Here is a 55,488-nt window from a genome sequence, read left to right as displayed (position 1 = left end):
CGAGAACACTCCCATCGGGCTGGCCGTCGGATCGTTCGCTTCGGTGTCGCTGGACCCGCCACTGGTGGCGTTCTTCGTCGCGCACACCTCCACGACATTCCCGAGAATCGCTGCTACAGGACGATTCTGCGCGAACATCCTGTCCCACGATCAAGTCGATGTGTGCCGGGCATTCTCCCGTTCCGGAGGCGACAAGTTCGACGGAGTCACATGGGAACCGTCGCCGAGTGGAAGTCCCGTTCTCGACGGGGTGCACGGATGGATCGACTGCACGATCACATCGGTGCAGCGGCTGGGCGATCATGATCTGGTGGTCGGAGAGGTTCACCAGCTCGACGCAGCGGTCGGTGATCGCTCGCCGTTGGTGTTCTACCGCTCCGCGTTTCACGCGCTGCGCTGATTCGGTACGACCACCCCTCGGTGATGCACGACCGTGTGCACCACCGAGGGTCTCGGTCAGCCGACCTTCATTTCACCCATCTCGCCCCAGCCGGTGGCGCCGATGGTTTCGCTGATGATCTTCGGAGTGGAGGCGAGTCCCTTCGGCAGTTCTTCGACGGCCTTCTTGAAGTGATCGCTGTTCACGTGCGCTCCACCTGCGTCACCGTCGCGGAATGCCTCGACGAGGACGTAGACGTTCGGCTCTTCCAGGCTGCGTGACCATTCGAACCACAGATTGCCTTCCTCGGCGCGTGTTGCTGCGGTGAACTCGGCCACGTGCTCCGGCCAGCGCTCGGTCCAATCGGGCTTGGTCTCGAACTTGACGACGATGAAGATCATGAAAGCTCCTATGCGTTGACGAGGTCAGGGGGTGAGGATCGCACGGCCGCGGATGGCACCGGCATCGAGATCGTCGATGGCACTTTGGAAGTCGTCGAGCGTGTACTTCGCGGTGTGCAACACCACCGATCCCCGAGCAGCCAAGGCCATCAGGTCGCACAGGTCGTTGTAGGACCCCACCAGGTTACCGATGATGTTGATCTCGGAGGACACGATGTCGATGGTGGGGACGTCGATGTTCTCGCCGTATCCGACGACGTAGTAGTTGCCGGCGCCGCGCAGCATCGCCACGCCTTCCTTCGTCGCGCCGCCTTCGCCGACGAAGTCGATGACGGCTTCGCCGCCGTTGCCGTTCGTCAGGTCCAGCACCTGCTCGATGTGGGTGCCGTCGGCGACGATGCCGTGATCAGCCCCGATAGATGTGGCCAGTTCGACTGCCGCCTGGTTGCGGTCGACGACGACGATCTCCGCGGCCGTCAGCGATTTCAGTACCTGAATACCGATGTGCCCCAGGCCTCCTGCACCGATGACAACCACCTTGTCACGTGGCGTCAGGTGCTTCGACGCCTTGGCTGCCGCGTGATATGCCGTCAGGCCTGCGTCGGCGAGGGCCGCGACGTCGGCGGGTTCGAGAGAGTCGTCGATCTTGACGACGCTTCGCGCGGACGTCTTCAGGTACTCGGCGTATCCACCGTTGGTGTCGATTCCGGGGAACTGATTGAATTCGCAGTGCACGTCGTCCCCGGATCGGCAGGCGCGGCACAGTCCGCACGTGATCAGCGGGTGGACGATCACCTTGTCGCCTTCGGCGACGTTGGTGACGGCGGACCCGACCGCGTGCACCCATCCCGCGTTCTCGTGACCGATCGTGTACGGCAGCTGTACGTTCGATTTCTCTGCCCACTGCCCTTCGAGGATGTGCAGGTCGGTTCGGCACACCCCGGCGCCGCCGATCTTCACGATGACATCGAAAGGTCCTGTGGGCGTTGGAATCGGGAGCTCCGTCATCTGCAGTTTGTCGTGGTATCCCACAACCTGTACAGCTCTCATCGTGCTCATGTTCTCGTCCTTAACGGGGTTTCAAGCGTTGACAGTGGTGCGATCGGGGTCGTCGTAGCGGGTCCGAAGCAACCCTCGGCAGAAGTGCGCATTGCCGTCGATCGAGATGCGCGTCGACCGTGCACGTCGCAAGGCAAGCGGTACGTCGATCTGGGCATAGTCGTTTCCCTCGTGATCGACCATCACCAGGCTGTCCGGAGTCGTCGGCAGTCCGATGGTGCTTCGTCGCCGCAGCAATGCATGGGTCGTCTCGTCTTCGGGCAGCTCACCCAGCAGAACAGTGCCCATCTCACGCATGTCGCGTGACGGATCCCTCCGCAGAAGCGCCGTCAGGCACCGCTCCATCGCCGCGACGTGGGCCTTCCGCTGAAAGGTCGTCCGGAGCTCTTCCAGATCGTCCTCGGCTTCGTGGGCGAACGTACCGCGATAGCCCGCATCGGCGGCGAGACCGGCGTTGATGATCGCCGAATCATGGTGATCGTCGAGTTCGACGGTGACCTGCGCGGTCCACTCGAGCGTCGTCAGAACGTCTTTCGCATCCGAGGCCATCAGATACGCGAAGTTGGGCGCGCAGAACGACGTCGGAAGCCGCAAGTGCACCACTACGTCACCCTCGCCCGACACGGTGACGGACTGTGCGAAATCGAGATCGGTGATGGGCTGGTCGAGCTCGGGATCGACGACCGCCCCGAGTGCCTCCAGCGCCGCAGCTTCTCTGATGTCCGGCACGGCTACGCACCCACCAGATGCTCGTCGGCGGCTTGTTCTGCGCCGCGGGGTCCGGTCTCCGTCTCATCGGCGTCGGCTAGACGGAGATCCTCCGGGACCGGAATGTCGTACATCTTCGCGGCGTTCAGGCCGAGGATCTTCTTCTTCTGGTCCAGGGTGATCTGCGGATACTCGCTCAACTCGTCGGGGATCTGGAATTCGACGAATGCCTCGATCAGCCACCTCGGGGTCCACAAGGCGTAGTCGGAGGAGAACTGGATGCGATCTTCGCCGAGCCAGTACAGAAGTTCTCCGATGATCTGAGCGAAGTACTTCGGCCTGGTGTGCATGAAGGGCATGGCGACGGCGAGTCCGGCATGCACGTTCGGTTCCTGGGTCGCGATCCAGCAGAAGTCCTCCAGCCGCGGAAGCCCGCAGTGTTCGACGACGAAGTTCAGATCGGTGAAGTCGGTCGCGATGTGGTCGACATCGGCGACATCGAAGGCGTCGCGGTCGAGCGGCCTGATCGTCGGACCTTTGTGGACGTGGATGTTGGTGATTCCGAGTTCACGGCACACCTCGAGGTAGCGGCGCGTCCAGTCGTCGTCGAGCTTGTATCCGCGGGAATCACCGTTCCACTCGGCGGTGTAGAGCTTCACGCCTTTCAGGCCGAATCGCTCGGCATCGGCCCGTAGCTGATCGAGACCCGCCTCGCCGTTGCGAGGATCGAAATTGTGGTTGTACGTCAAGATGTCGGAATGCTTCTGGGTCAGCGCCCACGCTTCCTCGGTCTGGCCGAATCCGTTCACGTAGAACTCGCCCAGATGAGCCGGCTGGAAGATCGCGTGGTCGACGTAACCGTCGATGAACAGGTCTTTGATCAGGCGTTCACCGCCCTGGTAGAGGTACTCGTCGTACGTCCAGAGCTCGGATTCCGGTGACAGGTTGCGGTGATAGTCGTAGAAGCAGTCGATGAACTGCTTGCCGTGGATGTTGCGCTGGTTCTCCTTGCGCGCATCCCACAACGCCACGTGCGCGTCGACGATGAAGAAGCTGTCGTCACCCTTTTTGTACATGTCGATCCCTTCCGTCGTGTGACTGGCGCCACAGTTCGTAGTTTCGACGGTAGGTCCGCTCGCCCCGGCTGCCGAGGCCCTGGCTGTCTCAATCTGAGACGTCGCATGGTCCCTCTGTTATGTAATCTGGATCACATGCATCGGAGACGGTGCGCACTCCCGACCACGAGGATTTCGGTGATCGACGACCACCCCGCCCTGAACCGCCGCGACGACGTACCGGACACCCTGGTGCCCGGTCGTCTACGTGCGTCGTGGTTGCGTAGTGAGCGGTACGGAATCTCGCTCGACGCCGTGGAGCCGGTGTTCGCGGGCACCGAACCGCCGGAGTCGCTGTTCCACGAGTGCGGCAACGAGGTACTCGTCGATCTGCACCGAACGTTGTCCAGCGAACCCGTCGGCATGATGCTGACGGACGCCGAGGGTGTTGTCCTGAGCAGGGTCAGCGGCGATCACGCTCTGCTGCGTGCACTCGACGCGGTGCATCTTGCTCCCGGCTTCGGTTACTCCGAGCGGGAGGTGGGCACCAACGGTCTCGGTCTGGCGCTCGCCGACATCGCACCCACCCTCGTCAGAGCCGAGCAGCACTACTCGCACAGTCTGACCGGTTTCACCTGTGCCGCTGCACCGGTCGTCGACCCTGCCACGGGCAGGCTGGAAGGCGCAGTGAACCTGACGACGTGGGCGCGAACGTCGAGTGATCTGCTGCTGACGCTCGCCAGGTCGGCGGCCAGCACCATCCGCACGTCGATGCTGGCGCGCGGTTCGGGGAACACGCCGCGTCCGACGACGCGGCGTGGCCTCTTCAGGATCGTGCACGCCGCGGGCCGCGCCGTCGCAGACCTCGGTTCCGAGTGGACGACGGCAGTGGCCGAGGCACGATCCGCGATGGACGACGGCATGGCCGTCGCCGCGATCGGCCGGGCGAGCAGCGGACGTTCGACGCTGCTCGAACAATCCGCTCGAGCAGCGTTTCCTCGGCACCGCGTCCTCGTCGCATCCGCACCGGAACCGGACGATCTGCAGACCTGGCTCGACCTGTGGTCGTTCGAAGCCGGTCGACCGGACACCGCAATCGTCGTCCGGGACGTCGACGCCCTGCCCGCATACGCCGCCGAGCATCTCGACGGCCTGCTGTTCGCATCCGACGTACTGCGCATGCCTGTTTCGATGACGGCCGAACGGCTCGAGTCGGTGCCGACGGCTCTCCGCAGGCGCGTCCGATCGGTCGTCTCCGTCGCGGCCCTTCAGGACCGTCCCGACGACGTCCTCCCCCTCGCCCGGCACTTCGCCCGCGAGATGCGCGGCCGCGACGTTCAGTTCACGGACGCAGCGGAACGCGCTTTACGTAACTACGACTGGCCGCACGACGTCGCCGAACTGAAGTCGACGATCACTCGGGCGGTCGGGCGTTCCGATGTGGTCGACACACACGTACTACCCACCGAAATCCTGGCCGGCCCCACCCGTCGACTGTCCAGCATCGAGGCCTTCGAGCGCGGCGAAATCGTGCGCCTTCTCTCTACCGGCCCGATGACGATGCAGCACGCCGCCGAACGCCTCGGAATGAGCAGGGCAACTCTGTATCGCAAAATTGCCTACTACAAAATCGACATGAAAAGTTCTCGCTGACTCGAATCACGCCGCGGCCGGATCGTACGTCAACCTCGGATCTGTTCGGGGAGGGTACCGGTCACGATGCGGCGCGCATCGTCGATGATCGTTCGCACCACATCTGCACAGCTGGATACGTCATTTATCAGACCCTGGGCTTGACTCGCCCACCACATACCGCCGTCGATATCGCCGTTGCCGTACACCTGTTCCCGGCCGCGCTGTCCGCTGGCGAGATCTGCGATGTCGGCGAATGTGGCGCCGGTGCGCCTCGAAACCTCGACGATCTGCTCCGAGATGGCATTTCGTGCCACCCGAGCGGTGTTGTCGAATTCACGGAACACGAGCACCGTATCGCGTTCGGTGTTTCGCACGATCTGTTTCTTCACGTTGTCGTGAATCGGGGCTTCGGTGGTGGCCATGAACCGCGTTCCCATGTTCACGGCAGAAGCGCCGAGTGCAAGGGCGGCCACCAGACCGGCTCCTGTGGCGATACCGCCACTTGCGATCAACGGGATCGTCAGCGCCTGAGCAGCGGCGGGAATGAGGACCAAACCGGGAACGTCGTCCGCACCGGGATGCCCTGCGCATTCGAAACCGTCGATACTGACCGCGTCGACGCCGATCTGCTCGGCTTTCAGCGCATGTCGCACCGACACCGCTTTGTGTACGACCTTCACACCCGCCGCACGAAATGCCGGTAAGTGAGGCTGTGGGTTGCCACCCGCTGTTTCGACGATCGTGACCCCGCCCGCGATGATTGCATCGCGATATTCGTCGTACGGCACGGGGTTGATCGTGGGCAGAATGGTCAAGTTGACACCGAAAGGCTTGTCAGTGAGATCCCGACATCGCGCGATCTCCTTCACCAATGCGTCGGGACTGGGTTGGGTCAGGGCAGTCAGGAATCCGAGCGCGCCGGCATTTGCTACTGCCCCGATCAAGTCGGAAGTCCCGACGGCGGTCATTCCCCCACAGACTACCGGGTGTTCGATGCCGAAGGTTCGGGTGAATACGTTGTCGAACAATTGGTTTCCTTTGATTCGTCAATCGATTTTCGCTCGGAATCAGATCGATCTATACGTGTGCAGAACGTGGAGGCAGCCCTGAACAGGAGTCCTGTTCCATTGCGCGATTGCGGGTTTCCGGAAGGAACGCAGCGCACAGAAGGCTCAGGACGCCGAAACCTGCGAGCATCCACCCCACTGCGTGACTTCCGTGGCGACTTGCCAGTTCAGCAGCCAGCGTCGGGGCGGTACCACCGCCGACGACTCCCGCGATGGCGTAGGCCATGCCTGCACCGGTGTATCGATACTCGGTCTTGAACATCTCCGGCAGCAGCGCACCGGCGGGGCCGTACGAGATGCCCATCACGACCAGCGCAAGGGTCAGACCGGCAAAGAATGCCACCGGCGATCCGATGTCTATGAGCGGGAACAACAACAAACCCCCGGGAATCGACAGCACGCACGATCCCAGCACCATCCTGCGGCGTCCGACACGGTCCGAGAACGCGGCCGCGAGCGCGGTGGCCGCCGCGAATACGAGAGCGGCGAGCAGCCCCAGGGACAGGACGGCGGTTCGGCTCAGGCCGAGAATGGAGGTGCCGTACGACGTGAGGTAGGCGGTCCCGATGTAGAAGAATGCAAACATCATGGACAGCGCGCCTGCAGCGAGCAACAGTTCGCGCGGCTGATTCTTGAACACGCCGATCAGCGGCCCGGTCGCCGATCCTCGGCGCGGCGCCTGACGGGCGAACATGGGGGTTTCTTCGACCTTCAGGCGAACGTAAAGTCCGATCAGGACGAGAAGAGCGCTGGCCAAGAACGGGATTCGCCAGCCGTAGTCGAGGAAGGCGCTCGAGGTCTCACCGACGAACAGGTTGACGATCAAGAATGTGCCGCTGGAAAGAACGAACGCGAGCGATGGGCCGAGTTGCGGAAACAGAGCATAGAGTCCTCGTTTCTCTTTCGGGGCGTACTCGGTTGCCAACAGGGTTGCACCGGCCCACTCACCGCCGACGGCAAGACCCTGCGCGACACGGAGCACAACCAGAATTATCGGCGCTGCGATCCCGATGGAGGATGCGCTGGGGATACAACCGATGAGAACGGTGGCGATGCCCATGAGCAGCAGGGTGCTGATCAGAGTCTTCTTTCGGCCGATTCTGTCGCCGAAGTGTCCGAAAATCGCCGCGCCGAGTGGACGTGCAACGAACGCCACCGCAAAGGTGGCAAACGAGGCGACTGTGCCGGCCGCGGTGCCGAGTGCCGGGAAGAAGACTTTCGGAAATACCAGAGCCGCTGCCGTGCCGTAGATGAAGAAATCGTAGAACTCGATCGTGGTGCCGGTGCAGCTCGCTATCGCGACGCGGCGCATGGGGGTGGCAGGGGGTGCGCCTACCGGGTCGATGATTCTGGACATGAGATCTCCTGCTCGACGGGCCCGGGCGGTCCGATAACCGACGGGCTGTGTACGAGAAGAAGTGTGAGCGTCGTTACATCGACGGAGAACCCCCGAAAGTGGGTCACGTTCTCCCGTAACCCCTTTCGAGGGTAGTTCCGTCAGCGGATGAGACCACGCTCGCGCGCGATCAGCACGGCCTGCATGCGGTTGCCGGCGTGCAGCTTGCGCATCGCGCTTTTGAGATAGGACTTGACGGTGTTGGGGAGAAGCCCCAAGGCCTCGCCGACATCCTTGTTGCTGGAACCGCGTGCAATCTCTGTGAGAACGTCGATTTCGCGAGGACGGAGCGTCATCGGGGGTGCGCCGCCCTCAATCGACATCTCGATCGGTGCGAACCGGTTGCCGATCGCCTCGATGCGCCTGCGTAGGACGTCGTCTTCGACAGCCACAGCAAGTTCTGTGAGTTCCCTTGCTATGTCGCACATGTCGGCGCGACTGAGAGCAGGCTGGTCGGCCGGGGTGCGCGTCCTGAGCACACTCATCCGGCGAGAAACTTCGTCCTCGACAGCGATGTCGCGCTCGAGACGCCTGATGAACGGGGTGAAGCTGTCGAACCATCGATCACCCAGTGGCACATGGGTGCGAGCAGCAAGGTACACCAGTATTCGTGGCGTGCGATCGACGACTATCGGAAGTGCGGCGAGAGTTTCGATGGCCTCCGGCCGAACCGCGTGGTCGTAGACGTGCGTGATTCCCTGAGCAGAGAAGTAGTCTGCCACCGAGACCGGGCGAGCGAGCCGTAGCGCTTTGCCGCCGAGTCCTTCCCCGTTGCGGACGACGAGGTTCACAGCGGACCGGGTACGCACTCCGGTCAGATCGGTGATCTCCATCGCCGCTGCACCCCGGTGCACCGGACCTCCGAAAACCATGTCCATTCCTGCCTGACGGCGGAGTTGTTCGAGCGACCGAGCGAGGATCCTTCTCTCCATAGGCAGTGCGGGCTCGAACGGGCTGTCCATTCACTTACCTCCTCGGGATCTATTCCCGACAGTAGTGAGTACGGTCACACTGAGGCAATCCTGTACCTCCGAAAGGGGGTGGCGGGCGGCAGACCCACCTTCGGGGGTGCCGCTCGGGAGTTCTCTGCGTCACATTCGATCATGTGAACGGAGGAGCACACATGACCCCGCAACCGAGCTATGCCGCCGGACCGACCGAGACGCCCCTGCTGGACGACACGATCGGGGATGCGTTCGACCGCACAGTTACGTCATTCCCCGATCGCGAAGCTGTGGTGGACGTGCAGTCCGGTCGCCGCTGGACGTATGCAACACTGGGTTCGGATGTCGATGCATTGGCGTCGGCGATGATCGATCTCGGTGTTCAGGCAGGCGATCGGGTCGGCATCTGGGCGCCGAACTGCCCTGAATGGACGATCGTGCAGATTTCCGCAGCCAAAGTGGGTGCGATACTGGTGGCGATCAACCCCGCGTACCGGGCGCACGAACTCGAATACGTACTGTCCCAATCCGGCATCAGCGTGATGTTCGCATTGCCGGCGTTCAAGTCGTCCGACTACGCGGCGATGCTCGCCACGGCCTCACCGCAATCCTCGGTCCTCGAACAGGTGGTGTTCTTCGGGACGGACCAGTGGGCGAACCTTCTGACCCGAGGAAGCCGCCTCCCGGCGCATGCGCTGGCTGTCAGACAGGGCGCTCTCGACGCGAGCGACCCCATCAACATTCAATACACCTCGGGCACAACAGGATTCCCGAAAGGCGTGACGCTCTCACACCGCAATATTCTCAACAACGGGTATTTCGTCGGCGACATGGTCGGCTACTCCGAGCGGGATCGGATCTGCGTGCCGGTGCCGTTCTACCACTGCTTCGGCATGGTGATGGGCAACCTCGGCGCGATCGCGCACGGAGCGTGCGTCGTCATCCCCGCTCCCGCATTCGACCCGGCCGCGACGTTGATGGCCTGTCAGCAGGAGCGCTGCACCTCCTTGTACGGCGTACCCACCATGTTCATCGCCCTCCTGGAGGTACCCGGGTTCGATACTTTCGATCTCTCCACCATCCGAACCGGCATCATGGCCGGCTCGCCGTGTCCCGTCGAGATCATGAAGCAGATCGCCCAGTGGATGCCCGAGGTCGCAATTGCCTACGGCATGACCGAAACCTCGCCTGCGTCGACACAGACGGCGGTCGACGACCCCCTCGAGCGCAGGGTGTCCACGGTCGGACACGCGCACCCTCACGTGGAACTTCGGATTATCGATCCGGTCAGCGGGACCACAATGCCATGCGGTGAGCCCGGCGAGCTCTGTGTACGGGGCTACTCAGTGATGCTGGGCTACTGGAATCAACCAGACAAGACAGCCGAAACCATCGACGCCGACGGATGGATCCACACGGGAGATCTCGCTGTGATGGACAACGAGCGATTCGTTGCCATCACCGGCCGCATCAAGGACTTGGTCATCCGCGGTGGGGAGAACATCTACCCCAGAGAGATCGAGGAATTTCTCTACACCCACCCCGACATTCTCGACGCTCAGGTCATCGGGGTTCCGGATGACAAGTACGGCGAAGAACTCATGGTGTGGCTTCGCCTGAGGTCCGGTGCGGCCTCGATCGATGCCGACGGTCTGCGCGACTTCTGCTCGGGCAAACTTGCCAGATACAAGATCCCTCGGTTCGTGCACTGCGTCGATGAATTCCCCATGACCGTCAGCGGCAAAGTACGCAAAGCCGAGATGCGAGAGCGTGCTCGCGACATCCTGGGCATCACACCCACAACCGGTCACCCCACTTCAGCTATCGGATAGGAATACACACATATGAGTTGGACCATCGAACGGCGTGGACGCGTTGCCGTCGTCACCATGAACACCAACCCCGTCAATGCACAGAACAGAGCGTTCTTCGCCGACCTGCACGGCGCATTCGACGAACTCGAACGCGAGCACACCGACTCCCCTGTCGTGTTGACCGGCACCGGCACCCGCTTCTCTGCAGGACTCGACCTGGGTGAGCACTTTCCTCTGTTCGCGGGCGACACCGAGACCGTCGCCTCCTGGTTCCAGGACTACCGCGCCACGAACGTGCGGCTCTTCACTTATCCGCGCCCCACTGTCGCAGCGGTCAACGGCCACGCGTTCGCAGGCGGTCTGATCACCGCTGCTGTGTGCGACCGTCGCGTAGCAGTGAACGAGGGCGCCAAGTTCGGAATCAACGAGGTCCCCATCGGAATCCCGATGCCTGCGGTGTACCTCCGAATGCTCGCCTACGCGTGGGGTGAGTCCGTGGCGTCTCGGGCGTGTCTGCAAGGAGAGATATACGGAACCGTTGACGCGCTTCGGTTGGGTTTCGTCCACGAACTGGCCCCGGCAGACGAGCTTCTGGACCGGGCAGTGGCCATCGCCGAATCTACTCCTGCGGACTGCATCGGCAACTACGCGTACACCAAACGCGCCCTGCAGGCACCCGCACTGCGCGATATCGCCGAACTATCGGATCCACTCGACGTAGCGGAACTGGCGGCCGGTATGACCAGCGACGGGTCCCGACGCGCGCATCGTCGTTACTGGGAACAGCTCAAGGGCAGGCCCGCCGAGTGGTGAGGCGTGGCGAATGATCGAGGCCTGCTGCCGAACTGGCTGATCTGGCAGCAGCGCCCGTTTCCCGACTCGAACCTATTGCTGATCGCCGGGGCGACGCCTGCACTGGTCGACAGTGGGTTCGTCGCGCACGCCGAAGACACCGCCGCATGGGTGCAGGCGCACACCCGGCACCTGCACCGCGTGGTGAATACACACTGGCATTCCGATCATGTCGGGGCCAACGGGCTCCTTCAGGCGAGGGGCGCAGGTATTGCTGCCAGCGTCCCGGATGCCGACGCGCTCGCGCGCAGGGACCCGGGATGCTGCTCCGCCGAATACCTCGATCAGCCCGTTGAGCCGTACACCGTGGACGAGCCGCTGACTGGTGATACCGTCCTGCGACTCGGCGACACCGATTGGCAGGTGGTGCTCACCCCTGGTCACACCGCCGGGCATATCGCCCTGTGGCAACCGGACGAGCGAGTGCTGATCGTGGGAGATGCACTGTCCGACTACGACGTCGGGTGGGTCGATCGCGCCCAGGACGGACCGGACGCCGCTGCCGTGGCAGCATCCTCGCTCCGCAAACTCGCGCAGTTGGAGCCACTGACTGTGATTCCTGCGCACGGTCCGATTCCGGTTGATCCCGCCGCCGCGTTCGACAACGCACTACGCCGGGCCGATCGCCTCGTCGACGACCCAGACGGCGCGGTCTGGTACGGAATACGTCGAATATTCGCCTTCGCGTTGATGATTCGCGGCGGCATCACCGTCGCCGACGTCGACGAGTACCTGACTCGACGGATGTGGTTGACCGACGCCGCGCACTTGCTAGGGACCTCCCCTGAATCGCTGTCGAGCGAGTTGGTCGAAACGATGGTGCGAAGCAAGGCCGTCGTCGTGCGGTCGGGCTCACTGTTTGCCGCAACCGAATATTCCGCTGTCCCGCGGCAGTCGCTCGAGATTCCGTTCCCTCGGGACTGGGAAAGCCCTCGTAGATGACGAGTTCGTCGGGTTACTCCTCGATAGCTCTTCCGATCGAGCGGAGGTGGTCTCTGAAGGTGACCGAGGAGTCCGACTCACGGGCCGCCCGGTAGTCATCGAACTGAGACTGGGTGCGAAACGTCGTACCGGTAATCATTTTCGCGGCCTGCGTTCGTTCCGTATCGCGAATGACGGTCGCGAGATCTGCGACGGAAGGAGCGTCCCTCATCGGCACGAACACGACGCCGTCGTCGTCTGCCACAACGTAATCGTCTCTGGTCACGATGTGGTCACCACACCGGACTTGCTCCACAAGCAGTTCACCGTCGGCTCGTCCGCGGTCGGGGCCGTTCGGCAGAGACCCTCCACTGAAGACCGGTAGGTGAATGGCTTTGAGTTGCACAGTATCTCTATGTAGTCCCCAGATCACGATACCTGCTAGTCCCGCACTGGCAGTCTCCAGTGCGATCAGGTCACCGACGCACGCCTCGTCTTCGCGGCCGCCGTTGTCCACCACCAATACCTCGCCCTTCTCTGCGTGATCGATGGCCTCGAGAAACACATCGACGCTTCCATGATGGGCCACAGGTCGTGCACGCCCCGCAAGATGAATGTTGTTCCACAACGGCCGGACGGACGTCGGTGCACACCGAACATCAACGCCGAGACGCATACATGCGTCAGCGATGTGTGGGGTGGTCAGGTCGAGATACACGTGGCTGAGAGTCGTTGCGTCCATGGATCAGAATGCTATTCCCATGGGGTGGGCGCTTTTGATCATGTTGATCAAGAACGAGGGCCCCAGTTGGTAAATTCTCCTCTATAAACGCAGTCGACAAGAAGATTCTTGCGGAGTTACAACAGGACGGGAGACTGACCGTCACGGAACTCGCCGACCGTGTCAGCTCGAGCGTCTCGCCCTGTCACAGGCGAGTCAAAGCATTGGAGTCCTCGGGCGCTATCAGCCGATATCGGGCATTACTCGATGCCGAGGTGTTGGGCCTCACATTCGAGGCTCTCATCTTCGTCAGCATGCACACTGCCGACCGAGGCACCATCACCGCGTTCGAGGTCGCAGTGTCCGAGGTTCCCAACGTTCTTCAAGTGCAACGACTGTTCGGTGACCCCGACTACCTCATGCGTGTCATCACGCACGACCGATCGGCATTTCAGCGGCTGTACGACCAAAGCCTGGCCACGCTGCCCGGGGTTCAGCGACTCGTCTCGACGTTGGCCATGAAGAACGTCGTGGTGGACAGATCGCTGCCGCTGTGACTGAGGATATCCGCCGCCGCCAGCCGAACTGGCCGGGAACCACCATTTCGGTCCATACCGAATGAAAGACTAATCCACATCTGCGAGTGTGGAGAGCAATTTCTTCTACGTTTGCGGTGATCGGTGGCGGAGTCGCTCCGATCGCCGCGACCAAACTGATCGAGATCAGCGGCAGTTCCGCCATCGGTTGGATGCTCGCGATCTATGGCGTACTCAGTTTGGCGTGCTGCGCCTATATGCCCGAGACAAATGACCGCAACATCGAATCATCCGATGTCGGTTCGCCCGCGAACTCGCGAGAGCCGGCTTTCGACTGAAGACCCTGTCTGGCGTCGCTCCCACCAGTTCAATCGCGCCGGACGGGTGGGAGCGGCGCCAACAACGCATACTCCACTTTCAGAACACAACACGAGTGATGGCCTCTGCAGTCACGGCAACCATCCGCGGACGATCGAGTTCGAGAGTATGCGACACCAACAGGTGGATAGCACCGCCTGGCGCGGGGGACTGCGGCAGCAGCGGCAATCGGCGCTTCGATGTAGCCGCCTGCGAGCCGCGTGGCTTCGGCGACCAACCTCTCGCTAACCCGAGCGCTGGACCGGTAAGTCAGCGCCGCTCGAATCTATGCGGGTTGCCAGTCCGGCGCGGCAGCTTTACCGTCCGGGGCGTGCATGCCACCCGCCTCTGCTGTTCGATGGTGCGCAACACCTACATCTATCCGCGGGCCAGCCCAGGACCGAACACCAGCCCGCACTGCCCGTCAGGCAACGTCGGCCCGATGCCCTTCGGTGCAGAAGCCCGCAGCGTCGGCGATGGATTTGCGCCGAGCATCCGTGGATGTCGCCGAGCCACGGACTGGTCCGCCTCGACATCGCCGTACGGCGCTCGAATGATCTTTTCCGCCAAAGCTCGAAAGATGTCTTCCGCCAGAGACGGAGTGGTAGAACTTCAGCGCCTCCTCCGCCGGATTCATCAGAGTGTGGGGGCGTCGCCGAGCAGGTCGAGGGTGCGCTGCAGCAGTGCCTCGATGCGGGTCCTCGACGTCGTCGGCCATGCCCGGGACGCCAGCGCAGTAGTACCCGGAATCGAGTTCCAGTGTCGCAGGATCCGGGCCGACGACGGCCGGTGCAGGTTCCACATCTCGTCGAGGCGGTTTGGCGACAGAGCGGCGCGGTGTGCGCTGGGGTGGGTTCCCGGTGCGGTGCAGCGATTACCGCACCGATCTCGGCGCTTCCGGTGTGCGAGATCTCATAGAAGTCCGACCTGTGTCAAGAACCAGCCGCCACGCGAGCACGACGGGACCAGCGCCGCTCCGGGGACGAACTCGGTGACACGTTCGGGTCGTGTTGATGCCCACAAGACGACCATGGTCTGCCCCACCGCAACTGCACAGCGGGCTCACAGGGACCTTGCAGGATCGAGCCATACCGTTCACCCCATGACGATCGACATACACAGCCAATCGCCCACCTCCCGCCGCCAGCGGGCCCGTCTGGCCATCGCCTCCGCCCTGCTCGTAGGCGGTCTCACCCTCAGCGGCTGCGCCGCAGACACCACAACCGCGACCACCACTGCAAGTACCTCCGCCTCACAGAGCGACGAGACCTCGTCCTCGACTGCCTCGTCGCCCGGCAGTACGACCACCGATGCGACGACAACCGCCGGAACCATCTCGGCCACCGCCGACGCCGCCGAGACCTTCCTGGCCACGCTGACCGCCGAACAACTCGACGCGGTCCAATACTCTTTCGACGACGACACCAAGACCACGTCGTGGTCCAATTTCCCGGTCACGTTCGTCGACCGCGCCGGGCTGAACCTCTCCGACCTCACCGAGGAACAGAAGACTGCGGCCCTCGCCGTTCTCGAAGGCTTGTTGAACGACGACGCTTACGCCACCGTCAGCGGCATCATGGGCGGCGACGAATACCTACACGAGAACAGCAGCTCCACCGAGGAGTCGTTGGGGCAGTACTACATCGCGTTCTTCGGCGACCCGTCCGACACCAGCGCGTGGGAGGTCCAGTTCGGTGGTCACCACCTCGGCATCAACGCCACCCTCGACGGCTCCGCCGATGCCATCACCTTCGCCCCGACACATCTCGGCATCCAGCCCGCCGAATACACCGACACCAACGGTAACGATGTGCAGCCGTTCGACGGCATCTACACCGACGCGTTCGCGTTCTACGACAGCCTCACCGACGAGCAGAAGGCCGCCCTCTACCAGGGTGAGACCGTGGCGAACATGGTCTGCGCACCCGGTGGGACCTGCGACTACCCCACCGGTACAGGACTTTCCGGCGCCGATCTGAACGACGAGCAGAAACAACTACTCCTCGACGTCATCGCCAACTGGTCCGGAATGGCCGACGACCAGACAACAGCTACCGCCCGCGCGAAAATCGAAGCAACCCTCGACTCCACCTATGTGAACTGGTCCGGCGCAACCACATACGACATGACCCAGGGCGACGGAATCTACTTCCAGATCTCCGGACCCGACGTATACGTCGAATTCGCCGCCCAGCAAGGATCCGCCGGCGCCGACGTCACCGGCGTCACCACCTCGGGCTGGGGACACGTACACACCATTTACCGAGACCCCACCAACGACTACGCCAACAGCGCGACCCAACAAGCAGCGACAGGAATGGGCGGCGCACCCGCAGGTGGCACCCCACCCGGTGGCGGCATGGGCTTCTGATACACCGGTACCGGTTCTCGACCCGGATAGCGATCAGTCTGCGCTTCCGGTCTCGATGTCCGCCCCCTGACGGCGAGACCGAGAGCGCATCGTCATCGAGGCAGTGGACCACGGCAGTGACCCGTCCCGGCGGATCGATGTCGGTACCCGGGTGGTCGCGGGCGCCTGGCACAGTCGTCGTGATTGTGCAGCTTCGTGAGCTCGTCCTTCCATCACGGGATGGTGCCGACGCCGTTGTAATTCGTGAAGTGTTCGACGTCCGCTGACAGCGCGATCGAGCCCGTGTCACATGGTGCAGCTGGGCTCGACTCCTGTTCGACTGACAGACCCGGAATTCTCGACGCTGGAGGTCATGACGAACGACGACTCCGGACCCCCAGCACCATCACAGTGTGCTCGCAGCAGGCACACAGAATTCGGAGTCAAGCTCGAATACACGCGCACCGATCGAATCAGTTGCCTGCGTCCGAAAGGAACCCTTATGCCTACACCCGAATCGGGTTTTCGCCGAACCCGTTATGCCACAGCAGCGGTGGTCGCTCTCGGCGCGGCGACCGTGGTCGGCGCCACTTCGATGGCCTACCTCGACACGCACGATACCGCCGGGGAGACCACGACCACCTCGACTGTCTCGGCACCCGACTCCTCGACATCCGCCGGCACGGATACTGCGACGCCGCGGTTCGGGTCCGCACCGTCGGTGTCATCGGGTGGCACGTCGTCGCACACCACCACCCACGGCTCATGACGACCCTGGAATTAGGTGAGTCCAGCTGGGACGTATGGAGCACGACCGCCCACCTGATCGTCACCGACTCGCGCTCGACAGACCTTGCGGAGTCCCTCGTCCGAACGGAATTGACCTCGATCGAGCTGGCCTGCAGCCGTTTTCGTAAAGATTCCGAACTGTCGCAGTTGGCGACGTCCAAGGGGCGGCCTACAGCGCTGAGTCCCATGCTGACCGAGTTCGTGGCCGCCGCACTGCGCGCCGCCGAACTCACCGATGGAGCAGTCGATCCGACGGTGGGATCGGCGCTGATCGCTCGGGGCTACGACCGTGACTTCTCCGAACTGGGCAACGGCCGGGCGCCGATATCGTCGGCGATTGCATCGGCGGTGATGACGCGTCGCGCCGACTGGACGATGGTGACGTTCGACGACGGATTGATCACTGTTCCTGAGGGAGTAGTCCTCGATCTCGGAGCCACTGCCAAAGCCGTCGCGGCGGATCGGTGCGCCGATCTCGTCTCTGCCACGCTCGGGTGCGGAGTCCTCGTCTCGCTCGGTGGCGACGTCGCCACCCGTGGACACACTCCTGACGGCGGGTGGCACATCCAGGTCTGCGACGGTGACAACGAACCATCGACGGTTGTGTCCGTGGGTTCCGGGACGGGGGTGGCGACGTCCAGCACCGTGAGGAGGCGGTGGGCTCACGCCGGTCGCACTCTGCACCACACTCTGGACCCTGAGATCGGGTGGCCGGTCGATCCGTACTGGCGCACCGTCACCGTCGTGGCGGACAGCTGTGTGCAGGCCAATACGGTGAGCACGGCATGCATCGTCAAAGGGTCCGGGGCGCTTCCGTGGTTGGAACGTGTCGGCCTACCCGCTCGACTCGTGTCGGCCGACGGTTTCGTGACTCAAACCAGGCAGTGGCCCGACGACTCGAAGGCGGCGTGATGGATCAAGCGTTCTGGGCATTCGGTCGCGGAATGGGAACCGCCGCGCTCGTCGTCTTGACTCTCTCCGTAGCATCCGGAATTCTCGCTCGGTCCGGACGACCCCTGCTGTCGTTGCCTCGCTTCGGAGTCGTCGAATTGCACAAGAACACCGCGCTTTTCGGCACCGCCCTCATCACGGTCCACATCGTGTCGTTGTTATTCGACCCCTACGCGCAATTGCGCCTCGTCGACTACGTGATCCCGTTCCTGGGCAACTATCGCCCGTTCTGGCTGGGGCTGGGCACTCTGGCAGCGGACCTGTTGATCGCGATCATCGTCACGGGCATCTTCCGCCACCGAGTCGGGTACAAGACCTTCCGCGCGGTTCATTGGACCTCGTACGCGCTTTGGCCGATCGCACTCGCACACTCGCTCGGCAACGGCACCGATGCCGGGCACGGCTGGTTTCTGTCCGTCGTCGCACTCTGCAGTGCCCTCGTTGTCACAGCCGTGACATTCCGGCTCCGTCACGACTTCGTCGAACACCACCGAACACGAGAAAGCGCAACAGCATGACAACCGTAACGACGTCCCCCTCCACATCCCAGCAGTACATAAGGATTCTCTCCGGCGCGGGGGCAGACCTGACCCGCCACCACACCGTGTACGGACGACTCCGTCACGACGACCCCACCGTCATCCGAAGTATCGTCGACTCCGGCCTTCTCGGCCGTGGCGGCGCAGGATTCCCGGCCGGTACGAAACTTGCGAACACCCGAGGACGGCGGCCGGTGGTAGTCGCCAACGGGGCCGAAGGGGAACCACTGAGCAGCAAGGACGAAGTGTTGCTTACAAATTCGCCACACCTGGTACTCGACGGGCTGGCAACGGCCGCAGCGCAACTGGGCTCGAACGAGGCGTACCTCTACGTGCCCTCACATCTTGCGACTTGGCTACGTCGAATCGTCGACGATCGACGCGCGACCCAGTGGGACCCCATCGAGGTCACTGTGGTCGAGTCATCCGGGCACTTCGTCTCGGGCGAGAAGACCGCCGTCTTGTCGGCTGTCGAGGGAAAGCTCGCCCTGCCACGAGATCAGCGCGCGAGCGTGTCGATCTCGGGCGTGCGAGGACGGCCGACGCTGATCCACAACGTCGAGACACTCGCCCATATCGCGACGATCGCGCGGTACGGAGCCAGCTGGTTCCGCTCCACCGGCGCACCGGACGAACCCGGGACCATGCTCGTCACTCTCTCGGGTGCGGTCTCCCGGCCGGGGGTGGCCGACGTCCCCGTCGGCATCTCGCTCGACAGATTGTTGATCGATTACGCGGGCGCTCGACTGGAGCGGACGCGTGCCGTGCTCATGGGCGGCTTCCACGGAACCTGGCTCCGCGGAGCGGAACTACCGAACCTCGGGCTTTCCCACAGTGCACTGGCACCGCTGGGTGCCAGCCCCGGTGCGGGAGTAGTGCACGTGCTGGGGACGTCCGAGTGCGGGCTGGAATCGACCGCCCGCGCCGTGCGATTCCTCGCCGACGAAAGCGCGGGACAATGTGGTCCGTGCCTCAACGGACTACCCCGTCTTGCCGTAGCCATAACCGACGTTGCTCGGGGCCGAGCCGGCGCCGGCGCTGTCGAACTCGTCCACCGCTACGCGAACCTCGTCGACGGCAGAGGCGCGTGCCACCACCCGGACGGCACAGCCCGACTCGTCCGTTCGGCCTTGACGGCGTTCGCCGGCGACATTCGGTTACACGGATCGGGAACGTGCGAAGCGTCCGAGGCGGACACCACGACAAAAGTCGATTTCCGATGAACACCGAAATTGCGCATGCCAATTTGCGCCTGCATATCGACTGGACGAGGTGTGACGGTCGAGGTCTGTGCACCGAATTGCTCCCCGGGCTCCTCTCCCGGGACGAATGGGGGTACCCGATCTCGTTGGCGGGAGAGCCGGAACCGGCGATCGACAGCAACCACCGAGCCAGCGCGCGTGACGCTGTACGGCTGTGCCCTCGAATGGCATTGCGGCTCGTCGACGACAGCACAACGAAGTCGAGATCGTAGCACCCCCGGTGGCCGCCGAGAGGACTCCAACGAGCACGTTCCTGAGCCAGCGAGGCACCTGACCGTTGACGACCTCCTATCAATTGTGAACTGCGACATCACCTTGGCGCCACGGGGTCGAGGCGGTCAACCAGGGTTATGCGATCGACCCCGACGCCCCGTTCTTTCGGTGGCGTGGAAGCGAGCGAGTGCGAATTTCAGTGTGCACGGCGTAGTCCACAGTCGTCCGGCCTAGGAGGCTTCGCGCAAGCCGATGAGCTCGACGGCTGCTGCAGCGGACGGGTTCGGTTCTGACCGGTGATCAAGATGCCGTCACGAACGACGTACGACGCCGAGGCCGGGCCCTGCGGTAGTCGCCGTTGAGGCGAACGAGCTCATTCTCCAACAGAACGGCACGCCATCGTTGAGACCGACGCCCTCTCCCAACCATTGGTGAATCCGATGACCTTGCGACCGGCCACCACGGGCCGCCCTTCGCGGCAGTGACGTGCCGCAGCACCCCGTGCCGCACAGCAGTTTCGATCAAACGTGATCGACGTGTGAACCACAGCGAGATGCCACAGCAGTCCGCGCCCGTCCGATCGGGCGCAGAATTCTTGACGGACGTGCACTACTGTGCGCGAAACGAATCCGAATGCGGCCAGACTCGCCGCATCGGCTTTCAGCTCAAGCCCAGCCCATGTCGGCCGACAGCATTGAGATCCGACGGCTGAAACCTGTTCGGCCAGTTACGTTCGTAGTTCTCGTCCGGGAAGTCGGACGGGCTGGACCCCGACAGAAACGCCTCCCGTACGGTTTCCGAGTAGACCTCGTTACGCGGGCACCATGGAGCTGCCGGAATGTACATGACGTTGCCCCAACCCTTCTGGTTCGTCACCGGCGCGACCGAGTGAATCATGTCCGCGTGCCACCAGACCGAGTCCCCCGCTTCGATGTCGGGAATACCCGACAATGCTTCGAGCAGTAGCGAATGCCATTTCTCACTTGCCGGGAACACTTGGTTGACGGTAACGCTGCACATGTCGTCTTCGGCGACGTCGTCGAGCAGCGGCCGCAACATAAGGTAGCCCATCGCCTCGGGAATGGGCACGGTGTGAAGCACTCCCTGGTCGTGGTCCATGTCGGACAATGCGGTCCAGCCCTGAAACGTCCGGAATGCCGAGCACATGGTCGAACCGGGATACTGCGGTCCGGAGGTGCGGTGGGCCGCGTCCCAGGGGTCGTATTCTTCGACGGATCCGTCGAAGAGGTGCCGGAACGCCTGCTGGTAGGCGCTGGTCATCCACAGATCGAGGGTGCCGGGGTCGAGATGTGTTCCCAGGCCCGTGGAGTCCGCGCCTTCCGGACGCCGACGGATACGGTCGGGGTAGAGCGAGTCGCGGGTCGGGTCGAACCATTGGACGCCATCGGACTCGCTCTTCCACTGGCTGTTCAGAAAGGTCTGGACGTCAGCCATTCGCTTGCTCTGACGGGCTTGCATCTGTGCGTCAGACCAGTAGACGGGGAAGATTTCGGGCTTGGACCCGACACTGCCGAAGAAGTCGTCACCCGGGCCGCGGTACTCCTCGAAGAAGTTGTTGGACTCGACGTAGTCGACGATCTCTCGATCCCAGGTCAAGGCCTGTTCACGCTCGAAATGGCCACGCACCACCAGACAACCCCGCCGGCGGAGCTTCTCGATCTGCTCGGGGGTGACGTCACCTGACGCAATGTCTGCGTAATCGATTACGGGCCAGACAGATTCGCCGCGACTCTTCGCATCGCGAATATCCTCGACCTGCGCGCGGACGCGCTCCTCGATAACGGCGAAGACCTCGTCGACCGTGCGCCCGGACGCCCCGATTCGAGCGCGAAGCGCACGCTTGATCTCACGGATAGCCATCGGCAGATCATCGGGTGTGTTCTCCCAATGCGGTAAAGACGACGGTGAGAACGTGGCTGCATTCGTCATGATCACTCCATTCAGTAAACCTCTCTTACTGATCTACGTTAGAGGCTGAAGCCGATTGAGGCAATGGCCTTTACTGAATCTTCTAGGATGACCTCATGCCCTCGCTCCCCGCGCGTTCGATCCGGACACCGTCCGACGAAGCAGTGCTGCGTGCGCTGATGGTCACGCCCCGTTCGACGCGAGCCGAGTTGGCTGTCGCCACAGGTCTGTCCAAACCGACCACAGCCGACTCCGTCCGCCGACTGGTCGAGGCCGGTCTCGTCGTCGACACCGGTCAGCGCACCAATGGTCGGGGTGGAGTGGGCACCTACTACGCGCTGAGCGAGAGAATCGGGGTCGCTCTGGTGGTGAGCGTCGCCCCGGACGGCGTCGTCGCCGAAACTATCGACACGACCGGAACAGTGATCGCTCGCGGGTTCGAGCCGATCGACCGGTCCGCATCGGAGGCGTCCGCCGCCCGAAGTCTCGTGAACTCTGCGCAAACCGCCACTATCGACATCGGCCCGTCGACCGTCCGACTCGCGATGGTGTCGGCCGCCGATCCCGTCGACCGCGCCAGCGGATCACTGGTACAGCTACCGGACGCGCCATTTCTGGTCGGCACTCTGTCCCCGAAGCTCGTACTCGAACCGTTCGTCGGCGGTGCGGTCTACGTCGACAACGACACCAACTGGGCGGCTCGCGCGGAGCGCGACTCCCGTCGGCACGACGGCTCGGACGGCAGTAACTTCGTATACCTGTACCTCGGCGAGGGGCTCGGGTGTGCCATAGTGACCGACGGCGAGGTCCGTCGAGGGCACAGCGGACTCGCGGGAGAGGTCGCGCACGTGAGCACCACCGGAGCCGACGGACGCGCAACACCGTTCATCACCGTGTTCGAGCAACTAGGCCTTCGGCATCCGAACTCCACGGCCATCGACGTCGGCGCGGTACTCGGGTACGCACGCAACCCGGCGGACACTCTGGGTGTGCTCGCGAATGCCGTCTGCGATGTACTCAGCAGCGCAATCGCGTTCTGCGACCCCGGATTCGTGGTCGTCGCCGGACCCTGGGGCGCCGCATCTCCGCTCTTCGAAGCGATACAGCAACACGTGGAGCAGTCGACCCGATCGGTCCCGCTCGAACGGCCACGCGTGGGCGACGACGCGTCACTCCTCGGCGCCAGAGCGGCCGCGCTCATCGCTCTTCGCTCGGACGTCGTGTCCCGCGGGAGAATCTGACGAGCTCGGGCAGGTAGGCACAGACGTTCCCGGTGTAGGTCTGCGGCAGCGCAGTGACGACTGAACCGACGATGATCGAGATGACGGCTGATCCCGCGAACGCGAACACAATCTGACCTGGGTGTCACGACCGGGCGAACTGCGACACCACCTTCGAGGCAACAAGTTCGAGGTGGTCGATGTCGGTCAGGTCCAGCATCTGCAAATAGATGCGGGTGACACCGAGCTCTGCGTAACGCCCGATCGTGTCGACGACTTCGTTCGGTGTACCCGCAGCACAGATTGACTTCGGAGGCGAACCTCGCCGCGAGCTCAGGGTTACGTTTCTTACCGCGCCCACCCATGAGGATCGGCGGTCCCGGCTGCTGCACAGGCTTGGGCAGCGCCGGCGAATCGGTAACCATGTATGCCGCGCCACTGTACGAGTACTACCGCCTACAGCGATTCGGACTTGCTATCCGAAGATGAGCCGAGTGCTGTGCGCATGAGAGGCCCTGCTAACGCTCCAGAGTGGACTTCTCAGCCCATCTCGATCCCGTACTGCGCAGCGAGAATCGGCCATACCTGGGCGGCCATTTCTGCACTCGAGGATGGGCAGCCTTCGCAAACCCAGTCCGCTGCGACCGCCGCCAGTGCCCCGCCGGTGAACGTTGCGTTGAGTGCAAATCCTGTGCACCTCGACGTAGTGGATGCCTTGTTGCCGGTAGCGGAATCGGTCGCATCTTTCACTGCGTGAGCGATCCTGCGTCGCAAGTCGGTAACAACGAGCGTGCTCCCGGTTGGGCCCAACAAGCTCCGATACAGACGCTGATGCTCGCGCAGATCGTCGAAGAACAACTCCAATGATCGAGGTGCGAGTGCCACCGCGTTCGGCGAGCCTGGTCGCAGTGAGGGCAACCTCCGTACCAGCTGCTCGATCATCGCCGCCGAGGCATCGGCGGCGAGTTCACTGGTGCCACGGTAATGGTCATAGAACGTCGGCCGGCTCACATTGGCTCTGTCGGTGACATCTGCCACCGTGATTCCCCCCAGATCGCGCGTTCGCACCAGGTCGAGGAGCGCTTCCCGGAGCGCACTACGTGTGCGCACAGTTCTGCGATCAACTTTCGCCTGCTCCTGAACCTCGTCGTTCGGCATGACCGGAACACTACCGTTCCGACATATGTACGATTACCTACATCTGTAGCCCAAACCTGCGAGAGCGCGCACCGAACAGAAAGCTCCCATGACTGACAAGCCCGCCAGAGCAACGTCCCCTCTGCCCATGTCGTCGACAGGTGGTGGCCCTGAAGTCCTGATAGTCGGCGCGGGAGCGGTGGGTGTGTCCCTGGGTTACCACCTCACCTTGAGCGGCGCGCACGTGACGTTCTTGGTGCGCGCCGGACGGATCGCTGCCTTCGATCGACCTCAGCGCATCTACGACTACGACACGGAAGCAGTCGACATCTTCTCTGCATTCAACGTCGCCGACAATGCCAGATTTCTGCGAGAACACGATTTTCGGTTCGTCATCGTCACTCTCGACGGTGCTTCGAGTCGCTCACCGGAAGGTACTAAGACCCTGCAGCAGGTCGGCCGGCTCATCCGCGACACAGAAACACCCGTGCTGATGAACGGGATGGGGCTGGGACTTCGGGACTTCTACGCCCAGACGCTGGATGTCCCCCAGGATCGCCTTCTGCGCGGATTCCTCGGGACTCTCGCACACCAAGCGCGGGCTGGGATCTTGACGGGTCAACCGGCTGCACTCCCGCCCGAATCGGTGGACATCTGCATCAAGCACCCGCCGAGTCGAGTTGGGTATCGAATCGCCAAGAGCGGGCCCGCCGCCGTGAAGGAGTTCGCCGAATTGTACAGCCGCAGTGGAGTATCTCGCTGCGTAACCATCGATCGCCGCATTGTCGACGTCGTCGGCAACGCGGCGTTCCCGCTCTACGCTGTGTCGGAGCTCGCTGGATGGCCCAGTTTCGAAGACCTGATCGCCACACACCCCGAACTTTGGCAACTCGCAGTCGATGCACAACGCGAGATCCTTCGCACGCCGAGCAACGGCTGGTTCGGAAAACTGGCTTCACTGACAATGGGTCCACGAGTGACATCGCGTATACATCGCAAGATGGAGCAGGATATGAAGCCACTCGAACTGCAGGCGTTCAACAAGTTCCATCACGGCGGCAAAGTGCGTGAGCAGGATATCCGCATTCTGCGCGAGTGCGCGGAAGACGGGCTACGCCAGTCGCACTCGATGCCTGCATTGCTGGATCTACTGAACCGACTGGAACATCGTTCTCGGTGAACCGGGTCACGGCGGCAAGTAATTGTCTCGGATCGAGAGCGTCCGAGACGGCGCGCTGTTCTGTGTATCAAGGGTAGCTACTGCGGAGGCAATACGGTCGGGTCGACGAATGTTCCTGATCCGTGGTTGATCGTCACGATTCCAGCCGGAGCTGTGGAGCTGATTTTCGGTGCATCTCCGCTGCTGCGCGTGACGCGTAGTTGTTCACCGGCCTTGAAGCGCCAGTATGTCTGCCCGAGCTCGATCGTGTAGTCGTGTGGTTCATCTGGAGTTACCGGCACGGCGCGCTCGAGCCCGTCCCTGAGTTGAGCACGCAGGCAACCTGCCTCGACGGGTATGACTTTGCCGTCGGGTGTGACGACTGCGAGCTTGCTGACGAAGTAGGTGTCGGGTGCGGTCGTCGAAGCGTTGACGTGGAGGGTGGCAGGACCTGCGATGGTGGTGTCCTCCTCAAATACCGGGAGGGTGAACGTCGACCGTGGATCCAGGGCCCCAAGAATCTCTTTCGACTCGACTTGGTTGGACACTCACCGAATTTGCTCGATGAGCAGAACTGCTCCGATGCCGATCATCGCGACACCGGACATTCGGGTTACGACACGAGCGGCCTGCGGCCTCGCGCTCAGTACCCGTCGTGCACCGAGGGCAACGCAGGCATAGACCACGGCGCAACTGGCGATGTGGACCAGCCCGAGAACGACGATCTGAACCGAAACCGGAAGACCTGCAGCGCGGGAGGTGAACTGAGGCAACAGCGCCAAGAACAGGAGAAAGACTTTCGGATTGAGCACACTGACGCCCAATCCTGTCAACGCCTGTCGCACGCCGGACGTCGATGCCGTGTCTACATCCGCCTGCGGGGCAGGGGGATTGCGCACTGCACCGACACCGAGCCACGCCAGATAGAGCGCGCCGACGGCCGTCAGCCCTGTCATGACGTTCGGAGATTCGGCGACCAGGGCCGCTACGCCGGCCGCGACGACCACGGTCGCGATGAGGTGGCCTGTCAACATCCCGCCGACCGCAGGTAGGACCGATCTTTGCCGGAGGCCCGCAGAGATTGCGTAGGCCCAGTCCGCACCTGGTGTGAGGACGAACAGCGCGGACACCGCCCAGAACGCCGCGATGCTTCCCAGTGCCATCTACTCGAACTCCGATCTGTGCTGCGAACGCGGCACTTCCGCAAGAGTAGGCAGGACCTGCAAGCAATTTTGCCTAGATTTTCCCGCATCGGGGTTTCAGATTGGTAGATTCGACCCCATGGATCGCATCGACAAGAAGATTCTTGCGGAGCTGCAGCAGGACGGACGATTGTCGGTGACCGATCTGGCCGATCGAGTAAGCCTCAGCGTGTCGCCGTGTCATCGCCGAGTGAAAGCGTTGGAGGCATCCGGAGCGATCAGTAGCTATCGCGCGTTGCTCGACGCCGAGGCGTTGGGACTGACGTTCGAGGCCTTGATTTTCGTCAGCATGCACACGGCCGACCGATCGACCATCGCCGCGTTCGAGGATGCAGTGGCCGAGGTCCCCAACATCCTTCAAGTGCAGCGATTGTTCGGTGATCCCGACTACCTGATGCGAGTCATCGCTCGCGACAGAGCTGCATTCCAGCAGCTCTACGATCACAGTCTCGCGACGTTACCTGGGGTACAAAGGCTGGTGTCTACGCTTGTCATGAAGAACGTCGTATTCGACCGATCCTTACCGCTGTGAGCTGCCCATGGCCCGTCACTGCTGAGCAACGAACGCTATCCCGTCCACGTCGGAGTACAGGCAATCCCCCGGCTCGAAGTCGACCCGACCGAAGCAGACGGTGACGCCGACTTCAAACGCAGCGGATTCTCGCACTGCCGCTTTGACGACGAGTCCTCCTTCGCGGAGCGAAGACAGTCAACGGATGGAGGACCCGATCCCGAGGCCGCCGTCGACGTCGAGAACGATGCCGCTGACGTATCCCGCAGCGGGAGAACACAGGTACGCTGCGGCCTCGGCGATGTCCTCCGGCCGGCCTGTACGACGCTGCGGCACCTTGGAAACGAGCTTCTCGCGGGCAGGTCCGTTCATCGAGGCCAACATCGGGGTTTCGATGAGACCGGGGGCAATGGCGTTCGCGGTGATGCCCTGCCTCGCGGACTCCAACGCGATCGTTCGAGTCAGACCGACAATGCCGGCTTTGGCAGCCACGTAATTGGCCTGACCGAAGTTGCCTCGCCAGCTCATGGACGAGAACGACAGGATACGGCCGTATCCGCCAGCACGCATGAACGGGATCACAGCCCGCGTGCAGTAGAACGCCCCTGTCAGGGACGCGTCGACCACGGAATGCCAATCGGCGTCGTCGATGTCCTCGATCCGGTTGTCCCGGATTGTTCCAGCGTTGTTGACCAGTACATCGAGTCGTCCGAACTCGCCGGCAACGGAATCAACCCATGCGGTCACATCGGCAGAATCGGTCACATCGACGCGACGACTGACGCAACGATGTCCGAAGTCGTCCTCCAGCGCGCCTGCAAGCGCGGCAGCCGCGACGTCGTTCACATCGCCGATTGCCACGATCGCCCCCTCGGAAGCAAAGCGGCGCGCCATGGCTGCGCCGAGCCCTTGCGCACCGCCCGTCACTAAAACCACCTGATTTTCGAAACGGTTCACATTTCACCTGTATTCGGTCGAATATTTCTGTTGGACAAAGCTTTACGTTCGAGGAATGCCGTCAAGTCCGCAGGTACGTCGTTCGACTTCCAGTGAGCGTCGAAGTCGTCCAACTCCTTTTCCAGCCCTCTGCGAGAGTCCATCGTGGTCAAGTCGAACAGCAGAGACTTGAACGACGACTGCGCAGGCCCAGCAGCCGACACCAGCTCGCCGGCAACGGCGAGGGCCGCTTCGCCCAGCCTGTCGTCGGGTACGACCTCGTGAATCCATCCGGCCTCGGCCAGTCGCGACGCCGGCACCAGCGAACCGGTGAGCGAGAGCCATCTCGCTAAAGAGTCCCCGACCTTGCGCGCGAGACGCACACTGGAACCACCGGCAGGTAGCAGATTGTTCTTGACGTGTCCGTCACCGATCAGCGCCGATTCCGCCGCGACCACCACATCGCACCCCAACGCCAGTTCGAGCCCGCCTGCGACCGCGTGTCCGTGTACTGCTGCGACCACCGGAAGCGGGCTGGTCTCGAGGCGAGTGACGAGTGCAGAGACTCGGCGCAAGAAAGCAATCGGGGTTCCGTGTTCGGCGTGGAGACCGAGAAAGAACTGCAGATCTGCCCCAGCGCAGAAGCTCTTTCCGTTCCCTGCAACGACGATGCATCTCGTGTGGGGGTCGCTCTCGGCGGCCGACAATGCCGAGTCCAGCGCGTCGACCAACAAATCGTTCAGGGCGTTCCGACATTCCGGTCGATTGAGCGTCAGTGTCCGAACCGGTCCGGACTGGACAACGATGACGGGATCCGTGTTGTCGCTCATTGCGACACGTTCGTTTCGCTGCGGCGACGGCGCAGTTCGTTTCGCTGTATCTTTCCGCTCGGCGTCTTGGGAAGTAGTTCCGAGAAGTGAATACGCCGCGGGTAGGCATGAGCGGCATAGTTGGTCTTCACCCAACGCTTGAGTTCGTCGGCCAGATCGTCCGATGCGGGTACGCCAGGCGACAGGACGATGAACGCTTCGACAACCTCCCCCCGCACGTCATCCGGGGCAGCGATCACCGCAGCTTCGATCACGCTGGGATGCCTCAGCAGAACCGATTCGATGTCGAACGGCCCGATTCGATAGCCGGCCATGATGATGACGTCGTCGTCACGGGAAGAGAAACGAACGACACCGGCTTCATCGAGAGATGCGGTGTCTCCCGTGACGAAGTACTGCCCGTCACTGCAGAATCGATCCGTCGAGACACCCCCGGCGTACGACTGGAAAGTCATGAAACTGCTGTCGGCTACCACGATCGCCAGCCTCCCCATTTCCCCGGTGGCAACGGGGACATCGTCGTTTCTGTCGAGAACGGTCACGCTCCAACCCGGCAACGCCACACCCATCGCGCCCGCAGCGACAGGCTGCTCCAGGAGTGGATGATGTGGATACCCGATCGGCATCCCGAGTTCCGTCTGCCCGTAATGATCGTGAACCGTCAAACCCAGGAGACCGCGTGTCCACTCGTTCACTTCGGGAGTCAAAGGTTCACCCGCGCTGGACAGCCGCTTCAGCGAAAGATTCTTCGGGACAGGTGCATTCGATGCTCTCAGCCCTCGAAACACGGTCGGGGCGGCCGCGAAATCAGTGACCTCGAGATCGGACAGGACCGTCCACGTCGTCTCTGCGCTGAAACCTCCGCGCAGCAGAATGGTCGGCACCCCAGCGGCGAGCGGAGCAACAAGGGCGGTGTACAGCCCGTATGCCCATCCTGGATCGGCACCGGACCAGAACACGCCCCCGTCGTCGACGCCTAGGGCAAACTCCAGGTAGGAGTGCCATCCTGCGATGTAGGACACCGGGTGCACCACCCCTTTCGGGGTTCCAGTCGTTCCCGACGTGAACATATGAACCAGCGGACCGTCGCCTCCCACCGACACACTCGCTGACGACGCGGCATGAGCGGCGCGCATCCGCGCCTCCAATCCTTCCGGTCCGTGCCCGCCTGCAACGACCGTCAGCCAGGGACCATCCGGAACCTTCCCGATTTGATCGACGTCAGCGACGACGAGGACGGCCGACGCTTCTGTCAGACGCGACGAAATAGCCTCTTTCGCAAAGGCGGTGAACAACGGTACGTAGACCGCCCCTACGCGCCAGATTCCGAGCACGACCGACACGAGGTCTATGCTCTTGCCCATCACCGTCGCCACTCGGTCGCCCGGGCCGACTCCGTGCTCGCTGAGGACTGCGGCGAACCTCGTAGACCGATCGGCAAGGTCTCCGTAAGTGAATTCGACTGCGCTGCAGTTTTCTTCGACGACAGTCAACGCTCGGCGATCGCGAGGATGACGGTCGCACAGCAGCCATCCCACATCCGCCCGTTCGGCGTTGTAGGTGGCAAGTATCTCGCTGACGCGAGCATCGACGGCGTCCATGGACACTCCTTGGTTGGGTACTATCAATGTTTAGACAGTACCCAACAACGTACCGGCAGTAGTTTGCGTAACGACCTCGTACTCATGGAACGCAGGCAGTGCGGACTGCCTGTGAAACACTCGAGGAATGCCACGAGCAGGAGCGGCTGCAGACCGCGCATCGATCAACACGCCGAGACGGCGTCACGTCGACACGTCAAGGCGCGAGGAACTGCTGGCAAGCATCGAGGACATCTTCCTTGCCGAGGGATTCACGTCGGTCACAGTCGACGATCTGACGAAACGTCTCCGATGCTCCAAAGCCACCCTGTACAGCGTCGCTTCGACCAAAGAACAGCTGGTCATCGCCGCGACCAAGCACTTCTTCGCGACCGAGGCCGAGGGCATCGAAGCGGCAGTGGCCGAGGAACCGGACCCTCGGTTGCGCATCACCACATACCTTGCGGGCGTCGCCAAGGCGATGCGGCGCAATTCACGGGCTTTCTACGCTGACATGGTGGCCTACCGGCCCACAGCTGAAATCTACGCGCGTAACACCGACCGCGCCGCAGCCCGCGTACAGGAAATGATCGACGAGGGCGTCGAATCACGACGATTTCGCGCGACCGATGCAACGTTCGCCGCACAACTCGTGGCCCTGGCGATAGACGCCGTTCAGTCGGGAGTCCTTCTCGAACGGACCGGGCTATCGGCCGCAGATGCCTTTTCCGAACTCGCCGACCTTCTACTCCACGGCCTCCTCCGTAACGACTCATCGCACGACCAGGGCAGGGCGCGCTAGCTTCGCAACCTGCATCGAACCGTCGACGTACGTTGATGGTCAACCGATTTCACTCGTCGGTCCTCACCCGCCGCGACGAGTTTCGAGACGACGTATGCCGATAGGTACTTTCGAGAGATTTTCCGTACCTCGTATCGGTACCGGGAAAATGTGGCTACAGTCACGGTACTTTTCGCTCGTCAATCGTACCGAAGGGCTTATCCATGACAGTTCAACGACCCACGACTGGGGCGCCGCCGCGCACCCGCGTGCGCCCTCTAGCTGCCGCCGCCGTGGGAAACGTGGTGGAGTGGTTCGACCTCACCATCTACGCAACGTTCGCTGTGTACTTCTCCCCCTTGTTCTTCCCGTCGAGCGATCCGACGGCCGCACTACTGTCCACCTTCGCGGTCTTTGCCGTCGGCTTCTTCGTCCGACCGCTAGGCGGGTGGCTGATCGGGAGCTATGCGGACAAGCACGGACGCAAGCGAGCGTTGACGTTCACGATCGTCCTCATGGCTGTGCCCACGTTCATCATCGGCATATCGCCGACCTACGAAACGATCGGAGTCTTCGCGCCGATCCTCCTCGTAGCAGCTCGCATGACCCAAGGGTTCGCGGCAGGTGGTGAATCCGGCGGCGCTATGGCGTACCTCTACGAAATCGCACCTCCTCACCGTCGAGGCCTTTTCACCAGCATGTGGTACACGACGGTCGTCGCCGGAATCGTTCTCGCCACGCTGCTCGGGTTCGTTCTCGCCGAGGTCCTCTCCGCGGAAGCACTGAGCGAGTGGGGTTGGCGTATTCCGTTCCTCATCGGCGGCGCTGCAGGTCTCGTCGGCCTCTGGATTCGTTCGTCCATGGAAGAAACCCTCGAGGTTAGCGAGGTCCGCGACGGCACCACACCGCCGAGGTCCGGCCTACGCGCACTGCTGTCGGATTACCCCCGCGAGACCATCCGCGTCATCTTGTTGATGTCCGGATCTGCGACGGCCTTCTACACTTTCGTCTCTTACATGCCCACGCACCTGATCAAATCGGTAGGTCTCGCGGCCGACACGACCTTCGGTGTCCACACCGTCTCTCTTGTCGTCTTCATGCTGCTGCTACCGCTTTTCGGTCACATGTCCGATCGCTACGGCCGCAGGGTATTCGGCCTCGTGTTCTCGATCGGCGGCGCCGTTGCCATCGTTCCGCTGAGCCTCGGACTGACGACCGTCTGGTGGCAAAGCCTCGTCGTCGACATCGCGCTGCTGACGTTGACGGCGTGTATGTTTTCCGTGCTCGCCGCTGTCATGACCGAGCAGTTTCCGAGCAGAATGAGGGCCATGGGAGTCGGGGCTCCGTACAACCTGGCAACTGCGATCTTCGGCGGAACAGCACCGTTCCTGCTCACCTGGTTCAGCAGTCAAGGGCTAGGTACATGGTACTTCGCGTACCTCGCAGTGCTGGTGCTCCTCGTTACTCTCGGACTCAGCAAGTCCCGTACAACAAACTGAGTGTTGTGCTCACCGCGGAGCTACGCCGAAACCGCCGAAACTCGAGTCGACGTCTTCGTCAGAACCCGATGGGCAGTCCGGCGTAGTTCTCCGCCAGGCCGGTGGCGCCTGCTTCGCTCGACGCCACCCAGCGCAGCTGGGACAGCTGAAGTTGAGCGTCGAACGGATCTGCGCTGGTGTGCAGCATCGTCGTCATCCACCACGAAAAGTGGGTGCAGCGCCAGACTCTGCGTAAAGCGTTGTCGCTGTACTCCGCTGCTGCCTCTTCGTTGTTCCTACGCACCAGTGCCACGAGGGCCGGTGCGAGCAGTGCGACGTCGGCGACGGCAAGGTTGAGGCCTTTGGCACCGGTCGGTGGGACGATGTGCGCCGCATCGCCGGCGAGGAAGAGGTTGCCGTGCCGCATCGGGGTCTGAACGTAGCTGCGCATCGGCAGCACGCTCTTCTCCGTGATCGGGCCCGGCGTCAGCTCCCACCCGTTCTGGCCGTGGCCGAGCCTGGCGGCCAACGAATCCCATATCCGATCGTCGGACCAGGTGTTCACATCGGTTCCATTGGGAACCTGCAGGTACAACCGGCTGACGGTGTCCGAGCGCATCGAGTGCATCGCAAATCCGTCCTGGTGCCAGGCGTAGATCAGTTCGTCGGTCGACGGGGCGACGTCGGCCAGGACGCCGAGCCACGAGTACGGATACGTCCGTTCCCAGGTCTGCCGAACCCGGCCCGGCATCGTCGCCCTACTCGGGCCGAACGACCCGTCGCATCCGGCGATCACTGCGGCGTCGACGCGCACCTCCGCGCCGGAAGCATCGGTGAACGTGACGTAGGGAGAGTCGGATTCGATGTCGTGCAGTGCAGTGTCGGACATCTCGTAGTAGATCTGCTGACCCGCTGCTTCGCGGGCCGCGACCAGATCTTTCGTCACCTCGGTCTGGCCGTACACCCAGACGCTACGGCCCACGAGATCGGTGAAGTCGATGTGGTGACGCTCCTCCGGCCACTGAAGATAGATGCCCCGATGTTCCTGCCCTTCGGCGTGCAAGCGAGCGCCGAGGCCGATGTCGTCGAGCAGCTGAACCGTCGAGTGCTCGAGAATTCCGGCGCGGATACGCGAGAGCACGTATTCCTGGCTCCGCGTCTCGACGATAACGGACTCGACGCCCTGCTCGGCGAGCAAGTGAGACAAGAGCAGACCGGCCGGGCCTGCGCCGATGATGGCTACCTCCGTACGCATACCGTTCAGTAGACAACGTGCTCGGCACCGCAACAAGTAGCCCCCTCACTGCTCACCGAGTCGATACAGCGTGGCGTCGATGGCGTCCACGGCGACGACGATGGTGGATATTGCGGCCGCGTCGGCGCCTGCCTCGGAAAGTCCCTCGTGCACAACTTCGCTCAATCGCATGGCTTCCGGCAGGTGTTTGCCGAGCATGCGCGAGTAAGGACTGTGGTGACGCGCGGGGTCGTGGCCCAGTTCGTCCAACGCGTCGGCGACGGTGTCGAGTAGGTCCGCGACATCGTCTCGCAGTCCGTCACTCGAGTCCTCGGACCTGCTGGACAGCCCTTCCACTCCGACAACCACGGCTGCCAGCGAAATCAGCGTTCGGTCGAGTGTGCTCGCCGCGGGCCGATAGATACGATCGCCGCCGACTCGGCTCCACGCACGGCGTCGCACATTGCCCCGCAAGCTGTCTCTGCCCCGATCGAGCGCCGCCGTGACACCGGAGGCTTTGAACAACTCCCACAGCTCGGTCCGACGTTCCCGATGCGCCTGAGTCCCGTCCCGCACCGCGCGGGCCAGGTTACGCAGCAGCTCGGCCTGGCCTCTGGATCGTACGACGATGAGGTCACGTGCCTCGGAGAGGAATTCGGGGGGCACCACGACGGCGTTGACAGCAAGCCCGACCACGGCACCGAGCGCGACGTCACCGATGCGGTAGAGCACCATCACCTCGTCGGTCGCAGTTCCGTACAGCAGCACCAGGAGCGCGGTGATGGCCACCCACATACCATCCGGCGCAAACACTTTCATTCTGCCGACGACCGTCCCGACGGCAACCGCCGCAGCCAGAGCCGGCACCACCGGCGCTACGCTGCCCGCTATGGCTGCAATCGCGACGCCGACGGTGACGACGGCGACTTGACGAAGGGCCGCAGTCCCACTCGCACGCACGGTCACACCGATCATGAACAGCGCGGTGTACGGCGCGAGGAAGCTCTGCGGACTACCGATGACGCGATCGGCCAACCACCACGCGGCCATCGCTGCAATCGTCGACTTGGTGGCCGCGACGATCCACGGCCGCCCTATGGAACGAAAAATTGCTGTACCCGACACATTCGGGTGCTACCGCGCTACGCGGGACCCCGAAACTCCGCCGCCCATGCCTGCGCAGACGGCGACCCGTCGGCGAGTTCGGTCTCGATCGTTCGCACGAAGCTGCGCGAGTTCTCGTCGTGCATCGCGCGCAGGACAGCGTCCGGATCTCCGGCGGCAACGAGATCGAACAGCCGTCGGTGCCGTTCCGCTCGTTCGACTAGAGTCTCCTCGGCTGCCCGGGCCGAGCGGTTCATGCTCATGCACAACTGCAGCTGGATGGACAACGAACGATAGGACTCTTCCAGTCGACGATGATTCGCGAGCGCCACCAGCGCGGCGTGGAACCGGTAGGAATCCTCGACGGCCACGTCTTCTCGACCCGAGGCCGCGTGCGACGTCATGAGTTCGAGCGTCTCGCGCAACGCCGCGAGTGCGGACTCCGACTTCACCGGTACACCCAGACGTACAGCCATCGCCTCCAAATTCTCCCGCAGAGTGACGATTTCGTAGACGTCCTGCATCGTGAGGGGAGTCACCACCGCACCCACACGCGGAGTCTGGACCAGCAACCCCTCCTGCTCGAGGATGCGCATTGCTTCCCTCAGCGGTGGCCGACTGACTCCGAGCTCGCCCGTCAACCTGTTCTCGACGACGCGATCGCCCGGACGCAGCTCGCCGCGGAGAATCTTCGACCGCAGTGCGTCCGCAGCCAGAGCGGTGAGGCTGGGCGGGTCCGTGACGAGTCTGCCTGCACGTGGGAGTGGTTTGCTCATATCAGCCGTTACGGTACCGCCCACACGACGCGACGCCGTTCTGCTCAAGTAATTAGGTTAACCTCTCGTTGTCTACAATAGCCCGGAGGTTGACCGATGATTGCACTGTCCACCGGACGCGGACGGCTCGAACCAGGTTTCGAGTTCGCGGCCGCCGCGGGTGTCTCGGCTTTGGAACTCGCGTGCCAAGAGCCGGAGAACAGGCCGGGCTCGTTCGACGACACACGTATCGCGACCGTCCGTGGACTCGTCGAGCGCTTCGGAATGACGTGCGTGGTGCACTCCGCGTCCGCGGTCAACTGCGCGGAGACCGATCCGACGGTCCGGCCCGCCGTCGTCGCGCATCTGCTCGAGTACGTCGATCTCACCGATCGCCTCGGCCTCGACACTCTGATCGTTCATGCGGGCTACCACTTCGGACTCGGTCTCGACGAACCGCTCGACGCCCTCGCGCGAACTCTCGGTGAGGTCGCGGTCCGGGCGCACGACCGTGGTATCACGATGGTTCTCGAGAACATGAACGTTCTTCCCGTCGAAGCCGAGATTCGCTACCTCGGATGCACGGCCGCGGAGGTTCTGGCAATTCTCGATTCCGTCGATTCACCGGCACTCGAGGCGTGCCTCGATGTGGGCCACGCCCATCTGCTCCCGGGTGGAGTGTCCGAGTTCGTCGAGGTGCTCGGACCACGCATCGCCTATGTACAACTCACCGACAACGACGGGGTCGTGGACGATCACCTGGCGCTCGGACGAGGAACCCTGGATGTCGCGGCTACATTCGACGTCCTCGGCCGAGCCGGATACGACGGATTGATCGGCATCGAACTGCACGACCCCACCGACCGAATGGACAGCCTCCGATACCTACGGTCGATCGGACTGACCTGACCACAGCAACCTCCTGGCAAACGGACCCAAACTATCGAAAGACGCCCCGACCACCAACTTTCCGACCGGAAGGTCGGTTCCAGTTGGACTCTGGATCGCCAACTTCGACCATCATGGGCGCTATGCTGGCCGGGACCTGTCCCTACTCGACCCGAGGCACTGACCTATGAGCGTGTTGACGCGTCGATCCGGTGTGGAGCCGCAGCGCTCGACTGCGCGGTTCGACACGCGCACGGCGATGGTGATCGCCAGCGCTACCGGCGCGCTGCCTCTGCTCGCCATCGCGATGATCTCGCCCACGTTCCTCAAGCCCGGAGCGTTCCCTCTTCTGTGCGCGATCGTGGGCTTCACGGCACTCACCGTGGTGTTCGCACTGAAGATCGGCCGCCTGACCGACCTGCAATTCGCGATACTCGGCAGTGGCGGCATGGTCGGAGTCGCGATCTCCGCCTATCTCATCGCCGATCCGTCGGGCACACGCGCAGTCACGTCGATGCTGGCAGTCGTTCCCGCCATCGCCGCTGCTGGGTCGCCGCCGAAGATCACCGCCGCCGTCACCGCTGGATCCGTAATTCTCGCGACGTGGCTGTCGTCGATCACACTGTCCGATTCCGGACTGGCCGTCACCGTCGTCGCGGTCGGTGCAGCGGCGACCACCGTCCTGGTGCCCGTCGTACTGATCGCGGCATTGCGTCGCTCGCTCCTAGCGGTCAACGGACGCTTGAGTGTGCTGGCCAACACCGACCCGCTCACCCGCTTGCTGAACCGACGGGGAATGTTGTCCCAGGTCGAGGCCCTCCTGGACAAGGCGTGCATCAGCCGCGGCAGGTTGTGGGCGTACGTGGTGGACATCGACCACTTCAAGTCCGTCAACGACACGCTCGGTCACGCGGCCGGAGACCGAGTGCTCGTCACCATCGCCGAAGCGCTCCGCCACGCAACCGCTCGAACCGGATCGCAGGAAGCAATCGTCTCGCGCATCGGCGGCGAAGAATTTCTGATCCTCACCGAACTTCAGCCACGCACTCCACTCGAGAACGCAATCCTGGACAGTGTTCGCGCGGAATGCGAGGTCACCGTCAGCGTGGGCTCGGTGACGGTGGACGTCCGAGCTGCGCTCGATCCCCGGCTCAACTTCGGTGCCGCGAGTGAGAGTTCGCACGTCGAGCACGTCGTCGACACCATCATGCACGCCGCGGACAACGCGCTGTACGACGCGAAGTCCAGCGGGCGTGACCAGTCCGCGCATGCAGGTGCTGTCCTGGTCACCTGGGAAGCGCACACTCCCGAGCAACGAAGTGACCTGGCAGCCGAGGTCGCGCGGCGCGCGATGCCGTGAGAAGAACGTCCTCAGGCCACGGCCGAAGACGAGCTGGAACCGCACAGAGCGTGCGCGTCCCGAACCATGTCCTCCCACACCGCGGGCTGAGCCTCGCGCGAGAACGTCTCGCGGTCCCACCACATCAGCCGAGTCCGGTACTGATCGCTGGGGTACGCCGCCGCAGGCACGTCGACGTCGATACGACCACCCGACGACTCCCACTGACGGAGAACGTGGTCGGCGGCGCTGGCGAACAAGTAGCGACTTCCGGTCAGCTCGATGGTCGGCAGCGCCGTACGCGCCAACAGGGCCGAGACCTCGCGACCCGGGCTTCCCTTGCCCACCCAGGCGCTCTTCATCTCCACGATGCCGTAGGGCAACCGCGCTCGGAGTTGCCCGGTGACCACGTCGAGTCCGGGCGAGTTCTCCCACTCGACGAGGACATGCGACTGTTCGACGAGGGTGTACGGTCCCTGCGCGCGCACTCCCCCGAGCATCTCTCCGGACGAGTCGAGAACCACGTAGAAGAGAGTGGTCGTCGCACCGGACGCGACCTCGTCGATGTCCAGCGCTCGGGTCACCCCATGCCGCGAGTACGACGACCAGGCACCGTCGACGTATCGATCCCACAGTTCGGGTGCGGCCGCGGGTGTTGCGACCACGAGTTCCATCGTGCCATCTGTCGTCACGCTCGATCGCGGTCCGAAAGACGATCCGAGCAGGCTGTTCACCGAGGTGAGGCGAGGCCTGATGCCGCGGATGTCCCGGCCCTTGTACTGAACGGCCGAGTGGTGGACGGCCGAAGTGCGCGCTGATCCTGAGGTGTGTGCAACCACGTCTTGACTCCTTGAGAACGGTCCAGATCCCCGAATGGAACCGGACGAGGGCACTGCCGGACGGCAGTCCACTCATTCTTCCTGGTAGTTGGAGTCGTTTGCCCAGCTAGCCACTCCGATGACCTGCAGAAAGCCCGCAGGTGATGAGATCGCACACACGCGAGCAGGCCGCTTTCCAGATTTGCGGTTGAATCTTTGTGTCAGGTCACGACCACCATCGATGCCGCTCGCCACAGCGTCCGGGGCAGTGTTCCGCTACCTTGACGGCAGCGGCACGACTTCCGGCCGCATCGGACGAAGCAGCGAAGAACGAGGGTGACGTGGCAGAGCACGTTGTGTTGAATGTGGCCGAGACGGACGACCGCGAACTGTACGACGAGATTGCCGCGCGAAGCGGAATCCATGTCTTCGACACCACTGGCACACAACGTGAATCGCTCCGCGAGCTTCGTCCGGCACCGGCGGCGGACGTGCTCGAGGAACCTCTGCGGTGGGTGCACTACCCGTGGCGCCACGCGCTGCTTCGGGTCCTCGGTCCCGCTGCATTTCGGTTGCTCAGGTTGGATCGGAACCGAAACAAGATCACCGCGTCGGAGCAGAACGCCCTGTCCGATCTGCGCGTAGGCGTGGTCGGACTGAGCGTCGGACACGCCGTCGCGCACACTCTGGCCATCGAAGGCCTGTGCGGTGAACTACGTCTCGCGGACTTCGACGAGCTCGACCTGTCCAACCTCAACCGAGTCCCGGCGTCGCTCTTCGATCTGGACGTCAACAAGAGTGTCGTCGCATCCCGTCGAATCGCAGAGCTCGACCCGTACCTGTCGGTGGTCGAGTTCCAGGACGGGTTGACGCCCGAGACGATCGACTCGTTTCTGGACGGTCTCGACATCGTCATCGACGAATGCGATTCACTCGACGCGAAATTGACGCTTCGCGAGAACGCACGCCGCCGGGGCATACCGGTGATCATGGAGACCAGCGACGGCGGAATACTCGACGTCGAGAGGTTCGACGTGGAGCCGGATCGTCCCCTGCTGCACGGGCTGCTGGGCGACCTCGACGCCTCGGCGCTCCGCGACATCACACCGGCGCAAAAGGCGCCGCTGGCGGCACGAATTCTCGATCCCGCCAAGCTCACTCCGCGGATGCTCGCATCGGTGCCGGAGATCGGCAAGACGTTGTCGACGTGGCCTCAGCTCGGCAGCGACGTCGCGCTCGGTGGAGCATCCGTCGCGGCCGTCGTCCGATCCTTCGGCCTCGGAAACCCACCGAGCTCGGGCCGAGTCCGCATCAACCTCGATGCGCACATCGCGGCGATCGAGGACCTACGCACCGAAGCGTGAGAGCGCGCCCCTCAGCTGTGCCAGTCCACAGCGGTGAACGGCGCCTCGGTGGTGATTCGGCCTGCGATGCCCGCGTGAGCGAACTCCTTGGCCACGGACACTGCGTCGGCGACGTCGGTGCCCTTGGCGAGTTCCGCGGTGATCGCGGCGGCGAACACACATCCCGCGCCGGACACCCGCTCGTTACCGATCTTCGGCGCGCGTAGCACCGTGACGTCGGTTCCGTCGAAGAACACGTCGACGGCTTCGTCACCGGGCAGACCGGCGCCGCCCTTGACCGCGACGTAGCGCGGGCCGAGATCGGCGATGCGCCGGGCTGCCTCCGCGAGGTCGTCGACCGTCTCGAGCGACTCCATGCCGGACAGCGTCTGCGCTTCGAAGAGGTTGGGGGTGACGACGGTCGCGAGTGGAAGTATGTCGCTGCGCAGCGCATTGTCGGTGTCCAGGGCGGCGCCAGGCTCCTGCCCCTTGCAGATCAGAACCGGGTCGACGACGACGTGCCGCCACGGCTGCTGCCTGAGCGAGGTCGCGACGGTCTCCACGGTTTCCGGAGTTCCGAGCATCCCGATCTTGACGACGTCGAGAGCGTGCGCGGACGTGGCTGCCTCGATCTGGTCGGCGATGACCTGGCCGGCGATCGGGACGAATCGGTGACCCCAGCCCGACTTGGGGTCGAACGACACGATGCATGTGATGGTGCCGACGCCGTAGACACCCAGTTTCTCGAACGTCTTGAGGTCGGCCTGCAAGCCGGCACCTCCGGTCGCTTCCGAGCCTGCGATGACGTACGCGATCTTCGACATGCGGCCATTATTGCGGAGTACCCGATGCCCACTCGAATCGGACGCTGCCCTCGTGGTCACCGTCTTCCTTTTGTCCGATTCGATACAGTCGATGCAATGAACGACGCGTACCTTGCCGCAACCAGCACCGAACTCGGCGGAATCGCCGGGTGGGCAGTCGGCCTGATGGAGACCATCGGCGGACCGGGGGCAGGCATCGCCGTCGCCGCCGAGAACTTCTTTCCACCGTTGCCCAGTGAGATCATTCTTCCGCTGGCCGGCTTCACCGCGTCGCGCGGCGGAATGTCGCTCGCCGAAGCCTTGTTCTGGACCACCGCGGGATCCGTCGTCGGCGCACTGGTCCTGTACTGGCTCGGTATGAAACTGGGCCGGGATCGGATGTACGCGATCGTCGACCGAATCCCGTTCGTCGACACCGGCGACCTCGCCAAGGCCGAGGACTGGTTCACTCGGCACGGCCGCTCGGCGGTGTTCTTCGGCCGGATGATCCCCGTCGTCAGATCCGGCATCTCCATACCGGCTGGCGTGTCACGAATGCCGCTGGCCCAGTTCACCCTGTACACGACGCTCGGAAGCCTGCTCTGGAACTCGATCTTCGTCCTCGCCGGATTCTTCCTCGGTGAGAACTGGCACTATGTCGAGACCTACGCGTCGATCTTCCAGTACGTCGCAATCGGCGCCGCAGTCCTCCTCGTCGGATGGTTCGTGACGAAGAAGATCCGGGCACGTAAGTCCACCGAGCAGTCGACCGGTTCGGGCACCGATCGACCCGAGGGATGAGCGCTCAGTCCAGCAGCTCGGCGGTGCGCAGCGCCGCGCGCACGTCCTCGTGATGCCACTCGTCGAGTTCGACGAGCGGGAGGCGAATACCGCCGGCCATCAGACCCATCTCCGCCAGCGCCCACTTGACCGGGATCGGGTTGGGCTCGGCGAACAGGGCGCTGTGCAGACCCGCGAGCATCGCGTCGATCTCCGACGCCGACTCGGCGTCACCTGCGAGCGCGGCAGCACACATCCGGGCCATCGCCGCCGGTGCGACGTTGGCGGTCACGGAGATGTTGCCGTGGAATCCTGCGAGCATGCTGGCGCGGGCGGTGCCGTCGTCACCGGAGTACAGCGCAAAATCGTCCAGCTCGAGCGCGACGAGATCGCGGACCCGGTCCAGGTCACCGGCGGCTTCCTTCAGACCCACGATGTTCGGAATCTCGGCGAGTCGCGCGACGGTGGACGGCAGCATGTCGCACCCCGTACGAGACGGCACGTTGTAGAGGTACTGCGGGATGTCCACGGCCTCGGCGATCGCGCGGAAGTGCCGGTACAGGCCCTCCTGCGGCGGCTTGACGTAGTAAGGCGTCACCAGCAGGGCACCGTCGGCACCCGCGGCGAGCGCGGACTTGGTCAGGTGGATGGCCTCGGACGTCGAGTTCGCGCCGGTACCGGCGATGACGGGCACCCGGCCTGCCACGACGCCGATGGTCCGCCTGATCACCTCGGTGTGCTCGGACACCGACAGCGTCGATGCCTCGCCACTGGTGCCGACGGACACGATCGCGGACGTGCCTTCCGCCACCTGCCGTTCCACCAGTGCGTCGAGCGCGGAGGAGTCGACTTCGCCCGAGGTCTTCATCGGGGTGACAATTGCAACGACGCTGCCGGTGATCACGCTTCTGACGCCTTCCGTCATGTGTTCGAATTCCGCTCGGAATCGTAGACGAACATGGTGAATAGCCGAGAACAGGCACAGTGATGGGTCGTCTACGGTTAGGTGTGGAATCTCCGATCTCGAACTATCTCCGCACTGTGCTCGACGAGTGTCGCGGGTCCGACGGCGGATCCATCCCGCAGGGCAATGCGGAACTGGCACGGGCGGACACAGATTTGTTCGGTATCGCGCTCGCCACCGTCGGCGGCTCGGTCTACACCGCGGGCGACGCCGAGTACGAGTTCTCGGTTCAGTCCATCGCCAAGACCCTCGCATACGCGTTGGCCCTCGACGACCGTGGCCGCGACGCGATGGCCGAGGTCGTGGACACCGAACCGTCCGGTGATTCGTTCAACGAGATCTCGCTGGAACCCGAGACGGGCAGGCCGCGCAATGCGTTGATCAATGCGGGCGCGCTCGCGGTTCATTCGATGATCGAAGGTGCGTCCTCCGAAAATCGCGCCGAACGAGTCCGGTTGCTGCACAGTCGGCTTGCCGGCCGCGAGCTGTCCATCGACGCCGCGGTCCACGAAGCCGAGTTGGAGGCCGACGACCGCAACACCGGTATCGCACACCTGTTGAAGGCAGTGGGAGTCCTCGGGGCCGACCCCGCCGAGGTCGTCGACGGTTACGCCCGCCAGTGCGCGATCTCCGTGAACTGCCGCGACCTCGCGACCATCGCGGCGGTCATGGCAAACGGCGGTATCAGCCCGGAGACCGGAGAACGACTGCTCGACACCCAGCACAACCGGCACGTGCTGTCGGTGATGGCGACGTGTGGAATGTACGACGGCACCGGAAGTTGGATCTCCACGGTCGGGATTCCGGCGAAGAGCGGAGTGGCGGGCGCGATCATCGGAGTACTGCCCGGGCAGGTCGGCATCGCTGTCGTGTCACCGAACCTGAACGAGCACGGCAACAGTGTGCGCGGAGTGGCCGTGTTCGAACGGCTGTCGAGGGATCTCGAACTGCACATGATGCACGTCTCTCCGACCGGTGACTCTGCTGTCCGGACCACTGCCGACGGCGAAAACGAGGCGACCGTCGAGTTGCAGGGTGACCTCCGCTTCGCCGGAGCGGAGTCGATACTGGTCGCACTCTCTCGGACGACAGCGCGAGCATTGGTGCTCGACTTCGAACACGTCCGGGCAATCGACGACGCCGCCCGGTCGCTTCTGCAGCATGCCGTGGATCGACTGCGCGAGGAGAACCGAGACGTGACGATCAGAGATCCGCAGAACCTGATGTCGGCGCCCTGAGCTAGTCCCGTCGGCGCTTGGTCTTGGCCGCGTACATCTGTTGATCCGCTCGCGCCACGAGGGCCGCACAGTCCTCGTCGTCGAGACGCTCGACGGCACCGACGCTGACCGCCAGGGTCAACAACCTGCCGTTCCAGGCGACGGGCTCACCCGTCAGTGCGCGGTCGAGCACGATGCACAGGGCATCGAGTGACGGTTCGGGGGAAGGCTGCGGCAGCGCGACGACGAACTCGTCGCCCGCGAACCGGCCTGCGATGGCGTTGCCGGGCAACCACTCTCGCAATCGGAGCGCGACGGCTTCCAGGAGGCTGTCGCCGGCACTGTGCCCGTGGGTGTCGTTGACGATCTTGAGATTGTCGACGTCGATGAACGCCAAGGTCACCGCGCCATCGTCGGCAATCCAACTGTTCAGATGGTCGAGAAACACTGCCCGCCTGGACAGTCCGGTCAGATCGTCGCGCTCGGCTCGACTCCGCCACAGATGGGCGTCGTGCACCACGGGGTTGACCAGATCCATGCACACGATGAAGACCTCGTGCCCCGCCAGCACGCCGACACCCACGTGCATCCAGCAGGAGACGATCACACCGTCCTTGCGACGCAGCTGCCGCAGCGCCCTTCTCGGTTCGGTGCGTCCGTTGACGTCCACCGGCGACGACGCGATGTCGAGCGCCATCCGGCGGGCCGACACTCGCTCGGAATCCGGAATGAAATCGGTGACGGGCGCGCCGGTGAGATCGCCCGCGTCGTACCCGAGCAGCTCACGGCATTCCCCGTTCGCGGCGACGATCACCGAATCCAAGCTGTGCACCACGACGGCGATGGGGAGCTGAGCCACCACTGCGTCTATCGCGATGACCTCGTCCTCGGTGAAGCCTCGGACATCGGGACGACGGGTCGGCGTGTCGCCGAGTCCTGCCCCGCTGGTACCGCCCATCGAAAACCGCCCCGCCGCCGTGTCCAGTGAACAGCCGTCAACACTACAGAGCGAACCGCTCCGCGGCAGTCGAACAGAACGCTTCGCCTGATGCCGTCAACGCCAGGCAAACACGGGTTGCTCGAAGTCCGCGACCCGAGTGTGCCGCCGGTGCAGCACGACTTCCCTGAACTGGTGCACGATGGCGCCTGTCGGCGCATGCACCAGCGAGGTGCGAAACGGCCACTGAACCACGGGCTTGTCCGATTCCTCGATGTAGACGAATCGAGGGTCGGAATCGATCTCGGCGGCGTCGACCTCGTAGACGGTGGCGACCTCACCGGGGTCGACCGTCATCGTCGACAACGTGTCTCCGACCCACACCACGAACGGAGTGATGACGTATCCGGACCGGGTGCCGTAATCGTCGAGGCGGCCCAGGATGTCCGACGGCTCGGCCGTCAATCCGACCTCCTCGGCCAACTCCCGCAGACACGCCTGCGGCGCGGTCTCACCTGGGTCGAGGCTGCCGCCTGGCAGCGCGAATTGTCCTGGGTGCGCGCGGAGCTTCGAGGGCCTCTTCGTCAGGATCATCCGGCGGTCGCCGGCCGCCCCGCCGATCGCGACGGCCACCGCCGCTCGCCTACCGTCGACGCGGAGTTCCCGATGTTCGAAGTCCGCGAGCGCGGCCACCATGGCGTCGCGTTCCAGTCTCGATTCTTCGGCCATCTGCGAAGCCTAGACAGGTTCGGTCAGCACACCGAAGTGACGCACCGTGCCGGACAACCCTGGCACTTCCTGCCGGGGACTCCACGTCAGAAGTCCGTCCGCGCTGTCGGAGTAGAAATACTTTCCCTCGGTGTAGGCGTCGAAGTAGATTCGCCAGTGTCCGTTCGGCAACTGGACGACGGCGGGTCCTTCGACCAGCGCGCCCCAGTCCCCCGGCGGAACGAACGTGTAGGGCCCGGCGAGAGTGGGCGCTATCGCGTGTTCGAGCACCTTGTTCGTCTCGTTCTTCGTGAACGCGTGATAGACCGCTCCTGCTTTGACCACGGTCGTATCGATGCGATCGGCACCGAGGCCTGCAATGGGAAGCGGAAAGCTCCACTGCGTCAGCGACGGGTCGAGCGCGGTCATCAGATACGGGACGAACCCGCCCCCTGTCGACATGGACAAGATCAAGTTGACCCGATCCCCGTCGACGAACCACTCCGGTGCCCACGCCTTCGTGGTGAACGGTGAAAGAGAAGGTCCGTCCGACGACCCCGCGGAACCCGTCAGACCGGGAGGACCTGCCGAGCCGGTGCCGTCTCCGGTGCCCGGCAGAAACGCGCAACACAACGGGACGGGATAGTTGCCCATGGGCGTCCAGTCGACGCGATTGCTACTGCGCGCGAAACCGATGTTCGCTCCACCGCCCGTCGTGTACGCGACGTAGTACTGGCCGTCGGAATGCCGGAAGATGCTGGGGTCGCGAATCAGTCCGGACGGCGGCCGGAACGCGGCGTCACGAACGGATCGAAAGGCGCTGCCGTCGGTGGATTCGTACACGTCCATATCGCGGTCACTGGAGGTACTGAAGCCCACGATGGTGTACCGAACAGCGCCGGGCTGTGCCTCACCGATGCCCGCCCCTGCCACCGTCAGTCCCAGGACCAGGCAGAGGACCGTCCACAGAGCGGCGGGACCTGGACGCGCAGTCGGCTTCACCGTCAGGAGTATCCACGTAGACGCGCGTCGGGGGGTCACTTCCGCATGAACCTTGGTAATCGTTACAACAAAAAAGTGCGTTCACAACGGCTGTCACCGTTGTGAACGCACCGAGAGCGTTGTGAGGAGTGTGCGGCTACACCGTCGCCGGGACGTCGTCGAACGCGTCCAGCAGCTCTCCCCGTACCAGGAACGAATACGCGCCCGCACCCGTCGGCTCGTTCTGAACCAACACCAATCCGTCGTCTCGAACGTCGCCGATGGTCACGACCACCGTGCTCTCCCCCGCTGTGAACCTAGCTCTGTCTCCGATTTGCACGAGGACCTAGGTACCCGCTCGCAGTGCTTCCAAACTCCACCGTGAACCCGAATGTCGAGGCCGACGCTCGATACAGTGCACCCATGCACACTCCTGCTTATCCGAATGTCCTGGTCACCGGCGCGTCCGGGGGCATCGGCCGGGCCACGGCACGAGCATTCGCAGCAGCTGGACATCGCGTGGCCGTGCACTGTTCGACGGCAGTCGACGCTGCGGCGAACACAGTGGAACTCCTCGACGGCACCGGACACATCACCGTCGCCGGTGATCTCTCGTCGCCGACGGGTGGGCCGGGGATTGTCGACGAGGTGATCGACCGCTTCGGAAGTGTGGACGTGTTGATCAACAACGCCGCCGTCGGGCCGACCGAAACGAACCGGCATCCCATCACCGAGGGGTCGTTCGAGGAATGGGAGTCGGCCTGGCGAGAGATGCTGCAGGTCAATCTCATCGGAGCGGCTCATACGACATGGGCCTTTGCCCGCCACCTCGTAAACAGGGGCAGGCCAGGATCGATAGTCTCGGTCGGCTCGAGGGGCGCACTCAAAGGGGAGCCGGACTACCCCGCGTACGGTGCAAGCAAGGCCGGACTGCATGCGTTCAGCCAATCGATGGCGGCAGCGCTTGCACCGCACGATATTTCGGTCACCGCTGTCGCGCCCGGGTTCGTGTCCAGCGAACGCCAGGCGGCCACACTGGCCGGAGAACGCGGCGACGACATCCGTCGCCAGAGTCCGTTCGGCCGAGTAGGCACACCGGAGGAGATAGCGTCGACGATCGTCTTTCTCGCCTCACCCGAAGCCGCCTGGTGCAGCGGCACGGTGGTCGACGTCAACGGGGCGTCGTACCTACATCCGTGAGTGCATGGATGGAACGGTCACCGCACCACGTCGTACACGACCTTGACGACGCCGTTGGAGTACGCCTCGGATTCGCGGAGAACGAGACGCTGCTCCGGGCGTGAGTCGTGGCCGAAAAGATTTTTGCCGGACCCGAGGACGACGGGGAACACCAGCAGGTTGTAGCGGTCGATGAGTCCGGCGTCGGCCAGACTGCGGGCAAGTTCGCCGCTGCCGTGGATGAAGATGGCTCCCCCGTCGGATTCCTTGAGAGCTGCGACGTCCTCGGCCGATTTCAGGATGGTCGTCTCGCCCCAACCGTCGACCAGAGCCGTCTCGTCGAGAGTCGTCGACACGATGTACTTGGGGAGGTCCTTGTAGCTCGCGTGGTCCTCGGACCCGACCCAGACCGGCGCGAAAACCTCGTAGCTGCGGCGGCCGAACATCAGTGCCGTCGTCTCCTGCAGTTCCTCGCCCTTCAGCGAGAACGCCTCGGGTACGAACTCGGTGCGCACCACCCAACCACCGCTGGGGTGTCCTTCCTCTTCACCGCCCGGCGAATCCAGCACGCCGTCGACCGACATGAAACCCGTCCACACCAATTCACGTGCCATCCGATATTTCCCCAGTTCTCGTTGGTCCTGTGTGATCCCGCGAGGCACCCTGTCACGCCCCACCGGATCACTGTACAAACCGGACCACCCATTCCAGAAGTGCCGAGTGGAACGTGAACGGCAGAAAAATCTACGCGTCGTGACCGATGTTCCGCAGCCCGCCCGTCGCGCATGATCGTCTTCGAACACCCTGCACGCCCTGCCGAAGACCGCAACGGCACCCTCACACCGGAGAGCGAGAAACCACATGTCCGAGCCGAAGAACCTCAATCCGCTCTCCATATTCACCGGCTTCATTCCCTGGATCGCGTTCTCTCTGGTCGCGCAGAGAATGGCGGCCAACGGCGTCGCCTGGAGCGCACTGTTGGCCGCGGCCATCGGTCTGGTGTTCGTCGTCCGAGGCCGACGCACGGGCAACCCCACGATGATGGACATGTACTCGCTGGTCCTCTTCTCCCTGATCGCCGTCGTCGGCTTCGTCGGCGGCGAGAACATCGACAACTGGCTCTTCGAGTGGGGCCGGCCGCTCGTCGGCGTCGTACTCGGCCTCATCCTGCTGGCCACGGCATCCACGCGCCCGTTCACCGCCGAGTACGCGAAACGGTCTACTCCTCAGGAGTACTGGACCTCGCCGCTGTTCCGACGCATCAACTTCGTCCTGTCCGCCACCTGGGGCGTCGCGATCACCGTGATGGGCGCCGCGTCCGTACTCGTCACCGCCCTCGACGCGCACGCCACCGGAACCGACAGCCCCTATCTGATCGACTTCTTTCTCAATTGGGCGGTACCGATCATCCTGATCGTGGTCATGGTGCACGTGACCAACACCTACCCGGACAAAGCAAGCGCCCAGGCCGCCGCCCGCCTCGGCGACGCCGCCTGACCGACGAGAACGAAAGACCCGGTGCCGTGACGGCACCGGGTCTTTCTCGTTCACAGGAACCTTCCAGCCGAGAGCCAGGGTTCTCACCGGATCGACACCCACTATTGAACCTACTGAGCCACCGAGTGCCCCAGAGGAGCAATAGACATGACCCGAGTACCAGAACCCACCGATACGCCCGACGGCCCGGCTTACGAAGGGCGCCTTCTCGATCGGCCCACCGAGGAGGTCGTCGATCAAGGTGCCCGCTTCGACATGACCACGTTGGTGACTCGTCGTAGAGTTCTCAGCGTCGTGGGCGCCGGGGCAGGCGCGTTCGCGTTGGCAGCGTGTTCCACCTCGTCGGATACTGGCAGTGCAGCCGCGTCCACGACGACATCGGCCGGTTCCACGACGGCGACCGCCACCGACGAAATTCCCGAGGAGACCAATGGCCCTTACCCGGCCGACGGCACCAACGGTGTCAATGTCCTCGAGGAGTCCGGAATCGTTCGCAGCGATGTGACGTCGAGCCTCGACGGCGGCACCACTGTGTCGGGAGTGCCTCTTTCGCTGACCTTCTCGGTCACGGACCTGGCGAACGGCAACAACCCGTACGACGGAGTCGCCGTCTACATGTGGCAGTGCGATGCAGCCGGCCTCTACTCGATGTATTCCGAAGGCGTCGAGGACGAGACGTATCTTCGCGGAATCCAGGTCGCCGATTCCAACGGACAGGCCACCTTCCAGACCATCGTCCCCGGTTGCTACAGCGGACGCTGGACGCACATCCACTTCGAGGTCTATCCGGACGCGGCCTCCGCAACGACTGCCGAGAATGCAATCGCCACATCCCAGATTGCATTTCCTCAGGACATGCTCGACACGATCTATCAGCTCGACACCTACCCCGGCTCGGCCGAGAACCTCGCTCAGATCGGCAGCCTCGACAACGACAACGTGTTCGGTGACGGCTACGACCTGCAGATGGGAACGTTCTCCGGAGACGCCGCTTCCGGGTACGTCGGATCGTTGGCAGTAGCCGTGGATGCCGGCACCGAACCCACGATGAGTGCACCTCCCGGCGGCGGCGGACCGGGAGGAGGTGGCCAGCCGCCGATGGGCGGCGGCACCCCGCCCGCAGGCGGACCGCCGAACGTCGGCTCCCAGGGCTCCAACTGATCTCGCTACTTCACTTCGACACTTAGGAAAACACCATGTTGCACAACCTGACCGGATGGCACGCACTCATCGTCCTCGCCATTCTCCTGCTCGTCTTCGGCTCCACCAAACTTCCGTCGCTCGCCAAGGGCGTCGGCCAATCTCTGCGGATCCTCAAGGACGAGGTGCGTGAGGAGACGGCCGGCTCGTCGACTCGTGACCGCACCGGTGCCGAGAACGACACCACGACCGTTCCGTACCGACACGCATCATGACCGCAGCGACTACCACCGTGCGCGGCACGATGCCGCTGGCCGGTCATCTTCGCGAGGCTCGACGCCGCGCGACGCGCGCGGCGGTGTCGCTGCTGATCGGCATCGTGATCGGGTTTCTGCTGTCCGATTCGATACTCGACGTTCTGCGCACCCCGGTCGAAGAGTTGGCCGCGACACGGGCTGCCAGTTTGAACTACGACACTGTGACCGGCGCGTTCGATCTCCAGCTGAGAATTGCCCTGTTCGCGGGAATCATCGTGTCCAGCCCGGTCTGGCTGCGCGAGCTGTTCGCCTATCTCGCACCGGGGTTGAACAAACGCGAGAAGAAATACGTCGTCGGATTCTCGGCTGCGGCCGCGCCGCTCTTCGCCGCTGGTTGCGCCTTCGGGTTCCTGTTGTTCCCGCGCATGGTCAGCGTGCTGGCCGGCTTTTCGTCCGACCAGGACAGCACCATCCTGAACGCGTCCTACTACGTGGACTTCGTCATGAAGATCGTCCTTGCGACCGGAATCGCTTTCGTACTTCCGGCGTTTCTGGTCATGCTGAACTGCCTGGGGATCGTGTCTGCGCACGCCCTGCGGCGCAGCTGGCGCGTAATGGTCGTCGTCATCGCGCTTTTCAGCGCGCTCGTCACCCCGGCGGCCGACGTTCTGTCCATGTTCCTCGTCGCGCTCCCGATGTCGGGGCTGTTCGGTGCAGCCCTCGCCATCACAGCGGTGCACGACAAGAGAGCTTCCCGACGCTCACTCCACGACACACCACTGTCCACGCACTCCTGAAACCCGGAGCACCACCATGTTCGGTTTGACCTTCGAAAAACTCTTCCTGGTCGCAGTCATCGCCGGATTCCTTCTCGGCCCCTCGCGCCTACCCGGCTACGCGCGCAAGTTAGCTCACGGGGTCCGCTCGCTTCGTGACTTCGTCGACACCACGCGCACCGAGGCAGAGGAGGAAATGGGGGTCAAGTTGCGACGCAGCGAATGGGAATCGATCGATCTGCGGCAGTACGATCCCCGGCGAATCGTCCGCGATGCGTTGAACGAGAAGGACGCACAGCCCTCGGATGCACTACCGGAAGACGCACCGTTCGCCGAGGCGGTCACCGTGCGGCCGGGTCAGAAGTACCTCGTGACGGGGACCTCGTCGCACCCGAAGCGAATACTCATCGCCTCTCTTCCCGAGAGCGACCCGCGGCGCATGGCTGCCGAGGTGGACCCTGCAAAGTGCGAGTCTGTGGTGACAGTCGAGAAAACCTGAGATTTTCACCCCTCCGCCTGCTCGTCCTCTTCGGGTTCGAAGGACGACTGGTCGGTGTGCCCGACAGCAACTCCGTCGTCGGTGTCCGGGATGGACCCGTCCTTGCCCAATCCGTCGTCGCCGCTGCCGGTGTTCTTGTCGGTGGGTGTCTCGCTGGTGCTCATCGTCGAACTCCCTGTGTCGGTACTGCTGTTGTCGGTAGTGCTGCTTACCTCCCCGGCATCGCATCAAACCTTCGGGGTAGCACGCCCGCTACGCCGTACCTTCACCACCGGGAGCGGCGAGCGGAGGCTGGGGCGTTTTCTGGGGCGGGTGTGGGGCCCCGAGTGGGGGTGCGGGTGGTCCAGCAGGAGGTGTCGGCGCACACTCGCCGGACGGCGCTGCCGGAGGCGCGGGCGGAGGAGGAAGTTCCCCGCCGCCCGGTGGCGTCGGAGGCACCGGAGGCACCGGAGGCACGCCGTCCTCAGGGACTGCGGGAGGCGTTGGTGGCGTCGCGCAGTCGTCAGGTGGCGACAGCGGTGGTTGCGGCGGCACCGGCCGTGACGAGTCGTCGGCGTGCGACTTGTCGGTCGTCACCGGCGGCGGGGCGGAAGGCGGCCCGTCGGCGGCGGCGATACCCGCCCCGGAGATCGTTGCCAGCGCCAGAATTCCCGCACCCAGGGTGACTCGCCGAGCGTCGAAGTGCTTGATCTTCATCGTTGTCCTCTCTCGGTCCGTGATTCGGTCCAAGAGACAACCTCGTCGGCGAAACTGAAGTACGGCTGAAGAGTGGCCGGACGACACTGTTCCTTCAGCCAGTCTTCAGGAGCGACATCCGACGCTGCCGCATGATGGGAGGGTGAACGAAAGTCGAAACGCCGGTGCTGCCCGGGTGCTGGTCGTCGAGGACAGCGACACCATCGGCATGTCGGTCGTTGCTGCGCTGGAGCACGACGGACACATCGCGCTGCGTCGCCCGGACGGTAGCGACCTGGAATCGACGCTGACCCAGTTCGCTCCGGACCTGGTCATTCTGGACATCATGTTGCCTGGACGCAGCGGCATCGAGCTACTGCCGACCATCAAGTCGAAATGTGATGCGGCAGTGCTGCTGTTGACCGCCAGGGACGCGGTGGCCGACCGAGTCGACGGGCTTCGCGGCGGGGCCGACGACTACCTCGTCAAACCTTTCGACATGGCGGAACTGCTTGCTCGCGCCGTCGCGCTGCTGCGCAGGCTCGGACGAACTCCGAGCACCATCCGGAGCGGCGACGTGTTGATCGACTCCGAGGCTGGATCGGCGTCGCGGGCAGGAGTCGATCTTCAACTCACTTCCACCGAATGGCGACTACTCACCTACCTGGCCCGCCAACGGGGGCGCACCGTGAGCAAAGTCCAGATCCTGACGCAGGTGTGGGGATACGAGAACTACGATCCCAACCTGGTCGAGGTCCACATCAGTTCGCTGCGCAAGAAGCTCGAGCTGCACGGACCCCGCGTGATCGGCACCGTCCGAGGCATCGGGTACGTGCTGCTCTCATGACGAAACCCGGAACGGGGTTGCGAACCGCGTCGCTGCGACGCCGTCTCGTCATCTCGACGATCGTCGCGGTGATTCTCGTGCTGGGGGCAGCGGTAGCAGCGACGGAGATACTCGTCGGTGCACAGTTGAAGGCAACGGCCACCGCGCAGCTGGACGACCGCGTGCAGCGAGCCCGGTCGATCCACGACACGGGTGCCGACCCGGCCGCCGTCGTCACAGCGGCCCAAGGCGGGGGAACCACCGCTCGATTGGTCACCACCGACGGACGAACGTACGGAAACCCCGATCTCGACGCGGAGGCGCCCACTCCTGCTCCCCCGCAGCCGGGAGACCCCGCGGCTCCCCCGGCCGCTCCGCTTCAGCCTCCCGGCCCCCCGCCGTCGGGTACCGACTCGGAGTCCGTGACGACCCAGCTGTCCGACGGTTCCCTGCTCACGGTCGCGGTGGACACCGCAGCCATCTCCGATGTTCGAGACCAACTCCGATCCGTACTCGTCGCCGTGTTCTTGGTTGCGCTCGTTCTCGTCGGCCTCGCCGTCGTGGTCATCGTTCGAACGTCACTGAGACCGCTGCATCAGATGACCGTACTTGCCCGACGCATCGCGAGCGGCGCTCGAGGCGACCGGCTCGACCCGGACCGGACGAACACCGAAATCGGGAGCGCTGCCGCAGCTTTCGACGAGATGCTCGATTCGGTCGAGGCCGCGGAACAGAGAGAACGGGCCACCTCGGCGAGAACACGATAGTTCTTCGACGATGCAGCCCATGAACTGAGAACACCGATTGCCGGCATTCGCGCCGCTGCGGAGACCTTGATCCGCGCCGGCGCCGACGCCGACGTGAACGTGAGAGAAGAATTGGAAGTGCTGCTGGTTCGTGAGTCGGGTCGAGCCGCGCGTCTCGTCGACGACCTGCTGTCGCTGGCACGAATCGACGAGGGCGTTGTCGTCGACCGTCGGCCGGTGGATCTCGACGCACTCGTCGCGGCGGACATCGAACGACTTTCCGTCGCAGCCCCGGGCCGGACCATCGAGGCGCACGGCAGGAAGGGCGTCGTTGCGGAGGGCGATCCGCTCAGACTTGCACAGATTCTCGCCAATCTGACCAACAATGCAGTCGCCTATTCTCCGCACGACGAACCCGTGTCCATCACGATCTCGCACACCGTCCACGACATCCGACTTGCAGTACGTGACAACGGTATCGGCATACCAGCCGGAGAACGAGAACGCGTCTTCGAGCGCCTCGTCAGGCTGGATCGGGCCCGAACGATCGGGTCCGGATCAGGACTCGGGCTGTCCATCGCACGTGATCTCGCCCGCGCCCACGGAGGAGAGCTCGAATGCCACGGAAACGCACCGGAGAACGGATCGACGTTCGTACTCCTGTTGCCCCGAGGGCTCGTGACGACGTCTGCACCGTCGAGGGCGTCCCAGCACCGCGTGGCGTCCCCGCAGCAGGCAGGAAGGCGCGCCCTCGGCTGATGCCACCTGGGCAGTATGGTCGACGAATGACTGTGCGAGCGGGTGTGGTGGTCACCGGAACCGAAGTTCTGTCCGGTCGGGTGACCGACAGGAACGGGCCATGGGTAGCGCAACAGCTGCTGGAGATGGGCGTGGACGTCGCGCACATCACGGTCTGCGGTGACCGACCCGCCGACCTGACAGCGCAGGTGCAATTTCTTGCCGACCAACATGTCGATCTGATCATCACGACCGGCGGCCTGGGTCCGACAGCCGACGATCTGACCGTAGCGACGGTCGCCGCACTGTACGGCCGCGAATTGCATCTAGATCCGGAACTCGAACGGCACATCGACGCGATCGTCGAGAGATGGCGAAGCCGGATGAGTTCCGCGATCGACTCCGAGCCGTTGCAGGCAGGTATCCGAAAGCAAGCGTTGGTTCCGGTTGGCGCACTGTCCATTCCGCCGACCGGAACCGCACCGGGTGTCGTCGTGCCGGCCGACCGAGCCGGGGGCTTGCCTGCTGTGCTGATCCTGCCCGGGCCTCCTCGTGAGCTCCAGGCGATGTGG

The 55,488-nt window shown here is 63.6% G+C and carries 61 protein-coding genes and 3 pseudogenes (2 of these 64 cut by a window edge); 34 read left to right on the top strand and 30 right to left on the bottom strand.

What is annotated here, in order from left to right:
* Nucleotides 1-400: the 3' portion of a flavin reductase family protein gene (locus BH95_RS10275; RefSeq protein ID WP_037181833.1), read on the top strand. Its footprint begins 89 nt before the window's first position; the window shows 400 of its 489 coding nt (coding positions 90-489); its start codon lies off the left edge, out of view; its stop codon occupies nt 398-400.
* Nucleotides 401-456: 56 nt separating this feature from the next.
* Here the strand turns inward: BH95_RS10275 and BH95_RS10270 are convergent, their stop codons facing one another.
* The 4 genes from BH95_RS10270 to BH95_RS10255 are packed head-to-tail and all read right to left on the bottom strand — an operon-like array spanning nt 457 to nt 3,623.
* Nucleotides 457-780, bottom strand: coding sequence for a putative quinol monooxygenase (locus tag BH95_RS10270; RefSeq protein ID WP_019663431.1), 324 nt, complete (start codon nt 778-780; stop codon nt 457-459).
* Nucleotides 781-804: 24 nt separating this feature from the next.
* Entirely contained in the window at nt 805-1,830 is a 1,026-nt protein-coding gene (locus tag BH95_RS10265) for an NAD(P)-dependent alcohol dehydrogenase (protein WP_037144832.1), read from the bottom strand.
* A gap of 30 nt (nt 1,831-1,860) precedes the next feature.
* Complete coding sequence (locus BH95_RS10260) at nt 1,861-2,568, bottom strand: iron-sulfur cluster assembly protein (RefSeq protein WP_037181830.1); 708 nt, start codon at nt 2,566-2,568, stop codon at nt 1,861-1,863.
* A 2-nt stretch (nt 2,569-2,570) separates the two neighbouring features.
* Entirely contained in the window at nt 2,571-3,623 is a 1,053-nt protein-coding gene (locus tag BH95_RS10255; protein ID WP_020111240.1) for an amidohydrolase family protein, read from the bottom strand.
* A 177-nt stretch (nt 3,624-3,800) separates the two neighbouring features.
* Here BH95_RS10255 and BH95_RS10250 point away from each other — a divergent pair, with 177 nt between their 5' ends.
* Nucleotides 3,801-5,255, top strand: a complete 1,455-nt coding sequence (locus BH95_RS10250) for a helix-turn-helix domain-containing protein (RefSeq protein ID WP_037181828.1) — start codon at nt 3,801-3,803, stop codon at nt 5,253-5,255.
* A gap of 29 nt (nt 5,256-5,284) precedes the next feature.
* Here BH95_RS10250 and BH95_RS10245 read toward each other — a convergent pair whose 3' ends face one another.
* From BH95_RS10245 to BH95_RS10235, 3 genes are all read right to left on the bottom strand, one after another.
* Nucleotides 5,285-6,265, bottom strand: coding sequence for an NAD(P)H-dependent flavin oxidoreductase (locus BH95_RS10245; protein WP_037181825.1), 981 nt, complete (start codon nt 6,263-6,265; stop codon nt 5,285-5,287).
* A 49-nt stretch (nt 6,266-6,314) separates the two neighbouring features.
* Nucleotides 6,315-7,661 carry an MFS transporter gene (locus BH95_RS10240; RefSeq protein WP_052060000.1) on the bottom strand — a complete coding sequence of 449 codons (1,347 nt, stop codon included), beginning with the start codon at nt 7,659-7,661 and terminating at the stop codon, nt 6,315-6,317.
* Nucleotides 7,662-7,801: 140 nt separating this feature from the next.
* Entirely contained in the window at nt 7,802-8,662 is an 861-nt protein-coding gene (locus tag BH95_RS10235) for a helix-turn-helix transcriptional regulator (protein WP_037181823.1), read from the bottom strand.
* Between the two features lie 161 nt (nt 8,663-8,823).
* On the opposite strand from BH95_RS10235, the gene BH95_RS10230 reads away from it, so the two are divergent.
* From BH95_RS10230 to BH95_RS10220, 3 genes are read left to right on the top strand one after another with little or no spacing between them, the layout of a single operon-like run.
* Nucleotides 8,824-10,476 (top strand): AMP-binding protein, encoded by a 1,653-nt coding sequence (locus BH95_RS10230; protein WP_037181822.1) that lies wholly within the window; start codon nt 8,824-8,826, stop codon nt 10,474-10,476.
* A gap of 12 nt (nt 10,477-10,488) precedes the next feature.
* The gene (locus tag BH95_RS10225) at nt 10,489-11,271 is read left to right on the top strand and encodes an enoyl-CoA hydratase/isomerase family protein (protein WP_037181819.1); all 783 of its coding nucleotides are present in this window, start codon (nt 10,489-10,491) and stop codon (nt 11,269-11,271) included.
* A gap of 3 nt (nt 11,272-11,274) precedes the next feature.
* Complete coding sequence (locus BH95_RS10220; protein ID WP_052059998.1) at nt 11,275-12,252, top strand: MBL fold metallo-hydrolase; 978 nt, start codon at nt 11,275-11,277, stop codon at nt 12,250-12,252.
* Nucleotides 12,253-12,265: 13 nt separating this feature from the next.
* Here the strand turns inward: BH95_RS10220 and BH95_RS10215 are convergent, their stop codons facing one another.
* Nucleotides 12,266-12,973, bottom strand: coding sequence for an RraA family protein (locus BH95_RS10215; protein ID WP_037181817.1), 708 nt, complete (start codon nt 12,971-12,973; stop codon nt 12,266-12,268).
* 83 nt (nt 12,974-13,056) lie between these two features.
* Here BH95_RS10215 and BH95_RS29900 point away from each other — a divergent pair.
* Together BH95_RS29900 and BH95_RS29505 are read left to right on the top strand one after the other, a co-directional pair.
* Nucleotides 13,057-13,149: pseudogene (locus BH95_RS29900) on the top strand (AsnC family transcriptional regulator); the annotation flags it as partial.
* 117 nt (nt 13,150-13,266) lie between these two features.
* Nucleotides 13,267-13,509 carry an Lrp/AsnC ligand binding domain-containing protein gene (locus tag BH95_RS29505; RefSeq protein WP_244164886.1) on the top strand — a complete coding sequence of 81 codons (243 nt, stop codon included), beginning with the start codon at nt 13,267-13,269 and terminating at the stop codon, nt 13,507-13,509.
* Between the two features lie 972 nt (nt 13,510-14,481).
* Here BH95_RS29505 and BH95_RS28740 read toward each other — a convergent pair.
* Nucleotides 14,482-14,649 (bottom strand): hypothetical protein, encoded by a 168-nt coding sequence (locus BH95_RS28740; protein ID WP_155291562.1) that lies wholly within the window; start codon nt 14,647-14,649, stop codon nt 14,482-14,484.
* 298 nt (nt 14,650-14,947) lie between these two features.
* Here BH95_RS28740 and BH95_RS10200 point away from each other — a divergent pair, with 298 nt between their 5' ends.
* From BH95_RS10200 to BH95_RS10175, 6 genes are all read left to right on the top strand, one after another.
* Nucleotides 14,948-16,216 (top strand): DUF3500 domain-containing protein, encoded by a 1,269-nt coding sequence (locus BH95_RS10200; protein ID WP_052059997.1) that lies wholly within the window; start codon nt 14,948-14,950, stop codon nt 16,214-16,216.
* A gap of 481 nt (nt 16,217-16,697) precedes the next feature.
* Nucleotides 16,698-16,964 (top strand): hypothetical protein, encoded by a 267-nt coding sequence (locus BH95_RS28735; RefSeq protein WP_141216780.1) that lies wholly within the window; start codon nt 16,698-16,700, stop codon nt 16,962-16,964.
* The gene (locus BH95_RS10190; protein ID WP_037181810.1) at nt 16,961-17,896 is read left to right on the top strand and encodes an FAD:protein FMN transferase; all 936 of its coding nucleotides are present in this window, start codon (nt 16,961-16,963) and stop codon (nt 17,894-17,896) included. Before BH95_RS28735 ends, BH95_RS10190 begins: the two co-directional genes overlap by 4 nt.
* Entirely contained in the window at nt 17,896-18,453 is a 558-nt protein-coding gene (locus BH95_RS10185) for a ferric reductase-like transmembrane domain-containing protein (RefSeq protein ID WP_037157978.1), read from the top strand. Before BH95_RS10190 ends, BH95_RS10185 begins: the two co-directional genes overlap by 1 nt.
* A complete protein-coding gene (locus BH95_RS10180; RefSeq protein ID WP_037181807.1) occupies nt 18,450-19,697 on the top strand; it encodes an NADH-ubiquinone oxidoreductase-F iron-sulfur binding region domain-containing protein in 1,248 nt (415 codons plus the stop codon). Before BH95_RS10185 ends, BH95_RS10180 begins: the two co-directional genes overlap by 4 nt.
* Nucleotides 19,694-19,948 carry a ferredoxin gene (locus tag BH95_RS10175; RefSeq protein WP_037113660.1) on the top strand — a complete coding sequence of 85 codons (255 nt, stop codon included), beginning with the start codon at nt 19,694-19,696 and terminating at the stop codon, nt 19,946-19,948. The genes BH95_RS10180 and BH95_RS10175 overlap by 4 nt, the downstream gene beginning before the upstream one ends.
* A gap of 661 nt (nt 19,949-20,609) precedes the next feature.
* Here the strand turns inward: BH95_RS10175 and BH95_RS10170 are convergent.
* The gene (locus tag BH95_RS10170; RefSeq protein ID WP_037158074.1) at nt 20,610-21,899 is read right to left on the bottom strand and encodes a DUF1479 domain-containing protein; all 1,290 of its coding nucleotides are present in this window, start codon (nt 21,897-21,899) and stop codon (nt 20,610-20,612) included.
* 95 nt (nt 21,900-21,994) lie between these two features.
* On the opposite strand from BH95_RS10170, the gene BH95_RS10165 reads away from it, so the two are divergent.
* A complete protein-coding gene (locus tag BH95_RS10165) occupies nt 21,995-23,119 on the top strand; it encodes an ROK family transcriptional regulator (RefSeq protein WP_037181805.1) in 1,125 nt (374 codons plus the stop codon).
* A gap of 124 nt (nt 23,120-23,243) precedes the next feature.
* Here the strand turns inward: BH95_RS10165 and BH95_RS29500 are convergent.
* Nucleotides 23,244-23,547 (bottom strand): annotated as a pseudogene (locus BH95_RS29500) (LLM class F420-dependent oxidoreductase); the annotation flags it as partial.
* A gap of 91 nt (nt 23,548-23,638) precedes the next feature.
* A complete protein-coding gene (locus BH95_RS10155) occupies nt 23,639-24,256 on the bottom strand; it encodes a TetR/AcrR family transcriptional regulator (protein WP_037157964.1) in 618 nt (205 codons plus the stop codon).
* Nucleotides 24,257-24,344: 88 nt separating this feature from the next.
* On the opposite strand from BH95_RS10155, the gene BH95_RS10150 reads away from it, so the two are divergent.
* Nucleotides 24,345-25,415: a ketopantoate reductase family protein gene (locus BH95_RS10150; protein WP_052059996.1), complete on the top strand. Its 1,071-nt coding sequence runs from the start codon at nt 24,345-24,347 to the stop codon at nt 25,413-25,415.
* 77 nt (nt 25,416-25,492) lie between these two features.
* Here the strand turns inward: BH95_RS10150 and BH95_RS10145 are convergent, their stop codons facing one another.
* Nucleotides 25,493-25,942, bottom strand: coding sequence for a CocE/NonD family hydrolase C-terminal non-catalytic domain-containing protein (locus BH95_RS10145; protein ID WP_037181801.1), 450 nt, complete (start codon nt 25,940-25,942; stop codon nt 25,493-25,495).
* Nucleotides 25,943-26,557, bottom strand: coding sequence for a LysE family translocator (locus BH95_RS10140; RefSeq protein ID WP_037181798.1), 615 nt, complete (start codon nt 26,555-26,557; stop codon nt 25,943-25,945).
* A gap of 118 nt (nt 26,558-26,675) precedes the next feature.
* On the opposite strand from BH95_RS10140, the gene BH95_RS10135 reads away from it, so the two are divergent.
* Nucleotides 26,676-27,128, top strand: coding sequence for an Lrp/AsnC family transcriptional regulator (locus tag BH95_RS10135; protein ID WP_037113668.1), 453 nt, complete (start codon nt 26,676-26,678; stop codon nt 27,126-27,128).
* A 177-nt stretch (nt 27,129-27,305) separates the two neighbouring features.
* Here BH95_RS10135 and BH95_RS10130 read toward each other — a convergent pair whose 3' ends face one another.
* Genes BH95_RS10130 through BH95_RS10120 form a run of 3 tightly spaced genes read right to left on the bottom strand, consistent with a single transcriptional unit; the run spans nt 27,306 to nt 30,474 of the window.
* Nucleotides 27,306-28,034, bottom strand: coding sequence for an SDR family oxidoreductase (locus BH95_RS10130; protein ID WP_244164884.1), 729 nt, complete (start codon nt 28,032-28,034; stop codon nt 27,306-27,308).
* A 26-nt stretch (nt 28,035-28,060) separates the two neighbouring features.
* Nucleotides 28,061-28,873 (bottom strand): enoyl-CoA hydratase/isomerase family protein, encoded by an 813-nt coding sequence (locus BH95_RS10125; RefSeq protein WP_037181794.1) that lies wholly within the window; start codon nt 28,871-28,873, stop codon nt 28,061-28,063.
* A complete protein-coding gene (locus tag BH95_RS10120) occupies nt 28,870-30,474 on the bottom strand; it encodes an AMP-binding protein (RefSeq protein ID WP_037181791.1) in 1,605 nt (534 codons plus the stop codon). The genes BH95_RS10125 and BH95_RS10120 overlap by 4 nt, the downstream gene beginning before the upstream one ends.
* A gap of 127 nt (nt 30,475-30,601) precedes the next feature.
* Between BH95_RS10120 and BH95_RS10115 the strand changes: the two genes are divergently transcribed.
* Together BH95_RS10115 and BH95_RS10110 are read left to right on the top strand one after the other, a co-directional pair.
* A complete protein-coding gene (locus BH95_RS10115) occupies nt 30,602-31,255 on the top strand; it encodes a TetR/AcrR family transcriptional regulator (protein WP_037157944.1) in 654 nt (217 codons plus the stop codon).
* Nucleotides 31,256-31,458: 203 nt separating this feature from the next.
* A complete protein-coding gene (locus BH95_RS10110) occupies nt 31,459-32,733 on the top strand; it encodes an MFS transporter (RefSeq protein ID WP_037181789.1) in 1,275 nt (424 codons plus the stop codon).
* A gap of 58 nt (nt 32,734-32,791) precedes the next feature.
* Here the strand turns inward: BH95_RS10110 and BH95_RS10105 are convergent, their stop codons facing one another.
* The 3 genes from BH95_RS10105 to BH95_RS10095 are packed head-to-tail and all read right to left on the bottom strand — an operon-like array spanning nt 32,792 to nt 35,826.
* A complete protein-coding gene (locus tag BH95_RS10105) occupies nt 32,792-33,967 on the bottom strand; it encodes a 4-hydroxybenzoate 3-monooxygenase (protein ID WP_037181786.1) in 1,176 nt (391 codons plus the stop codon).
* 45 nt (nt 33,968-34,012) lie between these two features.
* Nucleotides 34,013-35,071 (bottom strand): FUSC family protein, encoded by a 1,059-nt coding sequence (locus BH95_RS10100; RefSeq protein ID WP_244164882.1) that lies wholly within the window; start codon nt 35,069-35,071, stop codon nt 34,013-34,015.
* 17 nt (nt 35,072-35,088) lie between these two features.
* Nucleotides 35,089-35,826 carry a GntR family transcriptional regulator gene (locus BH95_RS10095; protein ID WP_037181781.1) on the bottom strand — a complete coding sequence of 246 codons (738 nt, stop codon included), beginning with the start codon at nt 35,824-35,826 and terminating at the stop codon, nt 35,089-35,091.
* 96 nt (nt 35,827-35,922) lie between these two features.
* On the opposite strand from BH95_RS10095, the gene BH95_RS10090 reads away from it, so the two are divergent.
* Together BH95_RS10090 and BH95_RS10085 are read left to right on the top strand one after the other, a co-directional pair.
* Nucleotides 35,923-36,714, top strand: coding sequence for a sugar phosphate isomerase/epimerase family protein (locus BH95_RS10090; RefSeq protein WP_033189842.1), 792 nt, complete (start codon nt 35,923-35,925; stop codon nt 36,712-36,714).
* A 166-nt stretch (nt 36,715-36,880) separates the two neighbouring features.
* Complete coding sequence (locus BH95_RS10085; protein ID WP_020111245.1) at nt 36,881-38,053, top strand: GGDEF domain-containing protein; 1,173 nt, start codon at nt 36,881-36,883, stop codon at nt 38,051-38,053.
* A gap of 11 nt (nt 38,054-38,064) precedes the next feature.
* Here the strand turns inward: BH95_RS10085 and BH95_RS10080 are convergent, their stop codons facing one another.
* Nucleotides 38,065-38,871, bottom strand: coding sequence for a hypothetical protein (locus tag BH95_RS10080; RefSeq protein ID WP_020111246.1), 807 nt, complete (start codon nt 38,869-38,871; stop codon nt 38,065-38,067).
* 260 nt (nt 38,872-39,131) lie between these two features.
* On the opposite strand from BH95_RS10080, the gene BH95_RS10075 reads away from it, so the two are divergent.
* Nucleotides 39,132-40,214, top strand: a complete 1,083-nt coding sequence (locus tag BH95_RS10075; protein WP_052059994.1) for an Rv1355c family protein — start codon at nt 39,132-39,134, stop codon at nt 40,212-40,214.
* Nucleotides 40,215-40,225: 11 nt separating this feature from the next.
* Here BH95_RS10075 and thiD read toward each other — a convergent pair whose 3' ends face one another.
* Nucleotides 40,226-41,017, bottom strand: a complete 792-nt coding sequence (gene thiD, locus BH95_RS10070) for a bifunctional hydroxymethylpyrimidine kinase/phosphomethylpyrimidine kinase (RefSeq protein ID WP_019663419.1) — start codon at nt 41,015-41,017, stop codon at nt 40,226-40,228.
* Nucleotides 41,018-41,113: 96 nt separating this feature from the next.
* On the opposite strand from thiD, the gene BH95_RS10065 reads away from it, so the two are divergent.
* The gene (locus tag BH95_RS10065; protein WP_020111249.1) at nt 41,114-41,797 is read left to right on the top strand and encodes a DedA family protein; all 684 of its coding nucleotides are present in this window, start codon (nt 41,114-41,116) and stop codon (nt 41,795-41,797) included.
* Between the two features lie 4 nt (nt 41,798-41,801).
* On the opposite strand, the gene dapA is transcribed toward BH95_RS10065, so the two are convergent.
* Entirely contained in the window at nt 41,802-42,701 is a 900-nt protein-coding gene (gene dapA / locus BH95_RS10060) for a 4-hydroxy-tetrahydrodipicolinate synthase (protein WP_037181779.1), read from the bottom strand.
* 83 nt (nt 42,702-42,784) lie between these two features.
* Here dapA and glsA point away from each other — a divergent pair, with 83 nt between their 5' ends.
* Nucleotides 42,785-43,978: a glutaminase A gene (gene glsA, locus BH95_RS10055; RefSeq protein WP_037181777.1), complete on the top strand. Its 1,194-nt coding sequence runs from the start codon at nt 42,785-42,787 to the stop codon at nt 43,976-43,978.
* A gap of 1 nt (nt 43,979) precedes the next feature.
* Here the strand turns inward: glsA and BH95_RS10050 are convergent, their stop codons facing one another.
* The 4 genes from BH95_RS10050 to BH95_RS29055 all read right to left on the bottom strand — a co-directional run bounded on the left by BH95_RS10050 (nt 43,980) and on the right by BH95_RS29055 (nt 46,878).
* Nucleotides 43,980-44,915: a sensor domain-containing diguanylate cyclase gene (locus tag BH95_RS10050; protein WP_019663415.1), complete on the bottom strand. Its 936-nt coding sequence runs from the start codon at nt 44,913-44,915 to the stop codon at nt 43,980-43,982.
* A gap of 96 nt (nt 44,916-45,011) precedes the next feature.
* Nucleotides 45,012-45,623 carry an NUDIX hydrolase gene (locus BH95_RS10045; RefSeq protein ID WP_019663414.1) on the bottom strand — a complete coding sequence of 204 codons (612 nt, stop codon included), beginning with the start codon at nt 45,621-45,623 and terminating at the stop codon, nt 45,012-45,014.
* 9 nt (nt 45,624-45,632) lie between these two features.
* Complete coding sequence (locus tag BH95_RS10040; protein ID WP_037157928.1) at nt 45,633-46,604, bottom strand: arabinofuranosidase; 972 nt, start codon at nt 46,602-46,604, stop codon at nt 45,633-45,635.
* Nucleotides 46,605-46,740: 136 nt separating this feature from the next.
* Entirely contained in the window at nt 46,741-46,878 is a 138-nt protein-coding gene (locus BH95_RS29055; RefSeq protein ID WP_020111254.1) for a hypothetical protein, read from the bottom strand.
* A 128-nt stretch (nt 46,879-47,006) separates the two neighbouring features.
* Between BH95_RS29055 and BH95_RS10035 the strand changes: the two genes are divergently transcribed.
* Entirely contained in the window at nt 47,007-47,783 is a 777-nt protein-coding gene (locus BH95_RS10035) for an SDR family NAD(P)-dependent oxidoreductase (RefSeq protein WP_026347487.1), read from the top strand.
* A gap of 17 nt (nt 47,784-47,800) precedes the next feature.
* Here the strand turns inward: BH95_RS10035 and BH95_RS10030 are convergent, their stop codons facing one another.
* Nucleotides 47,801-48,376, bottom strand: a complete 576-nt coding sequence (locus BH95_RS10030; RefSeq protein ID WP_037181774.1) for a dihydrofolate reductase family protein — start codon at nt 48,374-48,376, stop codon at nt 47,801-47,803.
* 247 nt (nt 48,377-48,623) lie between these two features.
* Here BH95_RS10030 and BH95_RS10025 point away from each other — a divergent pair, with 247 nt between their 5' ends.
* The 5 genes from BH95_RS10025 to BH95_RS10005 all read left to right on the top strand — a co-directional run bounded on the left by BH95_RS10025 (nt 48,624) and on the right by BH95_RS10005 (nt 51,931).
* Entirely contained in the window at nt 48,624-49,259 is a 636-nt protein-coding gene (locus BH95_RS10025; protein WP_037181771.1) for a hypothetical protein, read from the top strand.
* 147 nt (nt 49,260-49,406) lie between these two features.
* Entirely contained in the window at nt 49,407-50,420 is a 1,014-nt protein-coding gene (locus BH95_RS10020; protein WP_019663408.1) for an intradiol ring-cleavage dioxygenase, read from the top strand.
* A 35-nt stretch (nt 50,421-50,455) separates the two neighbouring features.
* Entirely contained in the window at nt 50,456-50,674 is a 219-nt protein-coding gene (locus BH95_RS10015) for a twin-arginine translocase TatA/TatE family subunit (RefSeq protein ID WP_019663407.1), read from the top strand.
* Complete coding sequence (gene tatC, locus BH95_RS10010) at nt 50,671-51,453, top strand: twin-arginine translocase subunit TatC (protein ID WP_019663406.1); 783 nt, start codon at nt 50,671-50,673, stop codon at nt 51,451-51,453. The genes BH95_RS10015 and tatC overlap by 4 nt, the downstream gene beginning before the upstream one ends.
* A 16-nt stretch (nt 51,454-51,469) precedes the next feature.
* On the top strand, nt 51,470-51,931 hold the full coding sequence (locus BH95_RS10005; RefSeq protein WP_037144371.1) for a twin-arginine translocase TatA/TatE family subunit: 462 nt from the start codon (nt 51,470-51,472) through the stop codon (nt 51,929-51,931).
* 5 nt (nt 51,932-51,936) lie between these two features.
* Here the strand turns inward: BH95_RS10005 and BH95_RS29050 are convergent, their stop codons facing one another.
* Together BH95_RS29050 and BH95_RS29495 are read right to left on the bottom strand one after the other, a co-directional pair.
* On the bottom strand, nt 51,937-52,095 hold the full coding sequence (locus BH95_RS29050) for a hypothetical protein (protein WP_019663404.1): 159 nt from the start codon (nt 52,093-52,095) through the stop codon (nt 51,937-51,939).
* A gap of 88 nt (nt 52,096-52,183) precedes the next feature.
* The gene (locus tag BH95_RS29495) at nt 52,184-52,627 is read right to left on the bottom strand and encodes a hypothetical protein (RefSeq protein WP_244164880.1); all 444 of its coding nucleotides are present in this window, start codon (nt 52,625-52,627) and stop codon (nt 52,184-52,186) included.
* Nucleotides 52,628-52,769: 142 nt separating this feature from the next.
* On the opposite strand from BH95_RS29495, the gene BH95_RS10000 reads away from it, so the two are divergent.
* The 5 genes and pseudogenes from BH95_RS10000 to BH95_RS09990 all read left to right on the top strand — a co-directional run.
* On the top strand, nt 52,770-53,453 hold the full coding sequence (locus tag BH95_RS10000) for a response regulator transcription factor (protein WP_037181769.1): 684 nt from the start codon (nt 52,770-52,772) through the stop codon (nt 53,451-53,453).
* The gene (locus BH95_RS27775; protein WP_052059993.1) at nt 53,450-54,199 is read left to right on the top strand and encodes a HAMP domain-containing protein; all 750 of its coding nucleotides are present in this window, start codon (nt 53,450-53,452) and stop codon (nt 54,197-54,199) included. The genes BH95_RS10000 and BH95_RS27775 overlap by 4 nt, the downstream gene beginning before the upstream one ends.
* 12 nt (nt 54,200-54,211) lie before the next feature.
* A pseudogene (locus BH95_RS29780) lies at nt 54,212-54,382 on the top strand (histidine kinase dimerization/phospho-acceptor domain-containing protein); the annotation flags it as partial.
* 33 nt (nt 54,383-54,415) lie between these two features.
* The gene (locus BH95_RS27770) at nt 54,416-54,937 is read left to right on the top strand and encodes a sensor histidine kinase (protein ID WP_279615041.1); all 522 of its coding nucleotides are present in this window, start codon (nt 54,416-54,418) and stop codon (nt 54,935-54,937) included.
* A gap of 26 nt (nt 54,938-54,963) precedes the next feature.
* Nucleotides 54,964-55,488, top strand: partial view of a competence/damage-inducible protein A gene (locus tag BH95_RS09990; RefSeq protein ID WP_037181765.1) — the 5' portion only. 762 nt of this gene lie beyond the right edge of the window; the window shows 525 of its 1,287 coding nt (coding positions 1-525); its start codon is at nt 54,964-54,966; the stop codon falls past the right edge of the window.

The sequence above is a fragment of the Rhodococcoides fascians A44A genome, assembly GCF_000760735.1.
In the GTDB taxonomy this organism is placed as follows: domain Bacteria; phylum Actinomycetota; class Actinomycetes; order Mycobacteriales; family Mycobacteriaceae; genus Rhodococcoides; species Rhodococcoides fascians_E.
The sequence above is the reverse complement of the archived record's forward strand: the minus strand, read 5'-3'. Positions and strand labels throughout refer to the sequence as shown.

Bases quoted from the DNA above. Each gene is read 5' to 3' on its own strand.
- BH95_RS10270 (WP_019663431.1), bottom strand. From the start codon at position 780: ATGATCTTCATCGTCGTCAAGTTCGAGACCAAGCCCGATTGGACCGAG.
- BH95_RS10265 (WP_037144832.1), bottom strand. From the start codon at position 1,830: ATGAGAGCTGTACAGGTTGTGGGATACCACGACAAACTGCAGATGACG.
- BH95_RS10255 (WP_020111240.1), bottom strand. From the start codon at position 3,623: ATGTACAAAAAGGGTGACGACAGCTTCTTCATCGTCGACGCGCACGTG.
- BH95_RS10240 (WP_052060000.1), bottom strand. From the start codon at position 7,661: ATGTCCAGAATCATCGACCCGGTAGGCGCACCCCCTGCCACCCCCATG.
- BH95_RS10235 (WP_037181823.1), bottom strand. From the start codon at position 8,662: ATGGACAGCCCGTTCGAGCCCGCACTGCCTATGGAGAGAAGGATCCTC.
- BH95_RS10230 (WP_037181822.1), top strand. From the start codon at position 8,824: ATGACCCCGCAACCGAGCTATGCCGCCGGACCGACCGAGACGCCCCTG.
- BH95_RS10225 (WP_037181819.1), top strand. From the start codon at position 10,489: ATGAGTTGGACCATCGAACGGCGTGGACGCGTTGCCGTCGTCACCATG.
- BH95_RS10215 (WP_037181817.1), bottom strand. From the start codon at position 12,973: ATGGACGCAACGACTCTCAGCCACGTGTATCTCGACCTGACCACCCCA.
- BH95_RS29505 (WP_244164886.1), top strand. From the start codon at position 13,267: ATGCACACTGCCGACCGAGGCACCATCACCGCGTTCGAGGTCGCAGTG.
- BH95_RS28740 (WP_155291562.1), bottom strand. From the start codon at position 14,649: ATGTGGAACCTGCACCGGCCGTCGTCGGCCCGGATCCTGCGACACTGG.
- BH95_RS10200 (WP_052059997.1), top strand. From the start codon at position 14,948: ATGACGATCGACATACACAGCCAATCGCCCACCTCCCGCCGCCAGCGG.
- BH95_RS28735 (WP_141216780.1), top strand. From the start codon at position 16,698: ATGCCTACACCCGAATCGGGTTTTCGCCGAACCCGTTATGCCACAGCA.
- BH95_RS10190 (WP_037181810.1), top strand. From the start codon at position 16,961: ATGACGACCCTGGAATTAGGTGAGTCCAGCTGGGACGTATGGAGCACG.
- BH95_RS10185 (WP_037157978.1), top strand. From the start codon at position 17,896: ATGGATCAAGCGTTCTGGGCATTCGGTCGCGGAATGGGAACCGCCGCG.
- BH95_RS10180 (WP_037181807.1), top strand. From the start codon at position 18,450: ATGACAACCGTAACGACGTCCCCCTCCACATCCCAGCAGTACATAAGG.
- BH95_RS10175 (WP_037113660.1), top strand. From the start codon at position 19,694: ATGAACACCGAAATTGCGCATGCCAATTTGCGCCTGCATATCGACTGG.
- BH95_RS10170 (WP_037158074.1), bottom strand. From the start codon at position 21,899: ATGACGAATGCAGCCACGTTCTCACCGTCGTCTTTACCGCATTGGGAG.
- BH95_RS10165 (WP_037181805.1), top strand. From the start codon at position 21,995: ATGCCCTCGCTCCCCGCGCGTTCGATCCGGACACCGTCCGACGAAGCA.
- BH95_RS10155 (WP_037157964.1), bottom strand. From the start codon at position 24,256: ATGCCGAACGACGAGGTTCAGGAGCAGGCGAAAGTTGATCGCAGAACT.
- BH95_RS10150 (WP_052059996.1), top strand. From the start codon at position 24,345: ATGACTGACAAGCCCGCCAGAGCAACGTCCCCTCTGCCCATGTCGTCG.
- BH95_RS10140 (WP_037181798.1), bottom strand. From the start codon at position 26,557: ATGGCACTGGGAAGCATCGCGGCGTTCTGGGCGGTGTCCGCGCTGTTC.
- BH95_RS10135 (WP_037113668.1), top strand. From the start codon at position 26,676: ATGGATCGCATCGACAAGAAGATTCTTGCGGAGCTGCAGCAGGACGGA.
- BH95_RS10125 (WP_037181794.1), bottom strand. From the start codon at position 28,873: ATGAGCGACAACACGGATCCCGTCATCGTTGTCCAGTCCGGACCGGTT.
- BH95_RS10120 (WP_037181791.1), bottom strand. From the start codon at position 30,474: ATGGACGCCGTCGATGCTCGCGTCAGCGAGATACTTGCCACCTACAAC.
- BH95_RS10115 (WP_037157944.1), top strand. From the start codon at position 30,602: ATGCCACGAGCAGGAGCGGCTGCAGACCGCGCATCGATCAACACGCCG.
- BH95_RS10110 (WP_037181789.1), top strand. From the start codon at position 31,459: ATGACAGTTCAACGACCCACGACTGGGGCGCCGCCGCGCACCCGCGTG.
- BH95_RS10105 (WP_037181786.1), bottom strand. From the start codon at position 33,967: ATGCGTACGGAGGTAGCCATCATCGGCGCAGGCCCGGCCGGTCTGCTC.
- BH95_RS10095 (WP_037181781.1), bottom strand. From the start codon at position 35,826: ATGAGCAAACCACTCCCACGTGCAGGCAGACTCGTCACGGACCCGCCC.
- BH95_RS10090 (WP_033189842.1), top strand. From the start codon at position 35,923: ATGATTGCACTGTCCACCGGACGCGGACGGCTCGAACCAGGTTTCGAG.
- BH95_RS10085 (WP_020111245.1), top strand. From the start codon at position 36,881: ATGAGCGTGTTGACGCGTCGATCCGGTGTGGAGCCGCAGCGCTCGACT.
- thiD (WP_019663419.1), bottom strand. From the start codon at position 41,017: ATGTCGAAGATCGCGTACGTCATCGCAGGCTCGGAAGCGACCGGAGGT.
- BH95_RS10065 (WP_020111249.1), top strand. From the start codon at position 41,114: ATGAACGACGCGTACCTTGCCGCAACCAGCACCGAACTCGGCGGAATC.
- dapA (WP_037181779.1), bottom strand. From the start codon at position 42,701: ATGACGGAAGGCGTCAGAAGCGTGATCACCGGCAGCGTCGTTGCAATT.
- BH95_RS10050 (WP_019663415.1), bottom strand. From the start codon at position 44,915: ATGGGCGGTACCAGCGGGGCAGGACTCGGCGACACGCCGACCCGTCGT.
- BH95_RS10045 (WP_019663414.1), bottom strand. From the start codon at position 45,623: ATGGCCGAAGAATCGAGACTGGAACGCGACGCCATGGTGGCCGCGCTC.
- BH95_RS10035 (WP_026347487.1), top strand. From the start codon at position 47,007: ATGCACACTCCTGCTTATCCGAATGTCCTGGTCACCGGCGCGTCCGGG.
- BH95_RS10030 (WP_037181774.1), bottom strand. From the start codon at position 48,376: ATGGCACGTGAATTGGTGTGGACGGGTTTCATGTCGGTCGACGGCGTG.
- BH95_RS10025 (WP_037181771.1), top strand. From the start codon at position 48,624: ATGTCCGAGCCGAAGAACCTCAATCCGCTCTCCATATTCACCGGCTTC.
- BH95_RS10020 (WP_019663408.1), top strand. From the start codon at position 49,407: ATGACCCGAGTACCAGAACCCACCGATACGCCCGACGGCCCGGCTTAC.
- BH95_RS10015 (WP_019663407.1), top strand. From the start codon at position 50,456: ATGTTGCACAACCTGACCGGATGGCACGCACTCATCGTCCTCGCCATT.
- tatC (WP_019663406.1), top strand. From the start codon at position 50,671: ATGACCGCAGCGACTACCACCGTGCGCGGCACGATGCCGCTGGCCGGT.
- BH95_RS10005 (WP_037144371.1), top strand. From the start codon at position 51,470: ATGTTCGGTTTGACCTTCGAAAAACTCTTCCTGGTCGCAGTCATCGCC.
- BH95_RS29050 (WP_019663404.1), bottom strand. From the start codon at position 52,095: ATGAGCACCAGCGAGACACCCACCGACAAGAACACCGGCAGCGGCGAC.
- BH95_RS29495 (WP_244164880.1), bottom strand. From the start codon at position 52,627: ATGAAGATCAAGCACTTCGACGCTCGGCGAGTCACCCTGGGTGCGGGA.
- BH95_RS27775 (WP_052059993.1), top strand. From the start codon at position 53,450: ATGACGAAACCCGGAACGGGGTTGCGAACCGCGTCGCTGCGACGCCGT.